The sequence below is a fragment of the Pantoea dispersa genome (assembly GCF_019890955.1).
Classification (GTDB): Bacteria; Pseudomonadota; Gammaproteobacteria; order Enterobacterales; family Enterobacteriaceae; genus Pantoea; species Pantoea dispersa.
On record NZ_CP082346.1, the window covers coordinates 914,704 to 972,374 of the forward strand.

Consider the following 57,671-nt stretch of genomic DNA (forward strand, 5'->3'; position numbering starts at 1 on the left):
TTACGTTACTCACTCAGTAAATCCACGGCATGGTGCATGGCGCGCACCAGCGCGTCCACGTCCTGCAGATTATTATAGGGGGCAAATGAGACGCGCAGCGTGCCGCTGACGCCAAGCGCCGCCATCAGCGGCTGGGCACAGTGCTGGCCGGCGCGCAGCGCGATGCCCTGTTCCGCCAGCAGCGTCACGATATCGCTGTGGTGAATACCGGCGATATCAAACGCCAGCAGGCTGGCGCTGCCGCAGCGGAAACTGCGGAAGCCGGGAATAGCGCTGAGTTGCTCTTCGGCAAGGCTGGCCAGCTGCTGGCTCCAGCGTTCGGCTTTTTCCGCATCGTACTGCCCCAGCCAGTCCAGCGCCGCACTCAGCCCGACCACGCCCGCCACGTTCGGCGTGCCTGCTTCAAAGCGCCACGGCACCGGCTGCGGCGTGAAGCCGCTGAAATCGACCTGCGTCAGCATTTTGCCGCCGCCCTGCCACGGCGGCATCGCGTCCAGCAGCTCCGCTTTGCCGTACAGCACGCCAGTGCCCATCGGGCCGTACAGCTTGTGCGCGGAAAAGGCGTAGAAGTCGATATCCAGCGCCTGCACATCCGGCGGGCAGTGCACCACACCCTGCGCGCCATCCACCATCACTTTCGCCCCGACGCCGTGCGCCAGCGTAATCGCCTGCGCCAGATCCGGACAACCGCCGGTCACGTTAGACATCTGACCTATCGCCAGCAGCCGGGTGCGCGCGTTGAGCAGCTGCGGCAGCAGGGCGATATCCGGCCGCCGGTCAGCGCCAAGCGACCACTTTATCACTTTCGCACCGCTGGCCTGCGCCACCATCAGCCACGGCACCAGATTGGCGTGGTGCTCGGCTTCGCTCACCACAATCTCGTCGCCCGGTTGCAGACGCGGTGCCAGCCAGCTGTGCGCCACCAGGTTGATGGCCTCTGTGGTGCCGCGCGTCCAGACGATTTGCCGATCGTCCGCCGCCTGCAGCCAGTGCGCCACGCGCGCACGCGCCTGTTCATACTGTGCCGTCAGCGCGCGGGCAGCGGCGAACTGGCTGCGGTGGACGGTGCCGCCGCTCAGCGAATAAAACTGCGCGGTCGCGTCAATCACCGCCTGCGGCTTCAGCGCGGTGGCGGCGCTGTCGAGATAGACACCCGCATCGCTCAGCGCGGGAAACTGCTGACGAAACTCGCCAGGAGAGAAATGGGTCATACTCAGCTCACTTACTTGGATGTTAGGACCAGGCTGAAAGCCACGCCGTGGCCTGGCAAAGCTGGAAAAGCGCGTTATGCTAATTATTGCAAGGTTTGAACCGAAACCCGCATAACGAATCGGTCTGTTCCAGTCGATCGCTCTGTTTGCTGCCACTGGTCAGCGCACGCGGGTGGTTTAATGCAATCAATCTGCAAGGAGATAGAAGATGAATAAACTCGCCGCAGTGCTGGCCGTGTGCACCATGGCCTTTACCCTGGCCGCCTGTTCCAGCAACTACGTCATGCATACTAATGATGGTCGCACCATTGTTGCGGATGGCAAACCAAAAGTTGACGATGAAACCGGTATGATCAGCTATAAAGATGCCAATGGCAACGAGCAGCAGATTAACCGCTCAGATGTGAAAGAGATGGTGGAAATGGGCCAGTAAGCCCGGCTAGCAGGTAAAAAAAAGCACCGCAATTTGCGGTGCTATTTAAAATCACTATGGACAGACAGGGTAAATCTACAGGAATTAAAAGTTTGATCTGCAATCGTCAGATCAAAATGCAAACACAACATCACGACCACAAGCCAAAAGCTCTCTAAAAGTCTGCGATCTCTCGCACGTTTCCAGAAATCTTTTCGTTCCGGCTCAGGAAGTGCGGCAACTATAGGTATTTGCTGGAGCTTCCTCAACGGACAAATTATAATGTCTCGGATTAAAAAATCTAATACGTAACGACTTTGTATAAGTTGCAGTGTTACGCTGTCAATCCGGGTACGGAAAACCATGTCAAAACGCCTTCCGCCGCTTAATGCTCTTCGCGTCTTCGACGCTGCGGCCCGTCATTTGAGCTTCACCAAAGCCGCTGAGGAGCTGTTTGTCACCCAGGCGGCTGTCAGCCATCAGATTAAATCGCTGGAAGATTTTCTCGGTCTCAAGCTGTTTCGCCGGCGCAATCGTTCGCTGTTACTGACCGAAGAGGGTCAAAGCTACTATCTCGATATCAAAGAGATTTTTTCGGCACTGAACGATGCCACGCGCAAACTGCAGGCGCGCAGTGCCAAAGGGGCTCTCACCGTCAGCCTGTTGCCGAGTTTCGCCATTCAGTGGTTGGTTCCGCGCCTCTCCAGCTTTAATCTGGCTTATCCGGGCATTGATGTGCGTATCCAGGCGGTAGACCGTGATGAGGAGAAGCTGGCCGACGATGTCGACGTGGCGATTTTTTACGGCCGCGGCAACTGGCCCGGTTTGCGGGTAGAGAAATTGTATGCCGAATATCTGCTGCCGGTGTGCTCGCCGCTGCTGCTGACCGGCGACAATCCGCTCAAATCACCAGCCGATCTGGCGCATTTCACGCTGCTGCATGACGCCTCGCGCCGTGACTGGCAATCCTATATTCGTCAGCTGGGCTTGCAGCACATTAATGTTCAGCAGGGGCCGATCTTCAGCCACAGCGCCATGGTGCTGCAGGCGGCGATCCACGGCCAGGGCGTGGCGCTGGCCAATAACGTGATGGCGCAGAGTGAAATTGAGGCCGGACGGCTGGTCTGTCCTTTCAACGATGTCTTAGTGAGTAAAAATGCTTTTTATCTGGTTTGTCATGACAGCCAGGCAGAACTGGGTAAAATAGCCGCCTTTCGGCAGTGGATTCTGGAAAAAGCCGCAACTGAACAAGAAAAATTCCGCTTCCGCTACGATCACTAACGCGTTGCCTGCCGCACAGTGATGTGCGGTTTCACCTTGAGGATAAATGAATGTCCAGTCGTGCCATGTTTATATTTGCCGCCATCAGCGGCTTTCTGCTGGTGGCGTTTGGTGCTTTTGGGGCGCACGTGCTGAGCAAAGCGCTCGGCGCGGCCGAGATGGCGTGGATCCATACCGGCCTTGAATATCAGGCGTATCATACGCTGGCGATTATCGGTATTGGCGCAGCGATGCTGCGTCGCGCCAATATCTGGTTTTACTGGAGTAGCGCCGCGATGGCGCTGGGTATCGTCCTGTTCAGCGGCAGCCTGTATTGTCTGGCGCTGTCGCACCTGAAGTTTTGGGTGTTTGTTACGCCGGTTGGAGGCCTGTGCTTCCTGATTGGCTGGTTTTTGATGTTGATTGGCGCGCTGCGTCTGAAACGAAAGGCAGATCGCCATGAATAAAGTTTTACTCTATTGCCGTCCGGGATTTGAGAAAGAGTGTGCGGCAGAAATCAGTGCCAAAGCAGCGGAACGTGAAATCTACGGTTTTCCGCGTGTTAAAGATGACGCCGGTTACGTGCTGTTTGAGTGCTATCAGCCAGAAGAGGCGGAAAAACTGATCGCCACGCTGCCGTTCGCGGAGCTGATTTTTGCCCGGCAAATGCTGGTGGTGGGCGAGCTGCTGCGCGATCTCCCGCCTGAAGATCGTATTACCCCGATTGTTGGCATGCTGAGCGGCGTGGTGGAGAAGGGCGGCGAGCTGCGCGTTGAAGTGCCCGACACCAATGAAGCCAAAGAGCTGACCAAATTTTGCCGCAAGCTGACGGTACCGCTGCGCGCCAGCCTGCGCGACAGCAAAATCCTGCTGAATTATGAGAGCAATAAACGTCCGGTGGTGCATGTGTTCTTTATCGCGCCGGGCACCTGCTACGTTGGTTATTCGCTGCCGCACAACAACTCGCCGTTTTACATGGGCATTCCGCGCCTGAAGTTCCCGGCCGATGCGCCAAGCCGCTCTACGCTGAAGCTGGAAGAAGCATTCCATGTGTTCGTGCCGGCCGATGAGTGGGACGAACGGCTGGGCAGCGGCATGTATGCGGTCGATCTTGGTGCCTGCCCCGGCGGCTGGACCTATCAGCTGGTAAAGCGCAGCATGTGGGTCTACGCGGTGGATAACGGCCCGATGGCGCCGAGCCTGATGGATACCGGACAGGTTACGCACTGCCGCGAAGACGGGTTCAAATTTCGCCCGCCGCGCAGCAACATCAGCTGGCTGGTGTGCGACATGGTGGAAAAACCGGTGCGCGTCGCCAGCCTGATGACCGAATGGCTGGTCAACGGCTGGTGCCGTGAGGCGATCTTCAACCTCAAGCTGCCAATGAAAAAGCGCTATGAAGAAGTCACGCAGAACCTGGCAATGATGGACGCGGCGCTGAAGGAGAAGGGCGTAAACGCGCAGATTCAGGCGCGCCAGCTGTATCACGACCGCGAAGAAGTGACCGTGCATGTGCGCCGGATTTGGGCGGCAGTCGGTGGACGGCGCGACGAACGCTAGGCCTGCTTCATACTTTGCACTATCGCGGCGTTGGCTGCGCCTGCTTCATACTTTGCACTACCGCAGCGTTGGCTGCGCCTGCTCGCCCCGGTCACATACTGATGTATGCTCCCGGGGACTCCCAGGCTTGCCGCCTTGCGCTAGCACAAATTATTTCGCAGAAATTAGTTGCACTCATCCGTAGCGGCGCGATTCATCGCGCAATGAGTAGGGTTGAAACTTCCTGGAGCAGCTCGGGCTTGCCGTCATGCGGTGGCACAAATTATTTCGCAGGTTGGCTGCTTCGTATTAATGCAGGTAACTGCAGGCCGCATAACATTTGTAGCGGCGCGATTCATCGCGCAATAAATTGCACCGCAACCAAACCCGCGATCGTTGCGGAATGGGACTGAAACCTGCCTGAACAGCTCAGGTTTGCCGTGCTGCTGTAGGGGCGCCATTCATGGCGACCTCAATGACGCGCCGGACCCTGATACCGCAGCGTATTTAAATTCCCCTGCAACACCAAATCCCGCTTCAACGTTGACACCTGTCGGCACACCTCCGCGGTCGCGCGGTGATCGCGTAACTTCTTCTGCCACTTCTCAGGTACCTGGTCCAGCTGCTGATACAGCGCCTCGAGCGAACCAAACTGCAGCAGCAGTTCCCGTGCGCTTTTCGGCCCGATGCCGGGCACGCCTGGAATTTTGCTGCTGCTGATACCGCATAAGCCCCAGTAATCCGCCAGCTGGGCCGGCGCGACGCCGAACTCCTGTTCGATAAACGGCACGTCCAGCCAGCGCTTCTGAAAATAATCGCGGATGCGGATGCTCGGTGCCAGCAGCTGGCAGTAACCTTTATCGGTGGAAACGATGGTGGCCTGATGACCGGCGTCGGCCATCTTCACTGCCAGCGTCGCGGCCAGATCGTCCGCTTCATCCTGTTCGGCAACCCAGCAACTGACACCGCTGGCCTCAAAGGCCGCCTGCAGCGAGGCCATCTCCTGCTGTAAATCATCCGGCATCGGCGGGCGACCCGCTTTGTAGTCCGGCAATAACTGATGACGCCAGCCAGGCTGTCGGTCATGGCTGTCAAACACCGCCACCACGTGCGTTGGTCGCGTGTGGCCCAGCAGCTGATGCAGCGCCGCCACGCAGGCCTCACGACAGGGCGAACCCTGCACCGCATGCAGGCGGCGGATCAGATTGAGCGCGTCGATAATAAGCAGATGAAGCGACATAGTGATACCGGCAGCCCGCAGGCTGCCTTCCTGATGGGTTATTTGATGATTTCGTAGCAGGGGATGTAAGCGCTGCCGGGCAGCTTCATGCGCTGCTGCGCGACGAAGCCCTGCAGCAGTTCGTCCATGCGGTGCATCAGATCGGCATCGCCTTGCAGCTGATACGGACCTTTTTCCCGGATTTCGCGGATCCCCATCTCTTTGACGTTACCGGCCACGATGCCCGAGAAGGCACGCCGCAGATCCGCCGCCAGTTTTTCCGCTGGCTGATTCGGGAACAGCTTGAGGTTGGCCATATTTTCGTGGGTCGGCAGGAACGGCACCTGCAGATCCGGTGCAATGCGAATCGACCAGTTGAAGCTGTAGGCATCGCCGGTTTCGCGGCGGTACTCTTTCACCTGCGGCATGGCTTTCTTCATCAGACGCGCCACTTCCGCAGCATCATCAATGATGATTTTGTAATGCCGGCGCGCGGCTTCACCCAGCGTATTAACGATGAAATCATCCAGCACGCGGAAGTAATCGGCGCTCTCTTTTGGCCCGGTGAGGATCAGCGGCAGGACCTGGTCGCTGTTCTGCGGATTCATCAGAATGCCCAGCAGATACAACAGCTCTTCTGCCGTGCCGACGCCGCCCGGGAAGATCACGATGCCGTGCGCGATGCGCACAAAGGCTTCCAGACGCTTTTCGATATCCGGCATGATGATCAGTTCATTCACCAGCGGGTTAGGTGGCTCCGCAGCGATGATCGACGGTTCGGTCAGGCCGATAAACCGGCTGTCGTGGTAGCGCTGCTGTGCATGGCCTACCGCTGCCCCTTTCATCGGCGCTTCCATCACGCCCGGACCACAGCCGGTACAGATGTTCAGTTCGCGCAGGCCCATCTGCGTCCCGACATTGCGGCAGTATTGATATTCGACCGCGTTGATGGAGTGACCGCCCCAGCACACCACGGTGTTGGGATATTCGCCCACGTGCAGCGCGCGCGCGTTGCGCAGAATAGAAAACACCTGATTGGTGATGTGCGCGGAGTCGGTGACATCCTGATTCTGCAGACGATCCGCTGCCGAGAGCTGACCGTTAACAAACAGAATATCGCGCAGTACGGCAAACAGGTTCGCCTGCAGCGAACGGATAATCCGGCCGTCAACAAACGCCTCTTCCGGCGGGTTGATCAGCTCCAGTTTCACGCCGCGCTCGCGGCGCAGCACGTTGATGTCAAAGTTTTCAAAGCGGGAAAGCAGTTCGTGGCTACTGTCGGTCTGGCTGCCGGAATTGAGTACCGCCAGCGAACAGTTGCGAAACAGCTGGTAGAGATCGCTGCTGGCAGTACGCTTCAGCATGTCGACTTCCAGCTGGGAGAGCAGATCCATTGAGCCAAGCGGGCTGATATGTGTAATCAAGAGAACTCCTTTACACGCAAATGCGTGACTGATGACGCTGCGCTTAACCCGTTGAGCGCAGTGACGAAAATCCTTCGGTAAGCACGCTGTCGCCCTCGCGCCTGTACCAGAGTACCGTTGTCGGCCGCGAATGCTCAAGTGGAACCGCGCATCCGTGCGGCGGCCTGCGAGACATCTCGCAATCTGTTACTGGCGCACCAGGCGGGAGTAGCCCGGCGTGAAAGGAACATTGCTGCGCCACGGATTGATATCCAGCCCGCCGCGCCGCGTGTAGCGCGCGTAGACGGTTAGTGCTGCTGGCTGACAAAAGCGCTGAATATCGTTGAAGATACGCTCGACGCACTGCTCGTGAAACTCATTGTGCTGGCGGAACGAAATCAGATAGCGCAGCAGCGCTTCGCGATCGATACGCGGGCCCTGATAGCGGATCATCACTGAACCCCAGTCCGGCTGATTGGTGATCAGACAGTTCGATTTCAGCAGATGGCTGACCAGCGTCTCTTCAACCACTTCGCTGCCCGTTGCGCTGGCGAGGTAATCAGCGTTAAAGCCGTAATCGCTGATGGTGATATCCTGCTCGTCGATGACATCGCCAGCGAAGTGCCCGATCGGCTGACCTTCCACTTCGCTCAGGCGAAACAGCGCCACGCTGACCTGGCCGTTAGCGCAGGCGCTGAGATCGCGCTCCAGCGTTTGCCGCACGGCGCCCCAGTCGGCGAAGATCGTCTGGTTAAAGCTGTTAAGATAGAGTTTGAAGCTTTTGGACTCGATCAGATTCACGCTGTCGGCGCTTAGCACCACTTCGCCGACCGCGACCTGCGGCACGCCTTTGCTGTTTAGCCAGGAGAGTTCATACAGCGTCCAGATATCTGCGCCGTGGAACGGCAGGTTGTCGGGATAGAGCCCGAGCGGCTCGCGATTCAGGCTGCGCGGCACCGCCTGCAGCAGCGTGTTATCGTAGCGATCAACATACGCGGTGGGCTTACCCAAAGTCAGGCCGCTCAGCGCCGTATCCCGGTTTTCAGAAGACATAACGGTTACCACTAAAATCCATCAAAGGGAGTCAGTGTAACCGATCACCAGCGAGAAGATGAATGATGCAGCAAACCGCAGAGGCCCTGCGCGATTTTACCGCCCGTTATGTAGCGCACTGGCAGCAGCAGCACGGCCATTTTCCCGCCAGCGCAGAGCTGTACGGCGTGCCGTCGCCCTGCATCATCAGTGAACTGGATGAGCGCGTTCTGTGGCAGCCGCAGGACTTTACCCTGCCAGCCTCGCTGGCAGCCGTTGAGCGCGCACTGGATATTCAGCTGCAGCCGGACCTCACCACGTTCTATACCACACAATTTGCCGGCGACATGCACGCGCAGTTTGCACAGCAGTCGCTGACGCTGCTGCAGGTGTGGAGCGAGGACGATTTTACCCGCCTGCAGGAGAACCTGATTGGTCATCTGGTGATGAAGCGCCGTCTGAAACAGAGCCCGACGCTGTTTATCGCCACGACAGATTCGGAGCAGGATGTTATCGCGGTGTGTAATCTGACCGGAGAGGTAATTGTGGAGCAGCCGGGTACGAAAAAGCGGCAGAAACTGGCGGTGGATATTCAGACATTTCTTAATGCTTTACAACCGGTTAGTTCGTGAGTTGCAGACTTTTCTCGCAGCTCTTGTAAGAGATCTCTCACAACTGGTGTGCGAGATCGCCAGAACATTGCGCAGACTTCCGGAAGTCCGCAATGTAAAAATATTGTGAATCATGCAGTTATGGCATCAATCTGAAAATTAAGACATGGCTTAATCGTTTAACGGCGCTTACTGACTTGTTATTGCGATGGTTTCTGCCAGAATAGTCACCACTGGCAGGAAGCCACGGATTGAGAGACGTTCAGGAGAATGTCAGCCAGGCGGCAGGAACGTAACGGAGTTTACGTCACAGGGAAGGCTTCAGGATGAAGCAGGACACTCCGGAGTGAGTAAAGGACACCTCCAGGATGGAGAATGAGAGCCACGCGGGATGTGGCGGGCCAGGATGCTAAGGACCAATGTCACGATGACGGGCGACGGAAAGCGCAGGAACAGTTGTCATGGATGAGCAGGGAGCACAGCGGTGGCGGGAATGCTGCAAACGAACCGGGAGCACTGTAATCACAGTGCTCCTTTTTTTATGCCGTTTTTGCGCGCGCACCCACTAATGATATGCTTGCCGCCCCTTTTTGACGCGGAGGTAGCGTATGTCGACGCACCTGATTATTCAGCGGCTGCAGCAGGTCGAAGCGGTGATGCGCGAACACGGCCACTGGCAGACGCACGCCCCGGCGGCGGAAGCCTTTAATAGCACGCAACCTTTCTGTCTCGATACCCTGCAGCCGCTCGAATGGCTGCAGTGGGTCCTGCTGCCGCGCATGCAGGCGCTGCTTGACGCCGGCGCCGCGCTGCCGCAAAACTTCGCCGTTACGCCTTATTATGAGATGGCCCTGCCGCCCACCACGCCGGGCCATGCAGCGCTGCTGCTGACGCTCAGCCAGCTTGATGCGCTGTTTGCGCCGCCGGACGCCTGATGCTGGAGATCATTTATCAGGATGCATGGCTGGTTGCGGTGAATAAACCGGCGGGCTGGCTGGTGCACCGCAGCTGGCTCGATCGCAAAGAGAAAGTGGTGGTGATGCAGACGGTGCGCGATCAGATTGGTCAGCACGTATTTACCGCGCATCGCCTCGATCGTCCCACGTCTGGCGTGCTGCTGATGGGGCTCTCCAGCGAAATCGGGCGGCTGCTGGCGCAGCAGTTTGAACAGCATCAGATACAGAAGACCTATCACGCAGTGGTGCGCGGCTGGCTGGACGGTAGCGCAACGCTGGATTATCCGCTGGTGGAAGAGCTGGATAAAATTGCGGACAAGTTTGTCACGGAACCGCGCGCGCCGCAGCCGGCGGTCACCGATTATCGCGCGCTGGCGCAGGCAGAACTGCCGGTGGCCATCGGCAAGTACCTCAGCGCACGTTATACGCTGGTTGAGCTGTCGCCGCACACCGGGCGCAAGCATCAGCTGCGGCGCCATATGGCGCACCTGCGTCATCCGATTATTGGTGACAGCTCGCACGGCGATCTGCGGCAGAACCGCGGTGCCGCAGCCCACTTTGGCATGGATCGACTTATGCTGCACGCCAGTGCGCTGACGCTAACGCATCCGGTGACCGGCGAACCGCTGGTGATTCGCGCCGGGCTGGATCGTGTCTGGCAGCAGATGCTGCAATCGTTTGGCTGGCAGCAGCAACTGCCCGAGGTGCCGAGGGTTGAGTTTGCCGCTGAGGCAGTCCAGGATAAGCCGACAGAATAAAGGAGCGGCAAAATGGCAAAGATTGGCATTTTTACAGGTACGGTATACGGCAACGCGCTGCTGGTTGCCGAAGAGGCGCAGCCGGTGCTGGAAGCGCAGGGGCATGAGGTGAAGGTGTTTGAAGATCCGTCACTGGCCGACTGGCAGGCTTACAGCAAAGAGGTCGCGTTAATTGTTACCTCGACCACCGGGCAGGGCGATTTTCCGGACAATATCGCGCGACTGTATGTGCAGGTGCGCGATGAGCTGGGCTATCAGCCTGAGCTGCGCTATGGCGTGATCGCTTTAGGCGACAGCAGTTACGACCATTTCTGTGGAGCAGGAAAGACTTTTGATGCCACGCTGCAGGAGCAGCAGGCGCAGCGTATTGGCGAGGTGCTGCTGGTGGATGCGACGGAAAATCCGGAGCCCGAGTCAGTGACCACGCCGTGGGTGGAGAGCTGGGGTAAGTTGTTGTAGTTTGGCTTGGTTCACGCCCTCACCCTAACCCTCTCCCGCCGGCGGGAGAGGGAACCGATCGCGCCGAAAGTTAATTTTGCACCTCACGTCACCGGTGCCGGATTGAATACCGCCAGCTGATTACGGATTCCCCAGCGATCTGACCACGTCTGTTTACGTCCGCTGGCGATATCCAGAATCAGCTCAAACAGCCGCCAGCCGACCTGTTCAATACTCTCTTCACCCGTCGCGATGGTGCCGGCATTGATGTCCATCAGGTCATGCCAGCGGTTCGCCAGCGCGCTGCGCGTCGCCATTTTGATCACCGGAATTGCCGCCAGACCGTAAGGCGTGCCGCGCCCGGTGGTGAACACCTGCAGCGTAATGCCGGAAGCCATCTGCTGGGTGCCACAGACAAAATCGCTGGCCGGCGTGGCGGCGTAAATCAACCCGCGCTGCGTCGGGCGCTGTCCGGGTGACAGCACTTCGACAATCGGGCTGCGGCCGGATTTGGCAATTGAGCCCAGCGCTTTTTCTACCACATTGGCCAGGCCACCTTTTTTATTGCCCGGCGACGGATTCGCGCTGCGGTCGGTTTGCCCCTGGCTCAGATAATCGTCGTACCACGCCATCTCCTCCAGCAGCCGTTTGCCCACCGCTTCGTTCACCACACGCGGCGTCAGCAGATGGATCGCATCGCGTACCTCGGTCACTTCCGAGAACATCACCGTCGCACCACAGCGCACCAGCAGATCCGAGGCAAAGCCAACCGCCGGATTGGCCGTCACGCCGGAAAACGCATCGCTGCCGCCGCACTGGGTGCCGACCACCAGCGCTGACGCCGGGCAGGTTTCGCGCTGACGCTGATTGAGTTTTTTCAGATGGCGCTCGGCCACCTGCAGAATTTCATCGACCATCGCGCCAAAGCCCACGTGACGCTCATCCTGCAGGCGCACGATATCGCGCTCATCCAGCGAAATGGCCTGTACGTCCGGTGTGCCGGTCAGCAGGCGCTCCGGCTGTAATTTCTCGCAGCCGAGGCTCACCACCATCACTTCGCCGCCAAAATTAGGATTCAGTGCAAGGTTGTGAATGGTACGAATCGGCACCATCGCCGCCGGTGCGTTGATCGCCACGCCGCAGCCATATAAATGGTTGAGCGCCACCACACCATCGACGTTGCTGTAGCGCGGTAGCAAATCGCGCTCAATCAGCTGCACCACGTAATCCACCACGCCCGCCACGCAGTGCACGCTGGTGGTGATGCCGAGCAGATTGCGCGTGCCGACGCTGCCGTCGGCATTGCGATAGCCTTCAAAGGTGTAGCCGTCCAGCGGCGGCAGGGGCGGCGGCACGTTGGTTGCCAGCGGCACGCTGGCCAGCGGTGGGGCGGCGGGCAGCGCCACCAGTGACTCCTCAATCCAGCTGCCACGCGCAATCGGGCGCAGCGCCGTGCCAATCACTTCACCGTAACGCACGATGTCGCCATGCAGGGCGATATCGCTCAGCGCCACTTTGTGCCCCTGCGGCACATGCTCAGTCAGTTGCAGACCGTCATCAAAGCGGCTGCCTGCGGGCAATCCCTGATCGTTGACCACTATCGCCACGTTATCGGCGTCGTGCACTTTAATGTAGCGCGGTTTGTCTGTCAGAGGTCGGTTCATTGCTCACCTTCCGGTTCGTCGCACCGGTCATAGCGGTGCGGTTGAAATCAAGTCCGTCACATCATCGTTATTTGCCAGCCTCAGTATAAGCAGGGGTATTCACCCGCGCATTGTGCAACTGACTGGCTTTGTGCCGCGATCGGCGCGCAGTTTGGTTCGTTTTACCAAACGCAAGTGAAGAGCCTCACAAAGCGTACGCTTACTGTTCACTTTTCCAGCAATCTGGCGGCTGAATGGCGGGTTCCGTGAGCCACGCCGCAGCGTTATGGGCAAATGCCAGAAAATCGTGCCGGATTGATGATTATCCTCGGGCGTTCCTCCAGTGTTTCGCGGCGATGCTGTTCCTATACTGATTGCCGTTCTTCAACGTTTGGTTATTCGTCACGACGCATCATCGTTTTGCCATAACAACAATCGCCGTGTTTAACCCAACATCATTCTGATACCCAACGCGATGTGTATGCAGTCAGAGTGAATGTAGCGTTCGCTATATTTCAGGAGTGCATCATGAATAGTTACAGCCAGACAGCGGCAGCGGTGCAGAAGCGCACCAACGCCCGTTACTGGATTGTGGTGATGTTATTTATCGTCACCTCGTTCAACTACGGTGACCGGGCCACCATTTCGATTGCCGGTTCGGCGATGTCGAAGGAGATCGGTCTCGATTCCGTCGGCCTCGGCTACATCTTCTCCGCCTTCTCGTGGGCGTACGTTATTGGTCAGATTCCGGGCGGCTGGCTGCTGGACCGCTTCGGCTCCAAACGCGTCTATTTCTGGAGCATCTTCCTGTGGTCGCTGTTTACCCTGCTGCAGGGCTTTGTCGACATCTTTAGCGGCTTCGGCATTGTGGTGTCGCTGTTCCTGCTGCGCTTCATGGTGGGACTGGCGGAAGCGCCATCTTTCCCGGGTAACAGCCGTATTGTTGCTGCCTGGTTCCCGGCGCAGGAGCGCGGTACCGCCGTCGCCATCTTTAACTCCGCCCAGTACTTCGCCACGGTGATTTTCGCACCAATCATGGGCTGGCTGGTGGCCGAGGTGGGCTGGGCGCACGTGTTCTGGTTCATGGGTGGGCTGGGCATCATTCTCAGCTTTATCTGGCTGAAAGTGATTCATGACCCGAACGATCACCCTGGCGTGAACAAAGCCGAGCTGGAGTACATGGAGCAGGGCGGCGCGCTGATTAACATGGATGCGAAGAAAGCCGAGCGTAAAGTGAGCTGGGATGAGAAGTGGTTCCAAATTAAGCAACTGCTCTCCACCCGCATGATGTGGGGGATCTATCTCGGTCAGTACTGCGTTAACGCCCTGACCTACTTCTTTATTACCTGGTTCCCGGTGTATCTGGTGCAGGCGCGCGGCATGTCGATTCTTAAAGCCGGCATGATCGCCTCGATTCCCGCCATCTGCGGCTTCCTCGGCGGCGTGCTGGGCGGCGTGATTTCAGATTATCTGATGCGTAAAACCGGCTCGCTGAACATCGCGCGTAAAACCCCAATCGTCATCGGCATGCTGCTCTCCATCAGCATGGTGATGTGTAACTACACCGAAACCGAATGGGTAGTGGTGCTGTTTATGGCGCTGGCGTTCTTTGGTAAAGGCATTGGTGCGCTGGGCTGGGCGGTGATGGCCGATACTGCACCCAAAGAGATCAGCGGCCTGAGCGGCGGTCTGTTCAATATGTTCGGTAACTTCTCTGGCATCGTCACGCCGATTGCCATTGGTTACATCATCGCCACCAGCGGTTCGTTTGAAGGGGCGCTGATTTATGTCGGCATCCATGCGTTTGTGGCGGCGTTCAGCTTCCTGGTGATAACCGGCGATATCAAACGTGTCGAACTCAAACCCCGGTCATAAGGAACCGAATATGAATACGCAAAGTTCCCCGGTGATTACCGACATGCAGGTGGTTCCGGTGGCGGGTTACGACAGCATGCTGCTCAACATCGGCGGCGCGCACAGCGCCTGCTTCACCCGCAATATCGTGGTGCTGACCGACAGCGCCGGTCACACCGGCGTCGGCGAAGCGCCGGGCGGTGAAACCATTTATCAGACGCTGGTCGCGGCAATTCCGCAGGTGAAAGGGCAGCAGGTGGCGCGCATGAACCGGCTGGTGCAGCAGGTGCATAAAGGCAACCAGTCGGCGGATTTCGATACCTTCGGCAACGGCGCCTGGACGTTTGAGCTGCGGGTCAATGCGGTGGCGGCGCTGGAAGCGGCGCTGCTCGACCTGCTCGGCCAGTGCCTCGGCGTGCCAGTGGCCGAGCTGCTGGGGCCAGGTCAGCAGCGCGATGAGGTCACGGTGCTGGGCTACCTGTTTTACATTGGCGATCGGCGTAAAACTGATTTGCCGTATCAGAGCGGCGACGCGGCCGGTCACGACTGGTATCACCTGCGCCATCAGGAGGCGCTGACGCCGGACGCGGTGGTGCGCTTAGCCGAAGCGGCGCAGGACAGGTACGGCTTCAAAGATTTCAAACTGAAAGGCGGCGTGCTGCCGGGCGAGCAGGAGATTGCCTCGGCGGTGGCACTGAAGCAGCGTTTCCCGGACGCGCGCATCACCGTCGATCCCAACGGCGCCTGGCATCTGGATGAAGCCATCGCGCTGTGCAAAGGCCTGCACGAGGTGCTGACCTATGCCGAAGATCCGTGCGGTGCCGAGCAGGGATATTCCGGGCGCGAAATCATGGCCGAGTTTCGCCGCGCCACCGGTCTGCCGGTCGCCACCAATATGATCGCCACCAACTGGCGTGAGATGAACCACGCGGTGATGCTCAACGCGGTCGATATTCCGCTGGCCGACCCGCACTTCTGGACGCTGAGCGGCGCGGTACGCGTGGCGCAGCTGTGTGATGAGTGGGGGCTGACCTGGGGCTGCCACTCCAATAATCACTTCGACATTTCGCTGGCGATGTTTACCCACGTCGGCGCAGCGGCACCGGGTAAACCGACCGCCATCGATACCCACTGGATTTGGCAGGAGGGCGACCAGCGTCTGACTAAAGAGCCGCTGCAGATCCGCAACGGCAAAATTGCCGTGCCGGACAAACCCGGCCTCGGCGTTGAGCTGGACTGGGACCGCCTGCGCCAGGCTAACGCCCTGTATCAATCGCTGCCGGCAGGCGCACGTAATGACGCCACGGCAATGCAATATCTGGTTCCCGGATGGTCGTTCGACCGCAAGCGTCCGGCTTTTGGACGCCGCCATGCATAAGGAGCAGGAAATGAGTCACACCCCGAAAATTACATCAATGCAGGTCATTCCGGTGGCCGGTTACGACAGCATGCTGCTGAATCTGAGCGGTGCCCACGCGCCGTTTTTTACCCGCAATATCGTGATTGTGAAAGATAACGCCGGCCACACGGGCGTGGGCGAGATCCCCGGAGGCGAGAAAATTCGTCAGACGCTGGAAGACGCGGCGGCGCTGGTAACCGGAAAAACCGTCGGCGAGTACAAAAATATCCTCACCCTGGTGCGCACCACCTTTGCCGATCGCGATGCCAGCGGGCGTGGCAATCAGACCTTTGACCTGCGCACCACCATTCACGTGGTGACCGGCATCGAAGCGGCGCTGCTGGATCTGCTCGGCCAGCATCTGGGCGTCAACGTGGCGTCGCTGCTGGGCGAAGGACAGCAGCGTGACCGCGTCGAGATGCTCGGCTACCTGTTTTACGTCGGCGATCGCCGCAAAACGTCACTGCCGTATCAGAGCCAGACCGATGATCCGTGCGACTGGTATCGCCTGCGGCATGAGGAAGCGCTGACGCCGGACGCGGTGGTGCGCCTGGCAGAAGCCGCCTATGAAAAATATGGCTTTAACGATTTCAAACTGAAAGGTGGCGTACTGCGCGGCGGTGAAGAGGCCGAAGCGGTAACCGCACTGGCGAAGCGTTTCCCGCAGGCGCGCGTGACGCTCGATCCCAACGGCGCCTGGTCGCTGAATGAGGCCATCCTGCTCGGTAAACAGCTGAAAGGCGTGCTGGCTTATGCAGAAGATCCGTGCGGCGCTGAACAGGGTTACTCCGGACGTGAAGTGATGGCCGAGTTCCGGCGCGCCACCGGTCTGCCTACCGCCACCAATATGATCGCCACCGACTGGCGCCAGATGGGCCACACGCTGTCGCTGCAGTCGGTCGATATTCCGCTGGCCGATCCGCACTTCTGGACCATGCAGGGCTCGGTGCGCGTGGCGCAGATGTGTCACGACTTCGGCCTGACCTGGGGTTCGCACTCCAACAACCATTTCGATGTTTCGCTGGCGATGTTCACCCATGTGGCCGCCGCCGCACCGGGCGCCATTACCGCCATCGACACCCACTGGATCTGGCAGGAGGGCAATCAGCGCCTGACCAAAGAGCCGTTGCAGATCAAGGGCGGCATGGTGCAGGTGCCGCAGAAGCCGGGCCTTGGCGTCGAACTGGACATGGATCAGGTGATGCAGGCCCATGCGCTGTATCAGCAGCATGGACTGGGCGCGCGCGACGATGCGCAGGCGATGCAGTTCCTCGTGCCGAACTGGACATTTGATAACAAGCGTCCGTGCCTGGTGCGCTGATTTTATTCCGCGCGCCCGCGGGCGGCGGTGCTAAATAACAGGAGTAGAGATCATGAGCAATGCCTGGCCCAACCCTTTTCGTCGTCGTTTGCTGGCAGGGGAAACCCTGATTGGCAGCTGGTGCGCCCTTGCCAATCCTCTCACCACGGAAGTGCTGGGGCTGGCGGGCTTTGACTGGCTGGTGCTGGACGGCGAACACGCGCCGAATGACATCACCACCTTTATTCCGCAGCTGATGGCGCTGAAAGGCAGCCCGAGCGCGCCGGTGGTGCGACCGCCGTGCAACGAGCCGATCATCATCAAGCGTCTGCTGGATATTGGCTTCTATAACTTCCTGATTCCTTTCGTGGAAACCGCAGAAGAGGCGGCGCGCGCGGTGGCATCGACCCGTTATCCGCCAGCCGGTATTCGCGGCGTGTCGGTTTCGCATCGCAGCAACATGTACGGCACGCTGCCGGACTACAACGCCACCATCAATGACAATATCACCGTGCTGGTGCAAATCGAAACTCAGCAGGCGGTGGACAACATTGACGCCATCGCGGCGGTGGACGGCGTAGACGGCATCTTTGTCGGCCCGGGCGATCTGTCAGCGGCGCTGGGCTATCTCGGCCAGCCGGCGCATCCGGAAGTGCTGAAAGTGATCCGTTACATCCTTGAGCGCGCCAAAGCCGCCGGTAAGCCGAGCGGGATTCTGGCGCCGGTGGAGGCTGACGCACGCCGTTATCTCGAATGGGGTGCCAGCTTTGTTGCCGTCGGCAGCGACCTGGGTGTTTTCCGCCACGCCACGCAGGCGCTGTGCGACAAATTTAAGCAGTAACTGACGAAGGGGAAAGGCAATGAAAATTGGATTTATCGGCCTCGGCATCATGGGCAAACCGATGAGTAAAAACCTGGTGAAAGCCGGTTACACCCTGGTGGTGCGCGACCACAACGCCAGCAACGAAGCCGAACTGGTGGAGCTGGGTGCCACCGTGGCGAAAACGCCGAAAGAGCTGGCCGCGCAGGTTGACGTGGTGATCACCATGGTACCGAACTCACCGCAGGTGAAAGAGGTGTGTCTGGGCGAGAACGGCATTATCGAAGGGGCAAAGCCGGGGCTGGTGGTGATCGACATGAGCTCCATCGCGCCGCTGGCCAGCCGCGAAGTGCATGATGCGCTGGCAGAAAAAGGCATCCGGATGCTGGATGCGCCGGTGAGCGGCGGTGAGCCAAAAGCGATTGAAGGCACGCTGTCGGTAATGGTCGGCGGCGATAAAGCGCTGTTTGATCAGTGCTACGATGTTCTTAAGGCGATGGCCGGTTCGGTGGTGCACACCGGCGATATTGGCGCGGGCAACGTCACTAAACTGGCCAACCAGGTGATTGTGGCGCTCAACATTGCCGCGATGTCAGAAGCGCTGTCGCTGGCCACCAAAGCCGGCGTCAATCCGGAACTGGTTTACCAGGCGATTCGCGGCGGTCTGGCGGGCAGCACCGTGCTGGATGCCAAAGCGCCCATGGTGCTGGACCGCAACTTTAAGCCTGGCTTCCGTATCGATTTGCATATCAAGGATTTAGCCAATGCACTTGATACCTCACACGGCATTGGCGCACATCTGCCGCTGACCGCGGCGGTGATGGAGATGATGCAGGCGCTAAAAGTCGACGGGCAGGGTACGTCCGATCATAGCGCGCTGGCTTGCTATTATGAAAAATTAGCCAAAGTTGAGATCACCCGGTAGTGCCCGCGTCCGGTGTCTGCGGATGCCGGACGCTGTACTGCCTAAGCCAGACGGATTTCCGTCACCTACCGCGCTCGGATTGCCTATGAAAATTGTCATCGCACCGGATTCATACAAAGAGAGTTTGTCCGCCCTGGAAGTGGCTACCGCGATAGAAGCGGGATTTCGCGAAATTTTCCCCGCCGCTGACTATGTCAAAATACCGGTCGCCGACGGCGGAGAAGGCACGGTTGAAGCAATGGTGGCGGCAACCCAGGGCAACATCGTCAGACTGACGGTGACCGGGCCGCTCGGCGAGCCGGTCGACGCGTTTTACGGATTATCCGGTGATGCGCGTACCGCCTTTATTGAGATGGCGGCGGCCAGCGGGCTGGAGCTGGTGCCTGCGGCACAGCGCGATCCGCTGATCACCACTTCCTACGGTACCGGTGAACTGATCAAAAACGCGCTGGATCGCGGCGTCGATCACATCATCATCGGCATCGGCGGCAGCGCCACTAACGACGGCGGTGCCGGCATGGTACAGGCGCTCGGTGCCCGGCTGCTGGACAGCGACGGCAGCGGGATTGGCTACGGCGGCGGGGCACTGCCGCAGCTGGCGAAGATTGAGATCGCCGATCTGGATCCGCGCCTGCTGCAGTGCCGCATTGAAGTGGCGTGTGACGTGACCAATCCGCTGATTGGCGAAGAGGGGGCGTCGGCGATTTTTGGCCCGCAGAAAGGGGCCACGCCGCAGCTGGTGCAGCAGCTGGATGCTGCGCTCGGCCATTACGCCGCGATTATTCAGCGCGATCTGGATATTGATGTGCTGCACATCGCCGGCGGTGGTGCAGCCGGCGGCATGGGCGCGGCGCTGCATGCGTTTTGCCACGCGGAACTGCGGCGCGGCATTGAGATTGTCACCGAAGCGCTGGGACTGGCGCAGCAGGTGCAGAATGCCGATCTGGTGATTACCGGTGAAGGGCGCATCGACAGTCAGTCAGTCAACGGCAAAGTGCCGGTTGGCGTGGCGCAGGTGGCGAAGCAGTTCAATAAGCCGGTCATCGGTATTGCCGGCAGCCTGACGGCGGATGTCGGTGTGGTGCATCAGCACGGGATCGACGCGGTGTACAGCGTGCTGTCGGGTATCTGTTCGCTGGAAGAGGCGCTGGCCAATGCCGCGCAGAATGTCCGCCTGACGGCAAGGAATGTTGCTGCCACGATTAAGGTGGGGCAGGGGTTGTAGGGGAGGCGGTGCGGTTTTCCCCTCACCCCAGCCCTCTCCCGCAGGCGGGAGAGGGGGCTGATGGTGCACGGATTTGGATTTCGCGCTGTTCCTCTTCATCGCACCGCACGGTTCCCTCTCCCGCCGGGAGAGGGTAAGGGTGAGGGCCCAGCCCACAACCCACAACCCTGACTACACCACGCCCAGCACCTGACGCGCTTCGCGCGCCACATTCGCCATCTCGTCGCTCAGCTCCAGCAGCTCTGGTTCCAGCGCTGCGATATCGCTCTCCTGATGCAGACTCTTCTCCAGCTGCTGACACAGCTGTTTCAGCCGCGGCACGCCGCTGTAGCTGGCGCTGCCGTGCAGCTTGTGGATAATCTCGCGCAGCCCATCGACGTCATTCTGCGCCATACATTGCGCCACGCGCTGCTCCACTTCCGGCAGAAAATCCAGCAGCATCTGCAGCAGATCGCGCGCCAGCTCGGCTTTATTCGCCGCCTGGCGCAGCGCAAGCGCCCAGTCGAGTGAGGGCGCGATCGCCGGTTGTCGTACCGCGCTCGCCACGCTGCCCGGCGCATAGCGCTGCAGCAGCTGCTTCAGCTTGTCCTCATCAATCGGTTTGGCGAGATAATCATTCATGCCGGCGGCGATCAGCTGCTCGCGTTCGCCATCCAGCGCATGCGCCGTGACCGCGACAATCGGCGTGCTGGCGTGCTGTGGCAGGCTGCGGATGATCTCGCTGGCGCGGATGCCGTCGATGTCCGGCATCTGAATATCCATCAGAATCACGTCCAGCCGCTGCTGCCGCGCCTGATGAATCGCCTGACTGGCGTTGTCGCACAGAATGATGTTCTGGACCTGCTCCTCCAGCAATGCGCCGATCAGCTTCAGGTTGGCCGGATTATCATCCACTGCCATCACCGTCAGCGGCTGTCTTACGCCGCGCGGGGCGGCGTCGCTGTGACGCATGTTGAGATCGAGCAGCATCGGCAGCAAACGCGTCAGCGACACCGGTTTGGCAATGCAGCCGGCGATACCGCGCGCGCGCAGATCGTCAGCGAACAGCATCATTTCGCTCGGCAGCGCCAGCAGCACGGAGTCGGCGTGTGCGCGCAGGCGGGCAATCAGCGCATCGGACAGCGTAGCCGGATGCGGATCGCTGACCGGCAGCCCCATCAGCAGCAGCGGGAAGTGGGCGTCGGGCAGATCGTCAAGGCTGGCAAAGTGCTGCACCTGCAGAGGCGTAATGCTCAGCACCTCCTGAACCGCTTTCGCCACCGCCGGATGGGGTTCGATATAAGCCAGCGGCGTGGCGTGCAGATCGTCCAGCATGCGTGGAATCGCCGGTGCATTAGGATTGAGATCCAGATGTACCTGCACCCAGAAGGTGGAGCCCTGATTCTGCCGGCTGTGGAAGGCGATCTCACCGCCCATTTCGTGCACCAGTTTCTGCGTAATCACCAGGCCAAGACCGGTACCGCCGTGACGGCGCGAAATACTGGCATCCGCCTGACGAAAGGCCTGGAACAGTTGCGACTGCTGCTGCTCAGAGATACCGATGCCGGTATCGTGCACCTGAATCTCCAGTTCCGCCCGTGTGATGCTGAGATGACGCAGCTCGACGCGCAGATCAATGTGGCCGCGCTCGGTGAATTTGATGGCGTTGCCAATCAGGTTGATCAGAATTTGCTGCAGACGCAGCGGATCGCCAATCACATTATCCGGCACCTGTTTCCCGAGGCACACGGTGATCTCGAGGCCTTTCTCATGCGCGGACGGCGCCAGCAGCACCAGCGTTTCATCCAGCGTGGCGCGCAGCGGGAACGGGATCGACTCCAGCACCAGCTTACCGGCTTCCAGTTTGGAGAAATCGAGCACGTCGTTAATGATGCTGAGCAGGTTATTGGCCGAACGCTCAATGGTGCTCATGTAATCACGCTGGTTGGTGCTTAGCCCGGTTTTCAGCATCTGGCGGGTAAAGCCAATCACGCCATTGAGCGGCGTGCGCAGCTCGTGCGACATATTGGCGAGGAACTCCGACTTGATGCGTGCCGCTTCCTGGGCGCGCTTTTTCGCCAGGTCCAGCTCGACGTTCTGAATCTCCAGCTGCTCCAGCGTTTCTCGCAGATCGTAGGTTGCCTGGTCGATGTTCTGCTGCATCTCTTCATGGTAGGCAGTGAGCGACATCGCCATGGCGTTGATGCCGTTTTTCAGGATGCTCAGCTCGCCCAGCATGTAGCCATCCACGCGGCTGTCGAGCTGGCCACGCCGGATGCGGTCCACGGTGGTAACCATATTGCGAATCGGGCCGGTGACGTCGCGCATCAGTCGATAGGCAAACAGCATGGCGATACACAGGCAAAACAGCAGCAGCAGAGTGGCGACAAACACCTCTTTGTACTGCTCCAGCCGCACCGACTGCAGATCCAGCTCAATCGCCACATAACCCAGCGGATTGCCTGCCGGCTTGGCGTCTTCACCCGGCAGTTCGTCCACCGAATAGCGTTCAGAGATGATTGGCGTGCGCAGCACCATCAGGTTGCCGTGTCGCTCCACCGACACGCCATCCGCCAGCGTGGAAATATCGGCTTTTTGCAGCAGCGCGAGGTTCTGGTTGTTATTGGAGCTGACGTAGATGTGATTGTTGTTGTCGAAAACCGTAATGGCACGGACAATATCGGAATGACGGCGATGCAGCAGGCTGACCAGCTCGCGAATCGCATCACGATTATGCCACGTCATGCCGTACTCGCTCGACACCGCCAGCGGTTCGATAATGTTAGCGCCGGCATCGCGCACCTGGTGCTGCAGTTCGTTGTAGCGGTGCACCACGAAGAAGGTACTGAGCAGCAGGCCAATCATCAGCGTCGGCGCCAGTATCAGAATCATCATTCGCGCCCGCAGGCTGTATTTGGTCATAATTGTGGCCTGGCGACTCCTGGCATTTTATCCCTGTGCAAAAACCGCGTACGGCTGCACACCTAATGAAAACTGAGAATTCACAATACTATGGCGCAATTTTACTCCGCAAAACAGCGCGTGACGACGAAGCAACGTCTCAGCGTCACCATTGACGAGCTCGATCCCTTTGGTCAGGGCGTGGCGCGCCATAACGGTAAAACGCTGTTTGTCAGCGGCGCGCTACCCGGCGAACAGGCCGAGGTGATCCTGACCGAAGACAAGCGTCAGTTTGCGCGCGGCAAAGCCAAAAAGATTACACAACCGAGCCCGCAGCGCCAGCAACCGCGCTGCATCCATTTCGGCGTGTGCGGCGGCTGCCAGCAGCAGCACGTGTCCGTGGCGCTGCAGCAGGAGAGCAAAGCGCGGGCGCTGGGCCGCATGCTGAGTCAGGAAGCGGCGCTGCCGGTGCAGGTGGATGAGATCATCAGCGCTGCGCCCTGGGGCTATCGCCGGCGCGCGCGTCTCGGTTTGCAGTGGCTGCCGAAGCAGCAGCGCCTGCAGATGGGCTTCCGTCAGGCGGGCAGCAACGATCTGATTGATGTGACGCAATGCCCCGTTTTGGTGCCCGAGCTTGAGGCGCTGCTGCAGCCGCTGCACCACTGTCTCAGCAGCCTGCACGCAGTGAAACGGCTGGGGCATGTGGAACTGGTGCTGGCGGATAACGGTCCGCTAATGGTGCTGCGCCATCTTGATGCGCTCTCCGCTGCGGACCGGACAAAACTGGAACGTTTTTCGCATGAGCACCGGCTGATGATCTGGCTGGCGGACGGCAGTGACGCGCTGCAGGCGCTCGGCGTGGAGCAGCCTTACTACCGCTCGTTTGATTTGCAGCTAACCTTTAGTCCGCAGGATTTCATTCAGGTCAACGATGGCGTGAATCAGCAGATGGTGGCACAGGCGATTGCCTGGCTGGATCTGCAGCCGGACGATCGGGTGCTCGATCTGTTCTGCGGCATGGGCAACTTCACATTGCCGCTAGGAAAGTTCGTACAAAATGCGGTGGGTGTGGAGGGCGTTGCAGCATTAGTGCGCCAGGCAGAGTATAATGCTCAGCTTAACAATCTCAGAAATGTCTGCTTCTTCCAGCACAATTTAGAGGAAGATGTCTCGCGCCAGCCCTGGGCGGCGCAGGGATTTAATAAGGTGTTACTGGATCCGGCGCGTGCCGGGGCCGCGGGCGTGATGTCGCATATCGTTAAACTTGCGCCGCAACGCGTGGTCTATGTTTCCTGTAACCCGACAACACTTGCCCGCGACAGTCAGACATTACTGTCGGCGGGCTACCATCTGGAAAGGGTCGCGATGCTGGATATGTTCCCTCATACCAGCCATCTCGAATCCATGGTGCTGTTTAGCAAAACATAAGCGATGTTTAAGTCGCTGTGGCAGGAGAGGATATGGTTGCGGTTAGAAGTGCGCATTTAAATACGGCCGGGGAATTTGCCCTTGACCAGTGGATCGCCAGCTTGAGTATCAGTAATCCGCAATCCTGCGAACGACTGGCGGAAACATGGCGCTACTGTGAAGCCGAAACGCACGACCATCCTGATCAGGCTCTGCTGCTGTGGCGCGGTATTGAGATGGTGGAAATTCTCACCATGCTCAGTATGGACATCGACAGTCTGCGCGCCGCGCTGCTGTTCCCGCTGGCCAATGCGGGCGTGGTAAGCGAAGAGGATCTGGAAAAGGCCTTTGGCAAAAGCATCGTCTCGCTGGTGCACGGCGTGCGCGATATGGATGCCATCCGCCAGCTGAAAGCCATTCACAACGACTCAATGGCCTCGGAGCAGGTGGATAATGTGCGCCGCATGCTACTGGCGATGGTGGAAGATTTCCGCTGCGTGGTCATCAAGCTGGCAGAACGTATCGCCCATCTGCGCGAGATGAAAGATGCGCCGGAAGATGAGCGCGTGCTGGCGGCGAAAGAGAGCACCAACATTTATGCGCCGCTGGCCAACCGTCTCGGGATCGGCCAGCTCAAATGGGAGCTGGAAGATTACTGCTTCCGCTACCTGCATCCTGACGAATACAAACGCATCGCCAAACTGCTGCATGAACGCCGCATCGATCGTGAACAATACATTGATAACTTCGTCGATAACCTGCGTAAAGAGATGCAAAAAGAGGGCGTGCGCGCAGAAGTTTACGGCCGTCCCAAGCATATCTACAGCATCTGGCGCAAAATGCAGAAGAAGTCGCTGGCGTTTGATGAGCTGTTCGACGTGCGCGCAGTGCGCATCGTCGCTGAACGCCTGCAGGACTGCTACGGCGCTCTCGGTACCGTCCACACGCTGTATCGTCATCTGCCTAGCGAGTTCGACGATTACGTTGCCAATCCCAAGCCAAACGGCTATCAGTCGATTCATACCGTGGTGCTGGGACCGCAGGGCAAAACGGTCGAGATTCAGATCCGTACCCGCCAGATGCACGAGGACGCTGAACTGGGCGTCGCGGCACACTGGAAGTACAAAGAAGGACCGACGGCCAGCAACGCACGCGGTGCCGCAGGGCACGAAGAGCGCATCGCCTGGCTGCGTAAACTGATTACCTGGCAGGAAGAGATGGCGGATTCCGGCGAGATGCTGGAAGAGGTGCGCAGCCAGGTATTTGATGACCGCGTTTATGTGTTTACGCCAAAGGGCGACGTGGTCGATTTGCCGGCCGGTTCCACGCCGCTCGACTTTGCCTACCACATTCACAGTGATATTGGTCATCGCTGCATCGGTGCCAAAATCGGCGGCCGTATTGTGCCCTTTACCTATCAGCTGCAGATGGGCGATCAGATTGAGGTGATCACCCAGAAGCAGCCGAACCCGAGCCGCGACTGGCTGAACCCCAACCTCGGCTATATCACCACCAGCCGCGGACGCTCGAAGATTCATGCCTGGTTCCGTAAACAGGATCGCGACAAAAATATCGCGGCCGGCCGGCAGATTCTGGATAGCGAGCTGGGCCAGCTGGATATCAGCATGCGCGAAGCCGAGAAGCTGCTGCTGCCGCGTTATAACGTCAGCTCGCAGGATGAGCTGCTGGCGATGATTGGCGGCGGGGATATCCGTCTTAACCAGATGGTTAACTTCCTGCAGGCGAAGCTCAACAAGCCGAGCGCCGAAGAGGAAGATCGCGAGGCGCTGCGTCAGCTGACGCAGAAATCGCATCAGCCGTCGTCGGCGCGTAAAGAGAGTGGCCGCGTGGTGGTGGAGGGCGTCGGCAATCTGCTGCACCACATTGCGCGCTGCTGCCAGCCGATTCCGGGCGATGATATTGTCGGGTTTATTACCCAGGGGCGCGGCATTTCGATTCACCGCGCCGACTGCGATCAGCTCAGCGAACTGATTTCGCATGCGCCGGAACGCATTGTCGATGCGGTGTGGGGCGAAAGTTACTCCAGCGGTTATTCGCTGGTGGTACGCGTGACGGCCAACGATCGCAGCGGGCTGCTGCGCGACATCACCACCATTCTGGCCAATGAAAAGGTCAACGTGCTGGGCGTGTCCAGCCGCAGCGACACCAAAAAGCAGCTCGCCACCATCGATATGGATATCGAGATTTATAACCAGCAGGTGCTGGGTCGCGTGCTGGCGCGCCTTAATCAGGTGCCGGATATTATCGATGCGCGCCGCTTACATTAAGCCCTGCTGAGACCGGTGCGCAGCAATGCGCACCCGGGCAAAACCGCGTAATTACCCTGCAGGGTCGCCATTAATGGCGGCTTTTTATCTTGTTGTTCCGGGGACTTTCATGACTGCTTTAAACCGCCTGCTCACCATCATGCAAACCCTGCGCGATCCGGTGCGCGGCTGCCCGTGGGATCGCCAGCAGACCTTCGCCTCTATCGCGCCGTATACGCTGGAAGAGACCTATGAAGTTATCGACGCCATCCAGCGCGAAGACTTTGACGATCTGCGCGGCGAACTGGGCGATCTGCTGTTTCAGGTGGTGTTCTACGCCCGCATGGCCGAGGAGCAGCAGCGTTTCAACTTCGATGACATCTGCAACGCCATCAGTGACAAACTGGAGCGTCGCCATCCGCACATCTTCGGCGAAGTCCAGGTCGATTCCACGGCCGAAGTGCTGAAAAACTGGGAGGCGATCAAGCAGCGTGAGCGTGCGGAGAAGTCTCAGCATTCGGTGCTGGACGATATCCCGAAAGCGCTGCCGGCGCTGATGCGCGCTTATAAAATCCAGAAGCGCTGTCACAGCGTAGGCTTCGACTGGGACAGCCTCGGGCCGGTGCTGGATAAAGTGCATGAAGAGATCGACGAAGTGATGCATGAAGCCCAGCAGGCGGTGGTGGACAGCGACAAGCTGGAAGAGGAGATTGGCGATCTGCTGTTCGCTACCGTCAATCTGTCACGCCATCTCGGCAGCAAAGCGGAAACCGCGCTGCAAAAGGCCAATGACAAGTTCGAGCGCCGCTTCCGTCAGGTCGAGAATATTATTCAGGCCCAGGGGCTGAGCATGGAACAGGCTACGCTGGCGCAGATGGAAGCCGCCTGGCAGCAGGTCAAAGCCGGCGAATAACCTTGTTCAGCCTCACCGGGCAGCGCAGGTGATTATTCCAGCGCTGCGCATAAAATCACCGCCTGAGCTTACTCGATTCAGCCAGTCAGCAACTTTGTGACGTACGTCAACATTTCACCCGGCACTCTCCGCTATGTTACAGGCTGTAATGCGAGGAGGATGGTGTGATTCATCAATTGTGGCTGCGGACGACTTCGGGTATACTGTTTTCCCGTCCTGGTTATTCCACCGTCTTTAAACCTAAACTCTCAGGTTCAGCATGACAACGAATTATATTTTTGTGACCGGCGGGGTCGTTTCCTCTCTGGGCAAAGGCATTGCCGCAGCCTCCCTCGCAGCCATCCTTGAAGCACGTGGTCTGAATGTGACCATCATGAAACTCGATCCGTACATCAACGTCGATCCGGGTACCATGAGCCCTACGCAGCACGGTGAAGTGTTCGTCACCGATGACGGGGCCGAGACCGATCTGGATTTAGGTCACTACGAGCGCTTCATCCGTACCAAAATGTCGCGCCGCAACAACTTTACTACCGGCCGTATCTACTCAGAAGTGCTGCGCAAAGAGCGTCGCGGCGACTATCTGGGCGCGACCATTCAGGTTATCCCACACATCACCAACGCCATCAAAGAGCGCATCATTGAAGGTGGCGAAGGTCATGACGTCGTGCTGGTGGAAATCGGCGGAACCGTGGGCGATATCGAATCCCTGCCGTTCCTGGAAGCGATTCGCCAGATGGCGGTCGATGTTGGCCGTGAACACACCATGTATATGCACCTGACGCTGGTGCCTTACATGGCGGCGGCGGGTGAAGTGAAAACCAAGCCAACTCAGCACTCGGTTAAAGAGCTGCTGTCGATTGGTATTCAGCCTGACGTGCTGATTTGCCGTTCAGACCGCGCGGTGCCGGCTAACGAGCGCGCGAAGATCGCCCTGTTCTGTAACGTGCCGGAAAAAGCGGTTATCTCGCTGAAAGACGTTGATTCGATCTACAAGATCCCGGGCCTGCTGAAATCGCAGGGTCTGGATGATTACATCTGCAAGCGTTTCAACCTGAGCGCGCCGGAAGCCAATCTGGCCGAGTGGGAGCAGGTGATTTACGAAGAAGCCAATCCGGGCGGCGAAGTCACCATCGGTATGGTCGGCAAATATGTCGAACTGCCTGATGCCTATAAATCCGTGATTGAAGCGCTGAAGCACGGCGGTCTGAAAAATCGCGTCACCGTTAACATCAAGCTGATCGATTCGCAGGATGTGGAAACGCGCGGCGTCGAAATTCTGAAAGATCTTGATGCTATCCTGATTCCTGGTGGCTTCGGTTACCGCGGTGTGGAAGGGAAATTGCTGACCGCGCAATACGCGCGTGAAAACAACATTCCGTACCTCGGCATTTGCCTTGGCATGCAGATTGCGCTGATGGAATTTGCGCGCAACGTGGCCGGGATGGAAGGCGCCAACTCCACTGAATTTGTGCCAGACTGTAAGTACCCGGTGGTTGCGTTAATCACCGAATGGCGCGATGAAAACGGTAACGTTGAACAGCGTACCGAGCAGAGCGATCTGGGCGGCACCATGCGTCTGGGAAGCCAGCAGTGCCAGCTGACGCCGGAAAGTAAAGTGCGCCAGCTGTACGGCTCTGACGTCATTACTGAGCGTCATCGCCACCGTTACGAAGTAAACAATCTGCTGCTGAAGCAGATTGAAGCGGCGGGTCTGCACATTGCAGGCCGTTCCGGCGACGATCAACTGGTGGAGATCATCGAGATCCCGAATCATCCATGGTTTGTAGCCTGCCAGTTCCACCCGGAATTCACGTCGACCCCGCGTGATGGTCATCCGCTGTTCGCTGGCTTTGTGAAAGCCGCGCAGGAGCACCAGAAGCGTTTAGCGAAGTAAGAGTTTAACGAACAGCGCGCGAACTTTTCGCGCGTTGTTTGTCTTAGGATTGACTAACTTGTACTGAGGAAAATCGAATGTCCAAAATCGTTAAAGTCATCGGTCGCGAAATCATCGACTCCCGTGGCAACCCGACTGTAGAAGCAGAAGTGCATCTGGAAGGCGGTTTCGTTGGTCTGGCTGCTGCGCCATCAGGTGCATCAACCGGTTCACGCGAAGCACTGGAGCTGCGTGACGGTGATAAGTCTCGTTTCCTGGGCAAAGGCGTAACCAAAGCGGTTGCTGCGGTTAACGGCCCAATCGCTGACGCGGTAAAAGGCAAAGATGCCAAAGACCAGGCGAACATCGATAAGATCATGATCGAGCTGGACGGTACTGACAACAAATCCAACTTCGGTGCAAACGCCATTCTGGCGGTTTCTCTGGCAGCAGCCAAAGCAGCAGCAGCCTCTAAAGGCCTGCCACTGTACGCACACATTGCAGAACTGAACGGCACCCCGGGCAAATACTCTATGCCACTGCCAATGATGAACATCATCAACGGTGGTGAGCACGCGGATAACAACGTTGATATCCAGGAGTTCATGATTCAGCCGGTTGGCGCGAAAACCGTGAAAGAAGCCATCCGTATGGGTTCTGAAGTGTTCCATCACCTGGCTAAAGTCCTGAAAGCCAAAGGCATGAACACCGCGGTGGGTGACGAAGGTGGCTACGCGCCAAACCTGGGTTCAAACGCCGAAGCGCTGGCCGTTATCGCCGAAGCTGTTAAAGCAGCAGGCTACGAGCTGGGCAAAGACATCACCCTGGCGATGGACTGCGCAGCATCTGAATTCTACAAAGACGGCAAATATGTGCTGGCTGGCGAAGGCAACAAAGCCTTCACTTCTGAAGAGTTCACCCACTTCCTGGAAGACCTGACCAAACAGTACCCAATCGTTTCTATCGAAGACGGTCTGGATGAGTCTGACTGGAACGGCTTCGCTTACCAGACCAAAGTGCTGGGCGACAAAATTCAGCTGGTGGGCGACGACCTGTTCGTGACCAACACCAAAATTCTGAAAGAAGGCATCGAGAAAGGCATCGCTAACTCTATCCTGATCAAATTCAACCAGATCGGTTCTCTGACCGAAACCCTGGCTGCGATCAAGATGGCGAAAGACGCTGGCTACACCGCGGTCATCTCTCACCGCTCTGGCGAAACTGAAGATGCGACCATCGCTGACCTGGCGGTCGGTACTGCCGCTGGCCAGATCAAAACCGGTTCTATGAGCCGTTCTGACCGCGTTGCTAAGTACAACCAGCTGATTCGTATCGAAGAAGCGCTGGGTGACAAAGCGCCGTTCAACGGTCTGAAAGAAGTTAAAGGCCAGGCGTAATCGCCTGCGGATGTGGCTAAACGGCCACATCGCCTGACATCAAGCCCCGCCTGGTGCGGGGCTTTTGCTTTTTATGGCACGAAGCAGCTGTGAAGCGACGCACAAAATCTGCCATAATCTGCGCCTCGAATTTCTGAAGTGAGTAAAAAATGTTCTACCCGATTAACGAAATGTTCCAGACGCTGCAGGGCGAAGGTTTTTACACCGGCGTGCCGGCCATCTTTATCCGCTTACAAGGATGTCCGGTGGGCTGTAGCTGGTGTGATACCAAACATACCTGGGAAACGCGGGCGGATCGGGAGACGTCGCTGGGGGACATTCTGGTCAAAACCGTGGAGAGCGATGCCTGGGGCAGCGCCGATGCGGCCACGCTGATTGAGAGCATCCAGCGTCAGGGCTGGACCGCCCGCCATGTGGTAATCACCGGCGGTGAGCCGGCAATTTTTGACTTACGTCCACTGACCGAAGCGCTGGAAGCGGCCGGTTTTCAGTGTCAGATTGAAACCAGCGGCACGCATGAAGTGCACTGTTCCGCTGCCACCTGGGTGACGGTGTCGCCGAAGGTGAACATGCGGGGTGGCTACGATGTGCTGCCGCAGGCGCTGCAGCGTGCCGATGAGATTAAACATCCGGTGGCGCGCGAGCGGGATGTGGAAGCGCTGGATGCGCTGCTGGCTGGCCTGCAGGATGAGAAAAAACGCATTGTGGCGCTGCAGCCCATCAGCCGTGGCGAGGCGGCGACCAGACTGTGTATTGAAACCTGCATTGCCCGCAACTGGCGGCTTTCGATGCAGACGCACAAATACCTGAACATCGCCTGATTCACCGAATGCGCACCCGGCAAAATCAACGCCATTGTGGCGGGTAAGCATCAATGCGCACCCTACAAACTCATTACACCGTAGGGTCGCCATTGATGGCGACCTGGCCAATGGTAGCCGATGCGCATCAATGCGCACCCTGTAAATCGCATTACACCGTAGGGTCGCCATTGATGGCGACCTTCTGACCTTTCCCGCGACTGTCAGCCGCGATAGACGCAGCCTGCGGTGCAGGTCTCTTTGATCATCACCGCACTCAGCTCAGGCAGAATCGGCTTCATCTCATCCCAGATCCATTTCGCCAGCACTTCGCTGGTCGGGTTCTCCAGACCGGGAATATCGTTGAGATAATGGTGATCGAGGCGATCGTAGATCGGCCTGAACGCCGCCTTCAGTTCGGCAAAATCCATTACCCAACCGGTATGCGCATCCACTTCACCGGTAATTTCCAGTCGCACCAGAAATGAATGGCCGTGCAGACGACCGCATTTATGCCCTTCCGGCACGTGAGGTAAGCGGTGGGCCGCTTCAAACTGGAACTCTTTAAACAGCGTGGTAGACATAATGGCTCTCAGACGTAAAAACCGCTGAAGTCTACCTGAAAAGCAGATTTTTCGCACCCGCCAGCGCTGAAAAGGGCATTTCTGCTGATTTGCCGTTTATGCCGTAAATTAACTGATTGAATTATTGAGACTTTATTTACCACTTTTACTGGTTAGGCTGACCCAAAAAACCACTTAGTCATTTTGGTTATTTATTATGTCGAAGCCTTATTTAATCGTTAATATACAGGCCGGTAACCTACCCACTCTTCCGCCGCTTCCCGGTACGGATTTCTGACACTGGAATTTTTAACGCGATGACGACTCAGGCACCCCCAGCGATGCTTCCGCTATCCCCGGAGCAAATTGCGCGCTTACAGGCCGCGACCACCGATTTCAATCCAACGCAGCTGGCATGGCTTTCTGGCTACTTCTGGGGCATGGTTAATCAGGCACCGGGCACCGTTGCCGCGCCTGCGCCAGTCGCCGCTGAGGTGCCGGGCATTACGCTGATCTCTGCCTCCCAAACCGGCAATGCGCGCCGGCTGGCCGAGCAGCTGCGTGACGATTTGCTGGCGGCGAAACTGAGCGTCAACCTGGTGAATGCCGGCGACTATAAATTCAAACAGATCGGTCAGGAAAAACTGCTGATCATCGTGACCTCAACGCAGGGCGAGGGCGAACCGCCGGAAGAGGCGGTAGCGCTGCATAAATTCCTGCTGTCGAAGAAAGCGCCGAAGCTGAGCGATACCGCCTTTGCCGTGTTTGGTCTTGGCGATACCTCCTATGAATTTTTCAGTCAGGCCGGTAAAGACTTCGACCAGCGTCTGGCCGAACTGGGCGGCGAACGCCTGCTGGATCGCGTGGATGCCGATGTTGAATACAGCGAGCTGGCCAGCGCCTGGCGTCTGCAGCTCACCGATATTCTCAAAGCGCGCGTGCCGGCGGAACCGGCAGCGCAGCTGGCAGCCAGCGCGGCTGGCAGCGTCAATCTGGTGGACAGCAGTCCTTACACCAAAGAAGCGCCGCTCACCGCCAGCTTTGCCCTGAACCAGAAAATTACCGGTCGCAACTCAGATAAAGACGTGCGCCATATCGAAATCGATCTGGGAGATTCCGGTCTGCGTTACCAGCCAGGCGATGCGCTTGGGGTATGGTATGAAAACGATGCGGAACTGGTGCAGGAGCTGCTGCAGCTGGTATGGCTGAAAGGCGATGAGCAGGTCGAGGTGCGCGGAGAAACCCTGCCGCTGGCCGAGGCGCTGCAGAAACATTTCGAACTGACGGTTAACACGCCGCAGATCGTCGAGCAGTATGCGGCCCTGTCGCGCAACGAGGCGCTGCTGGCGCTGGCGGGCGACAAGCCGAAGCTGCAAAGCTTCGCGCAGAGTTTCCCGATTGTCGACATGGTGCGCCAGGCACCCACCGAACTGAACGCCGGCCAGCTGACTGGCCTGCTGCGTCCGCTGACGCCGCGGCTTTACTCCATCGCCTCGTCGCAGGCGGAGAACGAAACCGAAGTGCATATCACCGTCGGCGCGGTGCGTTATGAAATTGACGGCCGTCAGCGAGGCGGCGGCGCGTCCACCTGGCTGGCCGATCGGCTGGAAGAAGATGGCGAAATCCGCGTGTTCATTGAGCATAACGATAATTTCCGTCTGCCGGCCAATCCGGATGCGCCGGTGATCATGATCGGCCCGGGCACCGGCATTGCCCCGTTCCGCGCCTTCATGCAGCAGCGTGAAAACGACGGTGCCAGCGGTAAAAACTGGCTGTTCTTTGGTAATCCGCACTTCACCGAAGATTTCCTCTATCAGGTAGAGTGGCAGAAATATGTTAAAGACGGTCTGCTGACCCATATCGATCTGGCGTGGTCACGCGATCAGGCCGAAAAGATTTACGTACAGGATAAAATCCGCGCCAGAGGGGCGGAAGTGTGGCGCTGGATTGAAGAGGGCGCGCACCTGTACGTCTGCGGCGACGCCAATCGCATGGCGAAAGACGTTGAACAGGCATTACTGGATGTGGTGGTCGAACACGGCGGCATGGATCGTGAAACCGCTGACGAATTTTTAAGTGAGCTGCGCATTGAGCGCCGTTATCAGCGAGACGTTTACTAATGAGCGAAAAACATCCTGGACCGCTGGTGGTTGAAGGCAAACTTTCCGACGCCGAGCGTCTGAAAAAGCAGAGCAACTACCTGCGCGGCACCATTTTAGAAGATCTCGACAATGGCCTGACCGGCGGCTTTACCGGCGATAACTTCCTGCTGATCCGTTTTCACGGCATGTACCAGCAGGATGACCGCGACATCCGCGCCGAGCGCGCTGCGCAGAAGCTGGAGCCACGTCATGCGATGATGCTGCGCTGCCGTCTGCCGGGCGGCATCATCACGCCAACGCAGTGGCTGGCGATTGATAAATTTGCCACCGACAAAACGCTGTACGGCAGCATCCGCCTGACTAACCGTCAGACGTTCCAGTTTCACGGCATTCTGAAGAAGAACGTCAAGCCAACTCACCAGATGCTGCATGAAGTCGGACTGGACGCGCTGGCTACCGCCAACGACGTCAACCGTAACGTGCTGTGTACCTCGAACCCGGTGGAGTCAGAGCTGCATCAGGAAGCGTACGAGTGGGCGAAAAAGCTTTCCGAGCATCTGCTGCCGCAGACGCGCGCCTACGCCGAGATCTGGTGGGATCAGGAGAAGGTCGCCACCACCGATCAGGAGCCGATCCTCGGTGAGACCTATCTGCCACGTAAGTTTAAAACCACCGTTGTGGTACCGCCGCATAACGATGTCGACCTGCATGCGAACGATCTGAACTTCATCGCCATTGCGGAGAACGGCAAGCTGATTGGCTTTAACCTGCTGGTCGGCGGCGGCTTGTCGATTGAGCACGGCAACAAAGCCACTTACGCGCGCACCGCCAGCGAGTTTGGCTATCTGCCGGTGGAGAAGATCCTTGATGTGGCTGCAGCGGTGGTCACCACACAGCGCGACTGGGGTAACCGTACCGATCGTAAAAATGCCAAAACCAAATACACGCTGGAGCGCGTCGGCGTCGAGACCTTTAAAGCCGAAGTCGAGAAGCGTGCCGGCCTGACCTTCGAGCCGATTCGCCCATACGAATTTACCACCCGTGGCGATCGCATCGGCTGGGTGAAGGGCATCGACAAAAAATGGCACCTGACGCTGTTTATCGAAAACGGTCGCCTGCTGGATTATCCGGGCCGTCCGCTGAAGCGCGGTATCGCGGAGATTGCCAAAGTGCATCAGGGCGATTTCCGCCTGACCGCCAATCAGAACCTGATTGTGGCCGGCGTACCGGAGGCGCAGAAAGCGCAGATTGAAGCCATTGCGCGTGAGCACGGCCTGATGGAAGCGGTCACGTCGCAGCGTGAAAACTCCATGGCCTGCGTGGCCTTCCCGACCTGTCCGCTGGCGATGGCTGAAGCCGAACGCTTCCTGCCATCCTTCGTCAGCAAAGTGGAGGAGATCATGCACCGCCACGGCGTCGGCGAAGAGCACATAGTGTTACGCGTTACCGGTTGTCCGAACGGCTGCGGGCGTGCCATGCTGGCCGAACTGGGCCTGGTGGGCAAAGCGCCGGGCCGTTACAACCTGCATATTGGTGGTAATCGCATCGGCACGCGCATCCCGCGCATGTACCGCGAAAACATCACGGAAAACGAAATCCTCGCCAGCATCGATGAGCTGGTGGCGCGCTGGGCCGGCGAGCGCACGGCGGATGAAGGGTTTGGTGACTTCGTGATTCGCGCGGGCATTGTGCAGCCGGTGGTCGATCCCGCCCGTGATTTCTGGGACCCGGAGGCAGTATGACACTACCCGATCTCGCCAGCCTGAACAGCGGCAGCAAAGTCGATCGCATCATGGCGCTGGCGGAAAGCAACGTCCAGCTGGAAAAGCTCTCCGCCGAACAGCGCGTCAGCTGGGCGCTGGAGCAGCTGCCAGGCGCCTTTGTGCTGTCGTCGAGTTTTGGTATTCAGGCGGCGGTGCTGTTGCACATGGTCACGCAGCAGCGCCCGGATATTCCGGTCATCCTCACCGATACCGGTTATCTGTTCCCTGAGACCTACCGCTTCATTGATGAACTGACGCAGCAGCTGAACCTGAATCTGCAGATCTTCCGCGCCGAAACCTCACCGGCGTGGCAGGAAGCACGCTACGGCAAGCTGTGGGAGCAGGGCGTTGAAGGGATCGAGCAGTACAACCAGCTGAACAAAGTCGAGCCGATGAACCGCGCGCTGCAAACGCTGGGTGCGCAGACCTGGTTTGCCGGCCTGCGCCGCGATCAGTCCGGCAGCCGTGCCAGCCTGCCGGTACTGGCCGTGCAGCGTGGCGTGTTCAAAATCCTGCCGATCATCGACTGGGACAACCGTCAGGTGCACCAGTATCTGAAGCAGCATGGGCTGAAGTACCATCCGCTGTGGGACGAAGGTTACCTCTCCGTGGGCGACACGCACACCACGCGCAAGTGGGAGCCGGGGATGGCTGAGGAAGAGACGCGCTTTTTCGGCCTCAAACGCGAATGCGGGTTACACGAAGGCTGACGGGCGCAATTGCTGCGGGTGCCCAGCGGTGCGCACCCGCAAAAACCGGCAAGATCTTACAACGTCGGATTAGCCAGCTCCGTCAGTAGCGGCTGCAAAATGCGTACGCTGTCGCGCGTGCGCTGATGGATGCGCCCCGGCAGCCAGTGGTCGATGTAAGTCAGATTATCGCGCCCGGTCTGGTGGCGCACCGTACCCTCCGGAAAATGCGGTGAACGTGCACGCTGCTGCTCACCGGCTTTATTGCCCAGCGCCCAGTTGGCTGCGGTAACGTCCAGCAGCGGAATCCCGGCTTTATCAAACGGATTAACGCCCGGGTAATCGCGTGCGGTCAGCACGTGGCTGGCGGCCGTGATGCCGTAACGGTGCGCAATCTGCAGGGCGCGCGCGCTGGTCTGCTTGCGTACTGCCGCTGGCGTATTCATGCCGTTATTAAAGTAGAGGCGATCGCCAACGATCAGGCTATTCAGATCGATCACCAGCAGCGTATCTTTCTTCTCCTGCACGCTCATGCGCGCCAGATAATCATCCATACCGTGTAAACCGGCTTCGCCTGCGCTCAGCGCCACAAAGCGCACGCCATAGTGCAGCGGCGTTTGACTCAGCGCCTGCGCCAGCTCCAGCATCACGCCCAGCCCGGAAGCGTTATCGTCCACGCCCTGCAAACGCAGGCCGCCGAGATTATTGTCTGCCTCGTGCTGGCTGAGCGGCGTCCAGGTATCCAGATGGGTGACGATCAGAATCTCCTGCGGCACGCTGCCGGCGCGTGCGGCGATCACCGAGGTCGCCGTCACTTTATGGCGGCGCGTGATGCCCTGTTTCTCCAGCCAGTTGTAGCTGGTATTAAACTGCCGGGTATTGCTCTGATAACCAAGCTGAGTGAACTGCTGCTGCAGATAATCTGCCGTCATCAGCTCGGCGGGGCTGCCGCTCATGCGGCCGGGGAAATAGGTAGCGATGTGACGCAGCTGCTGTTCGGCAAAGTGGCCAGGGGCGATCGCTGCAGCCTGCGCCAAAAGAGGCAAACCGCCGGCAATCAGTGCTGCCAGCACGCTGCGGCGGAGAGTGGCAAACATAGTGGTTGTCCTTTTCTGACATCCCGTCAGGGTAAAAAAATTCTGAGTTAGTATGAAACTGTGACGCCGCCTGCACAATTTGTATCGCTCCGAAACACCAGCAATATCATTTGTTAAGCACAAATTGTTATCAGCAATCCCGGTGCGTTATTCCATTTGGTAACTACTCATGCTAATTCGTAATTTCATCTGCCAGAAGGCGGGGACGTATAGTCGCGTTAACTTATTGTAAAACTAACAAGGTTAACGTGGATTACTTGCCTCTCTTTGCCGATCTCAAAAGCCGTCCGGTGCTGGTGGTCGGCGGTGGCGAAATCGCTGCGCGTAAAATTGAGCTGCTGCGGCGTGCCGGTGCGCACGTGCGGGTAGCCGCGCGCGAGCTCGGCCATGAACTGCAGGCGCTGCGCGACATTAACGCCATCGAGTGGATTGCTCAGCACTTCGACGCGGCGCAGCTGGACGATGTTTTCCTCGTGATTGCCGCCACCGACGATAACGCCCTCAACGCGCAGGTATTTGATGCCGCTAATGCGCGCCACAAGCTGGTGAATGTGGTCGACGACCAGCCAAAATGCAGCTTTATCTTCCCGTCGATTGTTGACCGCTCACCGCTGGTAGTGGCGATCTCCTCCAGCGGCACCGCGCCGGTGCTGGCGCGTCTGCTGCGTGAAAAAATCGAAGCGCTGCTGCCCGCCAATCTCGGACAGATGGCCGAAGTGGCCGGTCAGTGGCGCGACAAAGTCAAACAGCGCTACCACAAAATGTCTGACCGTCGTCGCTTCTGGGAGCGGGCTTTTAATGGCCTGTTTGCCAGCCAGATGGCGGCGGGTAACGTCAACGAGGCGCGCCGCACGCTCGATCGTGAACTGGAAAACACCTCCGATAATCAGGGTGAAATCACGCTGGTCGGTGCCGGACCGGGCGACAGCGGTCTGCTGACGCTGCGCGGGCTGCAGGTGATGCAGCTGGCCGACGTGGTGCTGTATGACCATCTGGTCAGCGACGAGGTGCTGGAGCTGGTAAGACGCGATGCCGATCGTATCTGCGTCGGCAAACGCGCCGGCGCCCATTCGGTGCCGCAGGAAGAGACCAATCAGCTGCTGGTGACGCTGGCGCAGCAGGGCAAGCGCGTGGTGCGCCTGAAAGGCGGCGATCCGTTTATTTTTGGCCGCGGCGGCGAAGAGCTGCAGGCGGCGCAGGCGGCGGGCATTCCGTTCCAGGTGGTGCCGGGCATCACCGCGGCCGCGGGTGCTACCGCGTATGCCGGTATTCCGTTAACCCACCGCGATTATGCCCAGAGCGTGCTGTTTATTACCGGTCACTGCCGCGCCGACGGCGACGGTATCGACTGGCCGTCGCTGGCGCGCGCGCGGCAGACGCTGGCAATTTACATGGGCACGGTGAAAGCGGCGGAAATTGCCGCCGGGCTGATCGAACACGGCCGCGCGCCGTCAACGCCAGTGGCGGTGATTGGTCGCGGCACGCGTCAGGATCAACAGGTGCTGACCGGCACCTTAGCACAACTCGAGGCGCTGGCTGCTGCCGCGCCAACGCCAGCGCTATTAGTGATTGGCGAAGTGGTGAATCTGCACGGGCAACTTGCCTGGTTCCAACATTCGGCACAGCAGGGGGCTCGCGAGTCCGCCGTTGTCAATTTGGCTTGAGGAAAAATTATGGACCAAAATCGTCTCACTCATCTGCGCCAGCTGGAGGCAGAGAGTATCCATATCATCCGCGAGGTGGCGGCCGAGTTCAGCAATCCGGTGATGATGTACTCCATCGGTAAAGACTCCTCGGTGATGCTGCATCTGGCGCGCAAAGCCTTCTATCCGGGCACGCTGCCGTTTCCGCTGCTGCACGTTGATACCGGCTGGAAATTCCGTGAAATGTACGAGTTCCGCGATCGCACCGTGAAAGCGATGGGCGCAGAGCTGCTGGTGCACCGTAACCCGGAAGGCGTGGCGATGGGTATCAACCCGTTCGTGCACGGCAGCGCCAAACATACCGACATCATGAAAACCGAGGGCCTGAAGCAGGCACTGAACAAATATGGTTTTGATGCAGCGTTCGGTGGTGCACGTCGTGACGAAGAGAAGTCGCGCGCCAAAGAGCGTATCTATTCGTTCCGCGATCGTTTCCACCGCTGGGATCCGAAGAACCAGCGTCCGGAGCTGTGGCACAACTACAATGGCCAGATCAACAAAGGCGAAAGCATTCGCGTGTTCCCGCTCTCCAACTGGACCGAGCTGGATATCTGGCAGTACATCTTCCTGGAAAACATCGAAATCGTGCCGCTGTACCTGGCTGCACCGCGCCCGGTACTGGAGCGCGACGGCATGCTGATGATGATTGATGACGATCGTATCAACCTGCAGCCGGGAGAAGTGATTAAGCAGCGTATGGTGCGCTTCCGTACCCTCGGCTGCTGGCCGCTGACCGGCGCGGTGGAATCCGAGGCGCAGACGCTGCCGGAAATCATTGAAGAGATGCTGGTCTCCACCACCAGTGAACGTCAGGGGCGCGTGATTGACCGCGACCAGGCCGGTTCGATGGAACTGAAAAAACGTCAGGGTTATTTCTAAGGAGACGCCGATGAATACCGTTATTGCCCAACAGATTGCCGAGCAGGGCGGCGTTGAAGCCTGGCTGACCGCGCAACAACACAAAAGCCTGCTGCGTTTCCTCACCTGCGGCAGCGTCGACGACGGCAAAAGTACGCTGATTGGCCGTCTGCTGCACGATACGCGCCAGATTTATGAAGATCAGCTGTCGTCGCTGCACAATGACAGCAAACGCCACGGCACCCAGGGCGAGAAACTCGATCTGGCGCTGCTGGTTGATGGCCTGCAGGCCGAGCGCGAGCAGGGCATCACTATCGATGTGGCCTATCGCTATTTCTCCACCGAGAAGCGCAAATTCATCATCGCCGACACGCCGGGGCACGAGCAGTACACCCGCAACATGGCGACCGGTGCCTCAACCTGCGATCTGGCGATCCTGCTGATCGATGCGCGCAAAGGCGTGCTGGATCAGACCCGTCGCCACAGCTTTATCGCCACGCTGCTGGGCATCAAACATCTGGTGGTGGCGATCAACAAGATGGATCTGGTGGCATACAGCCAGGAGACCTTCGAGCAGATCAAACAGGATTACCTCGATTTTGCCGCGCAGCTGCCGGACGATCTTGATATCCGCTTTGTGCCGATGTCGGCGCTGGAAGGCGATAACGTCGCCACCCCGAGCGTAACCATGCCGTGGTACAGCGGCCCGACGCTGCTCGACGTGCTGGAGACGGTAGAGCTGAAGCGCGTGGTCGACACGCAGCCGATGCGCTTCCCGGTGCAGTATGTTAACCGGCCGAACCTCGACTTCCGCGGCTATGCCGGTACGCTGGCATCGGGCGTGGTCAGCGTCGGCCAGCGAGTGAAAGTGCTGCCGTCTGGCGTGGAATCCAGCGTTGCGCGTATCGTCACCTTTGACGGCGACCTGCAGCAGGCGGCCGCCGGTGAGGCGATTACCCTGATGCTGAACGATGAGATCGACATCAGCCGTGGCGATCTGCTGGTGGATGCCGCAGCCGATTTGCAGGCGGTGCAGTCCGCGACCGTCGACGTGGTGTGGATGGCGGAACAGCCGCTGCAGTCGGGACAAAGCTATGAAGTGAAAATTGCCGGCAAGAAAGCGCGTGGCCGCGTCGAAAAGATTCTCCATCAGGTGGAGATCAATACGCTGGAAAAACGCGCGGTCGACAGCCTGCCGCTCAACGGCATCGGTCTGGTAGAAGTGACGTTTGATGAACCGATGGTGCTGGATGCTTACCAGCAGAACCCGGTGACCGGCGGCATGATCTTTATCGATCGCCTGAGCAACGTGACCGTCGGTGCCGGCATGATCCATCAGCCGCTGAGCGCCGCGCGCAGTCAGGCTGGCCAGTACAGTGATTTCGAGCTGGAGCTGAACGCGCTGGTGCGCCGTCACTTCCCGCACTGGAACGCACGCGACCTGCTGGGCGGTCAGTAATGGCGCAGCACGACGAAAACGTGGTGTGGCATGACCATCCGGTCACGCGCGCTGAACGCGAACAGCAGCACGGCCATCGTGGCGTGGTGCTGTGGTTTACCGGGCTCTCTGGCTCGGGTAAATCTACCGTGGCCGGTGCGCTGGAGCAGGCGCTGCACCGGCTGGGCGTCAGCACCTATCTGCTGGACGGCGACAATGTGCGTCACGGCCTGTGCCGCGATCTCGGTTTCAGCGATGAAGACCGCAAAGAGAATATCCGGCGCGTGGGTGAAGTGGCGAAACTGATGGTGGATGCCGGACTGGTGGTGCTGACGGCGTTCATCTCGCCGCACCGTGCCGAGCGCCAGATGGTGCGCGATCTGCTCGGTGACGGGCAGTTTATCGAGGTGTTCGTCGATACGCCGCTGGCGGTGTGCGAAGCACGCGATCCGAAAGGCTTGTATAAAAAAGCCCGTGCCGGCGAGCTGCGTAACTTCACCGGTATCGACAGCGTTTACGAGGCGCCAGACGCGCCGGAAATCCAGCTGGATGGTGAACAATTGGTTACAAAACTGACCGGCCAATTGTTAGACCTGCTGCGCCACCACGATATCATCAGATCCTGAACCGACAGCGGCAAATCTCACGGTTTGCCGCGCTTAGCGTCAACAGGATCTCTATGCAGAACGTTACCCCCATGCTGGCACGCAAAGATGAACGCACCCCGGATGAGCCACGCTCATCGTTGCCGGGCGGCGTGATCGGCTTTCTCTCGTACTGGTGTGCGCTGGGCATCCCGTTTCTGCTGTACGGCTCTAACACGCTGTTTTTCTTTCTCTACACCTGGCCTTTTTTCCTCGCGCTGCTGCCGGTTTCGGTGCTGATTGGCATCGTGCTCAGCCTGATGCTGCGTGGCCGGCTGTGGTGGAGCGGCCTGATCACCGCCCTGGTGGTGGTGTGCCTGTTCTGGCTGCTGTTCTCCTTACTCTCCGGCTGGTAATCCGGCGCTGATGTGCAAACGCATCGGCAGGTTACAAAACTTTACCTGCCGTCCGGTGCTTTCCCCGTCATTATTTGTCCAGACAAATCTGCTTGCGCGCCATTTTCGCTGCCGCAGTGGAGTCCGGCGTCAAGTTATGGGATGATTGAGCCGTTTTTCAGGGGGCGGGGATGGGAAAACTGACGTTACTGCTGCTCGTGCTGCTGGGATGGTTGCAATACTCTCTGTGGCTGGGCAAGAACGGTATCCATGATTACACGCGCGTCAGCGAAGACGTGGCGTCACAACAGGCGAATAACGCCAAACTCAAAGCGCGTAACGATCAGCTGTTTGCCGAAATTGACGACCTCAATGGCGGTTCAGAGGCGATTGAGGAACGCGCACGCAGCGAGCTGGGCATGATCAGGCCTGGCGAGACTTTCTATCGTCTGGTGCCAGACCAAAACAAACGTAATGCGCAACAAGCGGCGCAGAACCAACAACGATAAACCATGAATCAGCTCTCTTCCTCTGCGGATGTGATTGCCGTGGTGCCGGCTGCCGGTATCGGCAGCCGCATGCAGGCCGCCTGTCCGAAGCAGTATCTCACTATCGGTCCGTTAACCCTGCTCGAGCACAGCGTGGCGCGCCTGCTGGCGCATCCGGCGGTAAAGCAGGTGGTGGTGCCAGTCAGCCCGGATGACGGCTGGTTCGATAGCCTGCCGCTGGCGCAGGATGCCCGCGTGCTGCGCGTCACCGGCGGCGAAACCCGCGCCGAATCGGTGCTGGCGGGATTACAGACCATCCGCCACAGCGCCTGGGTGCTGGTGCACGACGCGGCGCGTCCATGTCTGCATCCCGATGATTTAGCGCGTCTGCTGGCGGTGCGTGAGCACAGCAAAGTTGGCGCGATTCTGGCGGCACCGGTGCGCGACACCATGAAGCGCGCGGAGCCCGGCAAAGGTGCCATTGCGCATACCGTCGAACGCGATGATTTGTGGCATGCGCTGACGCCGCAGTTTTTCCCGCATGCGTTGCTGACCGCCTGCCTGACGCGCGCGCTCAATGAAGGCGCGACCATCACTGATGAAGCCTCGGCGCTGGAGTACTGCGGTTATCATCCTGAGCTGGTCAGCGGACGCAGCGACAATATTAAGGTAACGCGGCCGGAAGATCTGGCGCTGGCGGCCTTCTATCTCACTCAGATTCAGTTAAAGGAGCACGCATGATGCGTATCGGTCACGGTTTTGACGTGCACGCGTTTGGCGGCGAAGGTCCGCTGGTGATTGGCGGGGTGCGTATTCCCTTCGAACAGGGCTTTATTGCGCATTCAGACGGCGATGTGGCGCTGCATGCGCTGACCGACGCGCTGCTGGGCGCGGTGGCAATGGGCGACATCGGCAAACTGTTCCCGGATACCGATCCGGCATTCAAAGGCGCCGACAGCCGCGGTTTGCTGCGCGAAGCCTGGCGCCGCATCCAGCAGAAGGGCTACCGCATCGGCAACGTCGATGTCACCATCATCGCTCAGGCACCGAAAATGCTGCCGCACGTGCCGCAGATGCGCGTCAACATCGCCGAAGATCTCGGTTGCCACATGGATGATGTCAACGTCAAAGCCACCACCACCGAGAAGCTGGGCTTCACCGGTCGCGGTGAAGGCATCGCCTGCGAAGCCGTGGCGCTGCTGGTGAAGGCCGATCGGGCATGAGTGAACTGCTCTACCTGCACGGCGTACCCGCTGCTACCGGGGTGATCAAAGCCAGTCCCGAAGATTTCGTAGTGATTGAAGATCTCGGCTATCCCTATGATGGCGAAGGCGAACAGCTGCTGGTGCGCATCCGCAAAATTGGCTGCAACACGCGTTTTGTCGCTGAGGCAATCGCCAAATTCCTCGGCGTGCATCAGCGCGATCTCAGCTATGCCGGCATGAAAGATCGCCACGCGGTCACCGAGCAGACGCTGTGCTTCCGCGTGCCGGGCACGGCGATGCCCAACCTTGCCGGCTTCCAGCTGGAAGGCGTGGAGATCCTGCAGGTGATTCGCCACAAGCGTAAACTGCGCACCGGCGCGCTGGCGGGCAATGCGTTTCGTCTGGTGGTACGTCAGGTGTCCGATCGCGCGCAGGTGGAATCGCGGCTGCAGCAGATTCAGCAGCAGGGCGTGCCCAACTACTTTGGCGAACAGCGCTTTGGCCGCGGCGGCAATAACCTGACGCAGGCGCGGCTGTGGGCAGACGACAAATTCCGTCCACGCGACCGCAGTATGAAAGGCATTCTGCTGTCGGCGGCGCGCAGCCAGCTGTTCAATCAACTGACCAGCGCGCGTCTGCAGCGTGACGGTGCGCTGGATCGCGTGCAGCCCGGCGATGCGCTGCAGCTCAGCGGGCGCGGCAGCTGGTTTGTTGCCCAGACGGACGAGTTACCTGCGCTGCAGCAGCGTGTGGATAACCACGAGCTGCGCATCACCGCACCGCTGGCCGGACGCGGCGAACCGGGCACTCAGGGCGAAACGCTGGTGTTTGAACAGCAGCAGCTGGCGGGCGCGGCCGATCTGCTCGGCTTGCTGGAGCGTGAACGCGTCGATGCCGCGCGGCGCGCCATGCTGGTGGTGCCGAAAGATCTGCAGTGGAACTGGTGGGATGACGTCACGCTCGAGCTGCAGTTCTGGCTGCCGGCCGGCAGTTTTGCCACCAGCGTAGTGCGTGAGCTGCTGAGCAACGGCGCGGCGGCCCCGCTCGGCGACGAATAAGCGAACCCGGCGACGATGAGCAAAAATCTCACCATCAAGGATATTGCCGTACTCGCCGGTGTGTCGATTACCACCGTCTCGCGCGTGCTCAATAAGCATGCGTGGGTGTCGGAAAAAACCCGCACGCGGGTGGAACAGGTGATCGCCGAGCATCAGTTCAGCCCCAACCTGATGGCGCGCGGCATGATATCGCGCCAGAGCTATACGCTCGCGGTGATCGTCTCTGACATCACTAACCCTTACTTCGTCACGCTGGTGGCGCAGATTCAGCAGGCCTGTCTGGCCATCGGTTACAAAATCACCCTGTACGATACTCAGTCGGCCAACCGCAGCCCTCAGCACGACGATGACGAAAGCGCGATTTTTCAGTCGATTATCGATAGCCAGATCGATGGGGTGATCGTGCTCGGCGGCCATAGCGACTATGCGCCGATTCCGGCCAGCTACCTGACGCTGCTGGAATCGCTGATGGACAAAATGGCGGTGGTGGTGGTGGGGCAGCCGCATCCTGCTGGCCGCTGGCCGTGCGTGATGCGCGACCAGCAGCACTGCGTCGGGCTGGCGGTGAATCATTTGCTGGCGCGCGGCCTGCGTGATATCGCGTTTATTGGCGGTTCGCGCAAAGTGTGGGTGACGCGCGAGCGCGTCAGTCATTTCCACACCACGCTGCAGCAGGCCGGCATTACGCCGCGCGACAGCTGGATCTGCCTGAATAACTTCTATCCTGAACACGGCTATCAGGCGATTGATACGCTGTGGCAGCAGGCAGAGCAACCGCAGGCGCTGGTGGCAATCAACGATCGCGTGGCGATGGGCGCGATCCGCGCGTTACGCGATCGCGGCATTGACGTGCCTGAGCAGGTAGCGGTCATCAGCTGCGAGCGCTTCCCCGGCAGCGAGTATTTTATCCCGCGCCTGACCAGCGTCGATCACCAGAATCCGCAGCTGGGGCAAAACATTATCACCATGATGATGGCGCAGCTGGACGGCAGCTTAAGCCCGCACGCGCGCTGCAGCGCACCGCTAAAGCCGGTATTGATCCCCGGCGAATCCGCCTGATCTTCTCCCCTTAAACGTTCCGCCTGCTTTCGTTGCGCTTTGTAAGCGCGATCGCAATTTCACGATCCTCACGTTGACTTAATATGCGCCATTAAATAAGTTGGCTCACAACCTGAAAACGTTTTCAGGTTGACGGGAAAACAGTTTAAGGAGCGGTAATGAAACCCACCATGATGACCTACATCCACCAGCAACCCGAGGTGCTGAGCCATCTGCTGGCGTGCTATCCGCAGGGATTACCGGTGCTGGGCAAGGCAAAAACTGTGCTGATTCTGGCCACCGGCTCCAGCATCAACGCCGCGCTCAGCGCCAAATATTACGTTGAGCAACTGACCGGCGTACGCATCAGCGTGCAGGAGCCGTTCCATTTTCAGCACTACGAGCAGTGGGATCCGGCGACCGATCTGGTGATCGCGATTTCACAAAGCGGCGAGAGCACTTCGACGCTGGCAGCGATCGACGCGCTGAAAAAACAGCACGGCGTGGCAACCTGGGGCATCACCAGCAAAATCACCAGTCCGCTGGCGCAGGCGGTGGATCACGCCGTAGACATCATGAACGGCGAAGAGCGCGTCGGGTATGTCACCAAAGGCTATGTCGCCACGATCCTGACGCTGATGCTGATTGGCGTGCACAGTGCGCGCCACAGCGGTCGCCTCAGCGCAGAGCAGGAGCAGCAGGCGCTGGCGCAACTGCAGCGCGGCGTCGACGCAATTCCGGACATCATCGCCCGCACCGAGCGTTTCTGGCAGCGCTGGCAGGACGATCTCACTGCGGCGCCACGTTTTATCTCGATTGGCTTTGGTCCGGCGATTGGCGTGATCAAAGAGATGGAGACCAAATTCAGCGAAACGGTGCGCGTGCCGTCGCAGGGCATTGAACTGGAAGCGTTTATGCACGGCCCCTATTTCGAAATCAATCCGCAGCACCGGCTGTTCTTTATCGACGTCGAGGCGCCGGTGCGCGAACGCCTGCAGCTGCTGCGCCAGTATGAGCAGCGCGTGACGCCGCACGTCTGGAGTCTGTGTCTCGGGGAGAGCGATGATGCGCGCACGCTGGCGCTCGGCGTGGAGGTCAGCGAATGGATGGCGCCGCTGCTGATGGTGATTCCGTTCCAGATCCTCGCGCATCACATCGCTGAAGCCAAAGGCAACAATCTGCCGCAGCGCATATTCACTGATTTTGGCGTGGCGATGAAGAGCAAAACCAAACCGGGTGATTACGACTAACGCCGGGCGCGAGCCATAAGGATAACAACAATGAAACTCGATTACGTGAAGCTGGCGCAGGCCATCAGGGAACAGGTCGGCGGCGACGATAATATCAGCCACATTTCACACTGCGCCACGCGGCTGCGGCTGACGATAAACGATCTGGCCAGTGTCGATATGCCGGCCATCAGTAGCCTGCCGGGCGTCATCCGCGTGGTTAACGCGTCCGGGCAGCTGCAGATTGTGGTCGGGCCGCAGGTCGAACAGCTGTATCAGGCGATGCAGCAGGGCGCAGCGCCGGTGGCCGAACCGGTGAAGCCCGGCAAAGACGAGCGCGGCGTCGCGGGTAAAATGCTGGCCACGCTCGGCGCTATCTTTACGCCCTACATTGGCGTACTGGCCGGCATCGGTGTGATCAAAGGCATCATGGTGCTGCTGCAGACGCAGGGCTGGGTGGCGGACGATGACCTGCTGTTCGCCATGTTCAACGCGCTGGCCAGCGGCGTGTTTGTCTTTCTGCCGCTGTTTATTGCGGTTACCGCGGCAGACCGTTTCGGTACCAGCCGTTTCACCGCGCTGGCGCTGACGGCGGCGATGGTGTTTCCGCTGACCCAGCCGGATCTGCCGGCGCACTTCGCGCTGTTCGGCCTGAGCATCAACCTGAAGATTTACGGCGGCGCGGTGATTCCGGCGATTCTGGCGGTACTGCTACTGAGCAAGGTTGAGCGCCGGCTGAAACAGTGGATCCCCGAGGTGGCAGCGCTGGTGTTTGTGCCGTGCCTGTCACTGCTGATTTGCGGCTTTGTGGTGTTCACGGTGATTGGCCCGCTGGCGGATTACGTTGGCGTCGGCATCGCCAGCGGCTACAGCTGGCTCTATCAGCTTAGCCCGATGATCTCCGGCGCGCTGCTGGCGGGCATTGGTCAGCTATTTGTGGTGTTTGGTGTGCACTGGGGCATCATCCCGCTGGCACTGATCAATATTCAGGTGCAGGGCTACGACACCATCATGGCGATGTTTATGTCGGCGGTGATGGGGCAGTTTGGCGCGGTTACCGGCGCTATCTTCATCGCCCGCAGCCTGCGCGACCGGCAGATTGCAATCTCGGCGTCGCTGTCAGCGTTCTTTGGCATCACCGAACCGGCGCTGTACGGCGTCAATCTCAAGTACCGCATGCTGTTTATCTTCGGCTGCATCGGCGCGGCGCTCGGCGGTGGCATCACCGGGCTGCTGCAGGTGAAAACCTACAGTTTCCTGCCGGTGCTGAACGTGTTTGAACTCGGCCTGTTCGAAGGCCCGGAGTCGAAGATGATCTATGAAGTGGCGGCAATTGCCGTGGCTTTCCTCACCCCATTCATTCTGACGCTGATTTACGGCCGCTGGACGCTGCGCAGCGTGAATAAAACCGGCGCCTGATGCGCTAATTCGTTAACACCAAAACAGGGAAATCGCATGCGGCTGCTTCGCAGGGCCGCGTGCACCTTAAGGAAAGGTCATGAACACATTCACCAGGAGAAAAAAGGCAGCGCTGCTGCCGCTGGCCACCCTGATGCTGGGCGCGGCACCGCCGGCGCTGGCGGAAGGATTTGTTGAAGACAGCACGCTGGAGGGCACCGTCTATTACTGGCAGCGCCACCGTGAGCGTAAAGATCTCGATCCGCACAGCGCGCACTATCAGCACTATCAGACCAACCTGCATCACAGCACGCTGACCGGCGCGCTCGATTATCAGTCCGGCTATCTGGCCGATACCGTGGGCATTGATGTGGCAGCCTTCGCCACCTGGGATCTGTTTGAAGGCAGCCCGGCGCATCCCAATGAGATCAGCTTCAGTCACGGGCCTTCGATGTGGGAAGACCGTGGCGTCGGCGAACGTAACGGGCTGGATCTCTACCGTGCCGCGCTGAAACTCAAAGCCGGCGACTACTGGCTGCGGGCCGGTTATATCCAGCCGAGCGGCCAGACGCTGCTTGGCACCCAGTGGGGATTTCTGCCCGGCACCTACCAGGGCGTGGAAGTCGGGGCGGTCTATGACTATGGCGCTGCCGGCGCGCTGTCGCTGTCGTGGATGGGCGCCAACAAGTACAAAGCACCGTGGTATCGCAAAATGTACGAGTTTCGCGAAATCGACCGGCAAACACGCATTCCTTATCTGCACTCGCTGGGCGCGAAGTATGACTTCAAAAACGGCAACACGCTGGAGCTGGCGTGGGGTGAATCTCCGCATTATCTCGACAAATATTTCGCCAAAGCGGCACGCCAGACCACGCTGTGGGATAACCCGTTCAGCGTCAGCTGGCAGTTCTACGGCTCGCAGGATCGTACCGGTCGCCATGATGTTTACGATGAATTTGCCTGGCAGCAGGGCCTGACGCTGGCGTACCAGTGGGATCGCTACCAGTTCCGGCTCGAGGGCAGCGCGGTACACGCACCGGGGAAACAAGGTTACTACACCGTGGCGATGACGCCGATCTATCCCAACTCCGCGGGCCGCATCGATATGTGGTGGGATTCGCGCTCTGACTTCAACGCCGACGGCGAAAAAGCGCTGTTTGCAGGCCTGATGATCGATCTCAGCGACATCGTCTGGCCGGGCGTCAGCATCGGTGGCTCGTTCGCCTGGGGCTGGGACGGTAAACCGGCGCGCGGCGGCGACTGGTCGCAGCAGCAGCGCCTGACGGAAACCGCCATCAACGGCGATCTGGTGTGGCAGGTGCAGTCCGGCTGGGCCAAAGACACGGTATTTAAGCTGCATCTCACCGCCTACAACAACCATAGCGATAACCCCAGCTGGGGCGGCGGCTATGGCAACGTTTTCCAGGATGAAAAGGACGTTAAATTCATGATGATTGCCCCTTTTAGCCTGTTCAATCACTCACGACACTAAGGATGATGACCATGAGGATTCGCTTCTCCGCGCTGACCGCAGCGCTGTTACTGGCCGGGCTGGCGCACGCCGAAACCCACGTTTTAATCAATCAGGTCGGCTACGATGTTGCTGCGCCGAAAAACGCCATCGTGCAGCTGACCGGCGACTCGCGCGCTAAACCGCCGGTGAAATTTACCCTGCTGGATAATGAGACCAATAAAGCGGTGCTGAGCGGCACGCTGCAGCCGCAGGGTGACGTGCCGGGCTGGGGCGATCGCACCTTCTATCGTGCCGATTTCTCCGGCTGGCAAACGCCGGGCCGCTACGTGCTGCAAACCACCAGCAGCGACGGCGATGTGCGCTCCGGGCCGTTCATTATTGGTGCCGATCTGCTCGAGCGCTATACGCTGTCCGATGTAATTGCCTATTTCAAAAGCCAGCGCGTCACCGGCCTGTTCGATAAGGCGGACCGCAAACTGCCGCTGCCACCGGGCACCGGCAGCGGCACGGTTGACGTCCACGGCGGCTGGTATGACGCCACCGGCGATTACGGCGTGCACCTGTCGCACCAGAATCTGACCTCTTATTTCAATCCGCAGCAGGCGCCGCTGGTGGCGTGGAGTTTATTGCGCGGTTATCAAAATCTCGGGGCGCGTGATAACCCGAACTTTGACGAGTATCGCCGGCGCATGCTCGACGAAGGGCTGTACGGTGCCGATTTCCTGGTGCGCATGAAGCGGCCGGGGGAATCCTTCTTCCAGGCGATCTCATCGCCGGGCAAAGAGAAGCTGGCTCAGGACCGGGTGATCGCCAATCCCAACTGGCGCACGCAGATCAAAGAGAAGGAGTCAGATTCCACCATTGTTGAAGAAGAGGCGGTCGGCCCGCTGGCGTGGCAGGCCAGTTTCCGCTCCGGTGCCGGCATGTCAGTTGCCGCGCTGGCGCTGGCCAGCACCATGGAGAATGACGGCAACTTCACGCGGCAGCAGTATCTGCAAACCGCAGAAGATGCCTTTGCCTTCCTGCAGAAAAATAACCTGCGCATGGTAAACGACGGTAAAGAGAACATCGTGGATGATTACACCGCGCTGCTGGCGGCTACCGAACTGTATCGTGCCTCGCAAAAAGCGGTGTATCTGGCTGCGGCGCAGCAGCGCGCGGAGAGCCTGATGGCGCGACTGACGTCGCTGGATAACTGGCATGACTACTGGCGTGCCGACGGCGAAAAACGCCCGTTCTTCCATCCGTCCGATGCCGGTCTGCCGGTGATTGCGCTGCTGGAGTACGCGCGCATCGCGCCGCAGGCGCAGCAGGCGAACATCCGCCAGACGGTAAAACGCTCGCTGGGCTTTGAGCTGGCGGTCACCAAAGAGAGCAATAACCCGTTTGGCTATGCGCGCCAGCTGATTCAGCTGAAAGACGGCGTGAAGCGCACCAGCTTCTTCTTCCCGCACGACAGCGAAGCTGCGCCGTGGTGGCAGGGCGAAAACGCGCGTATCGCGTCGCTGGCCGCCGCCGCCCGTCAGGCGATGCCGCTGTTTGCCGACGATAAAGCCTTTACGCAGCAGCTGCAGAGTTATGCCTGGGATCAGCTCAACTGGATCCTCGGTCATAATCCGTACGACGTCAGCATGCTGACCGGCAGCGGCTATCGTCACATCAGCTATCTGTTCTTCAATTCGTGGAAATACACCACGCTGCCGGGCGGTATCGTCAACGGCATCACCGGCGCGTCGAATCAGGTGGCGGACGGTATCGCCTTTGACGAAGGTTATGCGGTCACACGGAAGGATGACGACTGGCGCTGGGCGGAAGGCTGGCTGCCGCACTCGGCCTGGTATCTGTATGCGGTGAGCTTACCGGATCGTCACTGAGGTGATAAATCAGCCCGGCTTTTCGCCGGGCTTTTTACCGGTTGCCATTGCGTTTGACTGCTTATTGTTGCGACAACTGCCGACGGTTGCGTGATTTACGCCTACCACTTCCCGCGCCTCACCGCTAGAATGCAAACATCCTTGTGCCGCCAGCGCAGGACTGCTTGCGCCGCTGAAGGCGCAAAACGGGCGCGGCGGTCGGTGGACCGGTTAATGAAAAAGGTCAGAATCAGATGCGGATACGGCTCAGCAACGATGATGGAATTCAGACTCCCGGCATTGGCGTGTTCCCTGGCGTGAAGACATTACGACAGGTTGATCCTGGCGCCGGCGCGGCGCGGAAGAGGGCAGGCGACGGGCTGTACCAGGCTGAGGTGAACCCGGTATGGTAAACCGGCGCATCGAAACGCTTCTGGCCCAACTGCGCACGCAGGGTATTTACGATGAGCATCTGCTGAAAGCCATCGCTGATGTCCCGCGTGAACGCTTTATTGACGAGGCTTTTGAACATAAAGCCTGGGAGAATGTGGCGCTGCCAATTGGCAACGGCCAGACCATTTCTCAGCCTTATATGGTGGCGCGCATGACGGCGCTGCTGGAACTGAACCCGACCTCGCGCGTGCTGGAAATTGGCACCGGTTCGGGTTATCAGACCGCCATTCTCGCGCATCTGGTTAACCACGTTTACTCGGTTGAACGCATCAAAGGGCTGCAGTGGCAGGCGAAACGCCGTCTGAAGCAGCTCGATCTGCATAACATTTCCACACGCCACGGCGACGGCTGGCAGGGCTGGGCCGCGCGGGGGCCGTTTGATGCCATTATTGTGACTGCCGCACCGCCAGAAATTCCGACTGCGCTGATAGCGCAACTGGGAGAAGGCGGCAAAATGGTGCTGCCGGTGGGTGAGGACCAGCAGGTACTTAAGCGCCTGCGTCGTCAGGGTGGTGAAATCATTGAAGAAACGATTGAGCCGGTGCGCTTTGTGCCGCTGGTTCAGGGCGATCTGGCATAAAGCCATCTTACGTATTTCTTCACAATCGTTACATGGCATGGCGCAGTTGATATTGTTACTATCCTTGTTAATCAATGCGAAAGCGCGTTTTTGACGGCACAGATAGTGAATCATGCGGTCAACGTCGACACACAGTTTTATCCAGGATTGCCATCACGGGGGATCAATGAGCACGGGAAGCACAGTATTTCAATTACGCCGTCTGGCGGCACTTTCACTGGTCGGTTTTTGGCTGGCAGGCTGTAGCTCTGGCGACAACACACAAGCCCCCATCAGCCAGATTGGCAGCAACAGCGGTGATAGCGGTATGGCTGCTTCTCCCACCACAGGCGGCGGCATGATCGCCGCGCAGAACAGCACCGTGCCGGCGATGCCGCGTGGTGGAATGTTAAGCGGTGGTACACCATCAGCCGCGCCTGCGGGTGGAATGGTTAGTGGCAATAATAATGTGACCACCGAAAATGGTCGTATTGTGTACAATCGCAATTATGGGAATATTCCTAAAGGCAGCTACGGCGGTGAAACCTACACCGTTAAGCGAGGCGATACGCTGTTCTATATTGCCTGGATTACCGGCAATGATTTCCGCGATCTGGCACAGCGCAATAATATCGCGGCGCCCTATAGCCTGAGCGCCGGGCAGACCTTACAGGTGGGTAACGGTAACGGTCAGACCATCACCGGTGGTAACGCGATAACCGCAGCGGATGCCACGCAGGGCGGCGTTCCGGTGGCATCGAATCAGACGCAAATTAAATCCACCCCTGTTGCACAGCAACCTGTTATTACGTATTCTGATGATTCGGGTTCGACAGGCGGGAAAATGCTGCCGTCGAAAGGGGCAAATAATGTGGCAACGACCACAGCTCCGGTTACCGCACCGCCCACAGTTAGCAGCACAACTAATAGCACAACACCAGTGGGAAGCTGGCGTTGGCCGACTGATGGGAAGATCATCGATAACTTCTCCGCTGCGGAAGGCGGAAACAAAGGGATCGATATCGCCGGGTCGCGTGGACAACCTGTCGTCGCCACTGCATCAGGAAGAGTGGTATACGCAGGCAACGCGCTCCGCGGGTACGGTAATTTAATCATCATCAAACACAACGATGATTACCTGAGTGCCTACGCCCACAACGATACCATGCTGGTCCGGGAACAACAGGAAGTTAAGGCGGGGCAAAAAATCGCTACTATGGGTAGCACCGGAACCAGTTCAGTAAGATTGCACTTTGAAATTCGTTACAAGGGGAAATCCGTAAACCCGTTGCGTTATTTACCGCAGCGATAATCCGGCAGAACCTTAGGTGTTCTGCCCTTGGATCACGGGTAGGAGCCGCTTATGAGCCAGAATACGCTGAAAGTTAATGAGTTACACGATGATGCGGAATTCGAGGAGAACGGAGCTGAGGTTTTTGATGAGAAGGCTCTCGTTGAGAACGAACCTGGTGATAATGAAGTAGCTGAAGAAGAGTTGCTGTCACAGGGTGCGACGCAACGCGTTCTGGATGCGACGCAGCTTTACCTCGGCGAGATTGGTTATTCACCACTGTTAACGGCGGAAGAAGAGGTGTTCTTCGCCCGTCGCGCATTACGCGGTGACATTCCTTCTCGTCGTCGCATGATCGAAAGTAACTTACGCCTGGTGGTAAAGATTGCCCGCCGTTATAGCAATCGTGGTCTGGCGCTGCTGGATCTGATTGAAGAGGGTAATCTCGGCCTGATTCGCGCCGTAGAGAAGTTTGACCCGGAACGCGGGTTCCGCTTCTCAACTTATGCCACCTGGTGGATTCGTCAGACCATTGAACGGGCTATCATGAACCAAACCCGTACTATTCGTCTGCCGATTCACATTGTTAAAGAGCTGAACGTTTACCTGCGTACCGCGCGTGAACTGTCGCACAAGCTGGACCATGAGCCGAGTGCGGAAGAGATCGCCGAGCAGCTGGATAAGCCAGTTGATGACGTAAGCCGTATGTTGCGTCTCAACGAGCGCATTACGTCGGTTGATACGCCGTTAGGTGGTGATTCCGAGAAAGCGCTGCTGGATATCCTGGCCGATGAGAAAGACAACGGTCCGGAAGACACCACGCAGGACGATGATATGAAACAGAGCATCGTTAAGTGGTTGTTTGAACTCAATGCCAAGCAGCGTGAAGTGCTGGCACGTCGTTTCGGCCTGTTAGGCTATGAAGCGGCAACGCTGGAAGATGTGGGCCGCGAAATCGGTTTAACCCGTGAGCGTGTCCGTCAGATTCAGGTAGAAGGTCTGCGTCGTCTGCGCGAAATTCTGCAGACGCAGGGTCTGAATATCGAAGCACTGTTTCGCGAATAAGCCGTAGCTGGCAATAAAAACGGTGACCATAAGGTCACCGTTTTTTTATGCCTGACATCCAGGCCGGCGCGTCGTGCACGCGCCGGTGGCAGGTTACATCAGGGTTTTCAGACGGTAAATCCACTCAAGCGCCTGTTTGGGCGTCAGGCTGTCCGGATCGAGCGCTTCCAGCGCCTCCACTGCCGGCGAGGTTTCCGCCACCAGCAGCGGCAGCTGTGAGCCCTCCACCGTTGAGCCGGCAGAACTGCCCGACAGCGCTTCCAGCTCTTTTAGCTTGTGGCGCGCACGCTTAATCACCTCTTTCGGCACACCGGCCAGCGCCGCTACGGCCAGGCCGTAGCTCTTGCTCGCGGCGCCATCCTGCACGCTGTGCATAAAGGCAATGGTGTCACCGTGTTCCACCGCATCAAGATGCACATTCACCACGCCTTCCATTTTCTCCGGCAGGGTCGTGAGCTCGAAGTAGTGGGTAGCAAACAGCGTCATGGCTTTGATGCGATTCGCCAGGCTTTCGGCACAGGCCCAGGCGAGCGACAGACCATCATAAGTGGACGTCCCGCGGCCGATTTCGTCCATCAGCACCAGGCTGTTTTCGGTGGCGTTATGCAGAATGTTGGCGGTCTCGGTCATCTCGACCATAAAGGTAGAGCGCCCGGAGGCGAGATCGTCGGCGGCACCGACACGGGTAAAGATGCGATCGATGGGGCCGATCACCGTCTCTTCCGCTGGCACATAGCTGCCGATCCAGGCCATCAGTGCAATCAGGGCCGTCTGCCGCATATAAGTACTCTTACCGCCCATGTTGGGGCCGGTAATGATCAGCATGCGACGCTGCATCGAGAGCGACAGCGGGTTGGCAATGAACGGCTCTTTCAGCACCTGTTCCACCACCGGATGGCGACCGGCGGTGATGCGAATCCCGGCTTTCTCCTGCAGCACCGGGCGGCAATAGTTGAGCGTCCAGGCGCGCTCGGCCAGGTTGGCCAGTACGTCCAGTTCTGCCAGCGCCGCGGCGCTCTGCTGCAGCGCTTCGAGGTGCGGCAGCAGGCGATCGAACAGCTCGTCATACAGGCTCTTTTCCAGCGCCAGCGCTTTGCCTTTCGACGTGAGGACCTTGTCTTCGTACTCTTTCAGTTCGGGAATGATATAGCGCTCGGCATTTTTCAGCGTCTGGCGGCGGACGTAATGGATAGGCACCAGATGGCTCTGTCCGCGGCTGACCTGAATGTAATAGCCGTGCACAGCGTTGAAGCCAACCTTCAGCGTATCCAGCCCCAGTTTTTCGCGCTCGCGAATCTCCAGGCGGTCAAGATAGTCACTAGCACCGTCGGCCAGCGCGCGCCACTCGTCCAGCTCGGCGTTATAGCCGGGTGCGATAACACCACCGTCGCGCACCAGCACTGGCGGCGATTCAATAATGGCGCTTTCCAGCAGTTCGCGCAGTTCGCTGAAATCCCCCATCCGATCGCGCAGCACATTGAGATGGGGCGCGGCCACGCCCGCTAACTGGGTATTGAGTTCTGGCAATTGCTGGAAGGCATGACGCATACGCGCCAGATCGCGCGGACGCGCGGTGCGCAGCGCCAGACGTGCCAGAATACGCTCCAGATCGCCCACCTGGCGCAGCACCGGTTGCAGTTCTTCGCTCAGCGACTGCAGTTCGGCAATTGATTCCTGGCGACGCGTGATGGTGGCCACGTCGCGCAGCGGCATATGCAGCCAGCGCTTCAGCATGCGGCTGCCCATCGGCGTGACGGTTTTATCCAGCACCGCCGCGAGCGTATTTTCGCTGCCGCCCGCCAGATTCTGGGTGATTTCCAGAT

The 57,671-nt window shown here is 58.8% G+C and carries 50 protein-coding genes (2 of these 50 only partly in view); 40 read left to right on the plus strand and 10 right to left on the minus strand.

Features of this window, described 5'->3' with window-relative positions; translation table 11 throughout:
• Position 1 carries a 1-nt sliver of a cysteine desulfurase sulfur acceptor subunit CsdE gene (gene csdE, locus K7H94_RS04155; protein ID WP_058771612.1) on the minus strand. The gene continues 452 nt to the left of window position 1, outside the view, so only 1 of the gene's 453 nt is visible here; only part of the start codon is in view: it crosses the left edge, with 1 base visible at position 1; its stop codon lies beyond the left edge, outside the window.
• 4 nt (positions 2 to 5) lie between these two features.
• Positions 6 to 1,211 carry a cysteine desulfurase CsdA gene (csdA, locus tag K7H94_RS04160; protein WP_222951700.1) on the minus strand — a complete coding sequence of 402 codons (1,206 nt, stop codon included), beginning with the start codon at positions 1,209 to 1,211 and terminating at the stop codon, positions 6 to 8.
• 208 nt (positions 1,212 to 1,419) lie between these two features.
• Here csdA and K7H94_RS04165 point away from each other — a divergent pair, with 208 nt between their 5' ends.
• From K7H94_RS04165 to rlmM, 4 genes are all read left to right on the plus strand, one after another.
• Positions 1,420 to 1,644 carry a YgdI/YgdR family lipoprotein gene (locus K7H94_RS04165; RefSeq protein WP_010616412.1) on the plus strand — a complete coding sequence of 75 codons (225 nt, stop codon included), beginning with the start codon at positions 1,420 to 1,422 and terminating at the stop codon, positions 1,642 to 1,644.
• 342 nt (positions 1,645 to 1,986) lie between these two features.
• The gene (locus K7H94_RS04170; protein ID WP_010616414.1) at positions 1,987 to 2,904 is read left to right on the plus strand and encodes a transcriptional regulator GcvA; all 918 of its coding nucleotides are present in this window, start codon (positions 1,987 to 1,989) and stop codon (positions 2,902 to 2,904) included.
• Positions 2,905 to 2,954: 50 nt separating this feature from the next.
• Entirely contained in the window at positions 2,955 to 3,350 is a 396-nt protein-coding gene (locus K7H94_RS04175) for a DUF423 domain-containing protein (RefSeq protein ID WP_021507384.1), read from the plus strand.
• Entirely contained in the window at positions 3,343 to 4,443 is a 1,101-nt protein-coding gene (gene rlmM / locus K7H94_RS04180; RefSeq protein ID WP_021507383.1) for a 23S rRNA (cytidine(2498)-2'-O)-methyltransferase RlmM, read from the plus strand. Before K7H94_RS04175 ends, rlmM begins: the two co-directional genes overlap by 8 nt.
• A 451-nt stretch (positions 4,444 to 4,894) precedes the next feature.
• On the opposite strand, the gene xni is transcribed toward rlmM, so the two are convergent.
• The 3 genes from xni to queF form a co-directional block, all read right to left on the minus strand.
• Complete coding sequence (gene xni, locus K7H94_RS04185) at positions 4,895 to 5,662, minus strand: flap endonuclease Xni (RefSeq protein ID WP_058780277.1); 768 nt, start codon at positions 5,660 to 5,662, stop codon at positions 4,895 to 4,897.
• Between the two features lie 38 nt (positions 5,663 to 5,700).
• Positions 5,701 to 7,065, minus strand: coding sequence for a nucleotide 5'-monophosphate nucleosidase PpnN (gene ppnN / locus K7H94_RS04190; RefSeq protein ID WP_021507381.1), 1,365 nt, complete (start codon positions 7,063 to 7,065; stop codon positions 5,701 to 5,703).
• A gap of 186 nt (positions 7,066 to 7,251) precedes the next feature.
• Positions 7,252 to 8,097, minus strand: a complete 846-nt coding sequence (gene queF / locus K7H94_RS04195; protein WP_058757052.1) for an NADPH-dependent 7-cyano-7-deazaguanine reductase QueF — start codon at positions 8,095 to 8,097, stop codon at positions 7,252 to 7,254.
• Positions 8,098 to 8,159: 62 nt separating this feature from the next.
• Here queF and syd point away from each other — a divergent pair, with 62 nt between their 5' ends.
• The 4 genes from syd (at position 8,160) to K7H94_RS04215 (ending at position 10,860) form a co-directional block, all read left to right on the plus strand.
• Positions 8,160 to 8,708 carry a SecY-interacting protein gene (gene syd, locus K7H94_RS04200; RefSeq protein ID WP_058776607.1) on the plus strand — a complete coding sequence of 183 codons (549 nt, stop codon included), beginning with the start codon at positions 8,160 to 8,162 and terminating at the stop codon, positions 8,706 to 8,708.
• Between the two features lie 587 nt (positions 8,709 to 9,295).
• Positions 9,296 to 9,622: a YqcC family protein gene (locus K7H94_RS04205; protein WP_058771608.1), complete on the plus strand. Its 327-nt coding sequence runs from the start codon at positions 9,296 to 9,298 to the stop codon at positions 9,620 to 9,622.
• Positions 9,622 to 10,401, plus strand: coding sequence for a tRNA pseudouridine(65) synthase TruC (truC, locus tag K7H94_RS04210; protein WP_058780276.1), 780 nt, complete (start codon positions 9,622 to 9,624; stop codon positions 10,399 to 10,401). Before K7H94_RS04205 ends, truC begins: the two co-directional genes overlap by 1 nt.
• Positions 10,402 to 10,413: 12 nt before the next feature.
• Complete coding sequence (locus K7H94_RS04215; protein ID WP_021507375.1) at positions 10,414 to 10,860, plus strand: flavodoxin; 447 nt, start codon at positions 10,414 to 10,416, stop codon at positions 10,858 to 10,860.
• Positions 10,861 to 10,943: 83 nt separating this feature from the next.
• Here the strand turns inward: K7H94_RS04215 and garD are convergent, their stop codons facing one another.
• Complete coding sequence (garD, locus tag K7H94_RS04220) at positions 10,944 to 12,503, minus strand: galactarate dehydratase (protein WP_222951701.1); 1,560 nt, start codon at positions 12,501 to 12,503, stop codon at positions 10,944 to 10,946.
• 507 nt (positions 12,504 to 13,010) lie between these two features.
• Here garD and K7H94_RS04225 point away from each other — a divergent pair.
• The 6 genes from K7H94_RS04225 to K7H94_RS04250 all read left to right on the plus strand — a co-directional run bounded on the left by K7H94_RS04225 (position 13,011) and on the right by K7H94_RS04250 (position 20,005).
• Positions 13,011 to 14,357, plus strand: coding sequence for an MFS transporter (locus tag K7H94_RS04225; RefSeq protein ID WP_058771607.1), 1,347 nt, complete (start codon positions 13,011 to 13,013; stop codon positions 14,355 to 14,357).
• A 10-nt stretch (positions 14,358 to 14,367) separates the two neighbouring features.
• Positions 14,368 to 15,714: a glucarate dehydratase family protein gene (locus K7H94_RS04230; protein ID WP_222951702.1), complete on the plus strand. Its 1,347-nt coding sequence runs from the start codon at positions 14,368 to 14,370 to the stop codon at positions 15,712 to 15,714.
• Between the two features lie 10 nt (positions 15,715 to 15,724).
• The gene (gene gudD, locus K7H94_RS04235) at positions 15,725 to 17,056 is read left to right on the plus strand and encodes a glucarate dehydratase (protein WP_058757045.1); all 1,332 of its coding nucleotides are present in this window, start codon (positions 15,725 to 15,727) and stop codon (positions 17,054 to 17,056) included.
• 52 nt (positions 17,057 to 17,108) lie between these two features.
• Complete coding sequence (gene garL / locus K7H94_RS04240) at positions 17,109 to 17,876, plus strand: 2-dehydro-3-deoxyglucarate aldolase (RefSeq protein WP_136545562.1); 768 nt, start codon at positions 17,109 to 17,111, stop codon at positions 17,874 to 17,876.
• A gap of 19 nt (positions 17,877 to 17,895) precedes the next feature.
• Positions 17,896 to 18,780: a 2-hydroxy-3-oxopropionate reductase gene (gene garR, locus K7H94_RS04245; protein ID WP_058771604.1), complete on the plus strand. Its 885-nt coding sequence runs from the start codon at positions 17,896 to 17,898 to the stop codon at positions 18,778 to 18,780.
• Between the two features lie 85 nt (positions 18,781 to 18,865).
• On the plus strand, positions 18,866 to 20,005 hold the full coding sequence (locus K7H94_RS04250) for a glycerate kinase (protein ID WP_141496304.1): 1,140 nt from the start codon (positions 18,866 to 18,868) through the stop codon (positions 20,003 to 20,005).
• Between the two features lie 171 nt (positions 20,006 to 20,176).
• Here K7H94_RS04250 and barA read toward each other — a convergent pair whose 3' ends face one another.
• Positions 20,177 to 22,906: a two-component sensor histidine kinase BarA gene (gene barA / locus K7H94_RS04255; protein ID WP_222951703.1), complete on the minus strand. Its 2,730-nt coding sequence runs from the start codon at positions 22,904 to 22,906 to the stop codon at positions 20,177 to 20,179.
• A gap of 90 nt (positions 22,907 to 22,996) precedes the next feature.
• Between barA and rlmD the strand changes: the two genes are divergently transcribed.
• The 6 genes from rlmD (at position 22,997) to queE (ending at position 31,566) form a co-directional block, all read left to right on the plus strand.
• Entirely contained in the window at positions 22,997 to 24,313 is a 1,317-nt protein-coding gene (gene rlmD / locus K7H94_RS04260; RefSeq protein WP_222951704.1) for a 23S rRNA (uracil(1939)-C(5))-methyltransferase RlmD, read from the plus strand.
• Positions 24,314 to 24,345: 32 nt separating this feature from the next.
• Complete coding sequence (relA, locus tag K7H94_RS04265) at positions 24,346 to 26,580, plus strand: GTP diphosphokinase (protein ID WP_021507365.1); 2,235 nt, start codon at positions 24,346 to 24,348, stop codon at positions 26,578 to 26,580.
• A 109-nt stretch (positions 26,581 to 26,689) separates the two neighbouring features.
• The gene (gene mazG / locus K7H94_RS04270; RefSeq protein WP_125310165.1) at positions 26,690 to 27,472 is read left to right on the plus strand and encodes a nucleoside triphosphate pyrophosphohydrolase; all 783 of its coding nucleotides are present in this window, start codon (positions 26,690 to 26,692) and stop codon (positions 27,470 to 27,472) included.
• Between the two features lie 259 nt (positions 27,473 to 27,731).
• A complete protein-coding gene (gene pyrG / locus K7H94_RS04275) occupies positions 27,732 to 29,369 on the plus strand; it encodes a glutamine hydrolyzing CTP synthase (RefSeq protein WP_021507363.1) in 1,638 nt (545 codons plus the stop codon).
• A 77-nt stretch (positions 29,370 to 29,446) separates the two neighbouring features.
• Positions 29,447 to 30,745: a phosphopyruvate hydratase gene (gene eno / locus K7H94_RS04280; RefSeq protein WP_021507362.1), complete on the plus strand. Its 1,299-nt coding sequence runs from the start codon at positions 29,447 to 29,449 to the stop codon at positions 30,743 to 30,745.
• Positions 30,746 to 30,894: 149 nt separating this feature from the next.
• Positions 30,895 to 31,566, plus strand: a complete 672-nt coding sequence (queE, locus tag K7H94_RS04285; protein WP_021507361.1) for a 7-carboxy-7-deazaguanine synthase QueE — start codon at positions 30,895 to 30,897, stop codon at positions 31,564 to 31,566.
• 203 nt (positions 31,567 to 31,769) lie between these two features.
• Here queE and queD read toward each other — a convergent pair whose 3' ends face one another.
• Positions 31,770 to 32,132 carry a 6-carboxytetrahydropterin synthase QueD gene (gene queD, locus K7H94_RS04290; protein WP_176428100.1) on the minus strand — a complete coding sequence of 121 codons (363 nt, stop codon included), beginning with the start codon at positions 32,130 to 32,132 and terminating at the stop codon, positions 31,770 to 31,772.
• A gap of 293 nt (positions 32,133 to 32,425) precedes the next feature.
• On the opposite strand from queD, the gene cysJ reads away from it, so the two are divergent.
• Genes cysJ through K7H94_RS04305 form a run of 3 tightly spaced genes read left to right on the plus strand, consistent with a single transcriptional unit; the run spans position 32,426 to position 36,683 of the window.
• On the plus strand, positions 32,426 to 34,228 hold the full coding sequence (gene cysJ / locus K7H94_RS04295) for an NADPH-dependent assimilatory sulfite reductase flavoprotein subunit (protein ID WP_222951705.1): 1,803 nt from the start codon (positions 32,426 to 32,428) through the stop codon (positions 34,226 to 34,228).
• On the plus strand, positions 34,228 to 35,952 hold the full coding sequence (gene cysI / locus K7H94_RS04300; RefSeq protein WP_222951706.1) for an assimilatory sulfite reductase (NADPH) hemoprotein subunit: 1,725 nt from the start codon (positions 34,228 to 34,230) through the stop codon (positions 35,950 to 35,952). The genes cysJ and cysI overlap by 1 nt, the downstream gene beginning before the upstream one ends.
• Positions 35,949 to 36,683 carry a phosphoadenylyl-sulfate reductase gene (locus K7H94_RS04305; RefSeq protein WP_058759741.1) on the plus strand — a complete coding sequence of 245 codons (735 nt, stop codon included), beginning with the start codon at positions 35,949 to 35,951 and terminating at the stop codon, positions 36,681 to 36,683. Before cysI ends, K7H94_RS04305 begins: the two co-directional genes overlap by 4 nt.
• A 56-nt stretch (positions 36,684 to 36,739) precedes the next feature.
• On the opposite strand, the gene K7H94_RS04310 is transcribed toward K7H94_RS04305, so the two are convergent.
• A complete protein-coding gene (locus K7H94_RS04310; protein ID WP_058775990.1) occupies positions 36,740 to 37,759 on the minus strand; it encodes an aminopeptidase in 1,020 nt (339 codons plus the stop codon).
• Positions 37,760 to 38,007: 248 nt separating this feature from the next.
• Here K7H94_RS04310 and cysG point away from each other — a divergent pair, with 248 nt between their 5' ends.
• From cysG to rpoS, 17 genes are all read left to right on the plus strand, one after another.
• Positions 38,008 to 39,423 carry a siroheme synthase CysG gene (cysG, locus tag K7H94_RS04315; protein WP_059010912.1) on the plus strand — a complete coding sequence of 472 codons (1,416 nt, stop codon included), beginning with the start codon at positions 38,008 to 38,010 and terminating at the stop codon, positions 39,421 to 39,423.
• 9 nt (positions 39,424 to 39,432) lie between these two features.
• Complete coding sequence (cysD, locus tag K7H94_RS04320) at positions 39,433 to 40,341, plus strand: sulfate adenylyltransferase subunit CysD (RefSeq protein WP_021507354.1); 909 nt, start codon at positions 39,433 to 39,435, stop codon at positions 40,339 to 40,341.
• A 10-nt stretch (positions 40,342 to 40,351) separates the two neighbouring features.
• Entirely contained in the window at positions 40,352 to 41,779 is a 1,428-nt protein-coding gene (cysN, locus tag K7H94_RS04325) for a sulfate adenylyltransferase subunit CysN (RefSeq protein WP_222951707.1), read from the plus strand.
• A complete protein-coding gene (gene cysC, locus K7H94_RS04330; RefSeq protein ID WP_021507352.1) occupies positions 41,779 to 42,384 on the plus strand; it encodes an adenylyl-sulfate kinase in 606 nt (201 codons plus the stop codon). The genes cysN and cysC overlap by 1 nt, the downstream gene beginning before the upstream one ends.
• Before the next feature lie 53 nt (positions 42,385 to 42,437).
• Positions 42,438 to 42,758 (plus strand): DUF3561 family protein, encoded by a 321-nt coding sequence (locus K7H94_RS04335; protein ID WP_222951708.1) that lies wholly within the window; start codon positions 42,438 to 42,440, stop codon positions 42,756 to 42,758.
• A gap of 170 nt (positions 42,759 to 42,928) precedes the next feature.
• Positions 42,929 to 43,246 (plus strand): cell division protein FtsB, encoded by a 318-nt coding sequence (gene ftsB, locus K7H94_RS04340; RefSeq protein WP_021507350.1) that lies wholly within the window; start codon positions 42,929 to 42,931, stop codon positions 43,244 to 43,246.
• 3 nt (positions 43,247 to 43,249) lie between these two features.
• Positions 43,250 to 43,966, plus strand: coding sequence for a 2-C-methyl-D-erythritol 4-phosphate cytidylyltransferase (gene ispD / locus K7H94_RS04345; protein WP_021507349.1), 717 nt, complete (start codon positions 43,250 to 43,252; stop codon positions 43,964 to 43,966).
• A complete protein-coding gene (gene ispF / locus K7H94_RS04350; protein WP_031279680.1) occupies positions 43,966 to 44,448 on the plus strand; it encodes a 2-C-methyl-D-erythritol 2,4-cyclodiphosphate synthase in 483 nt (160 codons plus the stop codon). The genes ispD and ispF overlap by 1 nt, the downstream gene beginning before the upstream one ends.
• Positions 44,445 to 45,488 carry a tRNA pseudouridine(13) synthase TruD gene (gene truD, locus K7H94_RS04355; protein WP_222951709.1) on the plus strand — a complete coding sequence of 348 codons (1,044 nt, stop codon included), beginning with the start codon at positions 44,445 to 44,447 and terminating at the stop codon, positions 45,486 to 45,488. Before ispF ends, truD begins: the two co-directional genes overlap by 4 nt.
• A gap of 15 nt (positions 45,489 to 45,503) precedes the next feature.
• Positions 45,504 to 46,547: a LacI family DNA-binding transcriptional regulator gene (locus K7H94_RS04360; protein ID WP_222951710.1), complete on the plus strand. Its 1,044-nt coding sequence runs from the start codon at positions 45,504 to 45,506 to the stop codon at positions 46,545 to 46,547.
• A 158-nt stretch (positions 46,548 to 46,705) separates the two neighbouring features.
• Positions 46,706 to 47,776: an SIS domain-containing protein gene (locus K7H94_RS04365; protein ID WP_058771484.1), complete on the plus strand. Its 1,071-nt coding sequence runs from the start codon at positions 46,706 to 46,708 to the stop codon at positions 47,774 to 47,776.
• Between the two features lie 30 nt (positions 47,777 to 47,806).
• Complete coding sequence (locus K7H94_RS04370; RefSeq protein WP_222951711.1) at positions 47,807 to 49,174, plus strand: PTS transporter subunit EIIC; 1,368 nt, start codon at positions 47,807 to 47,809, stop codon at positions 49,172 to 49,174.
• A gap of 79 nt (positions 49,175 to 49,253) precedes the next feature.
• On the plus strand, positions 49,254 to 50,645 hold the full coding sequence (locus K7H94_RS04375) for an OprD family outer membrane porin (RefSeq protein WP_215481455.1): 1,392 nt from the start codon (positions 49,254 to 49,256) through the stop codon (positions 50,643 to 50,645).
• Positions 50,646 to 50,656: 11 nt separating this feature from the next.
• Positions 50,657 to 52,501, plus strand: a complete 1,845-nt coding sequence (locus K7H94_RS04380; protein WP_215800725.1) for a glycoside hydrolase family 9 protein — start codon at positions 50,657 to 50,659, stop codon at positions 52,499 to 52,501.
• Between the two features lie 385 nt (positions 52,502 to 52,886).
• The gene (locus K7H94_RS04385; protein ID WP_222951712.1) at positions 52,887 to 53,513 is read left to right on the plus strand and encodes a protein-L-isoaspartate(D-aspartate) O-methyltransferase; all 627 of its coding nucleotides are present in this window, start codon (positions 52,887 to 52,889) and stop codon (positions 53,511 to 53,513) included.
• Between the two features lie 166 nt (positions 53,514 to 53,679).
• Entirely contained in the window at positions 53,680 to 54,804 is a 1,125-nt protein-coding gene (gene nlpD / locus K7H94_RS04390; RefSeq protein ID WP_222951713.1) for a murein hydrolase activator NlpD, read from the plus strand.
• A 51-nt stretch (positions 54,805 to 54,855) separates the two neighbouring features.
• Entirely contained in the window at positions 54,856 to 55,848 is a 993-nt protein-coding gene (rpoS, locus tag K7H94_RS04395) for an RNA polymerase sigma factor RpoS (RefSeq protein ID WP_021507339.1), read from the plus strand.
• 93 nt (positions 55,849 to 55,941) lie between these two features.
• On the opposite strand, the gene mutS is transcribed toward rpoS, so the two are convergent.
• Positions 55,942 to 57,671 carry the 3' portion of a DNA mismatch repair protein MutS gene (gene mutS / locus K7H94_RS04400; RefSeq protein WP_058759752.1) on the minus strand. Its footprint extends 814 nt past the window's final position, so the window shows 1,730 of its 2,544 coding nt (coding positions 815-2,544); its start codon lies beyond the right edge, outside the window; it ends in the stop codon at positions 55,942 to 55,944.

What these genes read in the sequence shown, in the direction of transcription:
- cysJ (WP_222951705.1), top strand. Translation starts at nt 32,426, where the DNA reads ATGACGACTCAGGCACCCCCAGCGATGCTTCCGCTATCCCCGGAGCAA.
- K7H94_RS04375 (WP_215481455.1), top strand. Translation starts at nt 49,254, where the DNA reads ATGAACACATTCACCAGGAGAAAAAAGGCAGCGCTGCTGCCGCTGGCC.
- cysD (WP_021507354.1), top strand. Translation starts at nt 39,433, where the DNA reads ATGGACCAAAATCGTCTCACTCATCTGCGCCAGCTGGAGGCAGAGAGT.
- truC (WP_058780276.1), top strand. Translation starts at nt 9,622, where the DNA reads ATGCTGGAGATCATTTATCAGGATGCATGGCTGGTTGCGGTGAATAAA.
- K7H94_RS04175 (WP_021507384.1), top strand. Translation starts at nt 2,955, where the DNA reads ATGTCCAGTCGTGCCATGTTTATATTTGCCGCCATCAGCGGCTTTCTG.
- ispD (WP_021507349.1), top strand. Translation starts at nt 43,250, where the DNA reads ATGAATCAGCTCTCTTCCTCTGCGGATGTGATTGCCGTGGTGCCGGCT.
- gudD (WP_058757045.1), top strand. Translation starts at nt 15,725, where the DNA reads ATGAGTCACACCCCGAAAATTACATCAATGCAGGTCATTCCGGTGGCC.
- K7H94_RS04230 (WP_222951702.1), top strand. Translation starts at nt 14,368, where the DNA reads ATGAATACGCAAAGTTCCCCGGTGATTACCGACATGCAGGTGGTTCCG.
- ftsB (WP_021507350.1), top strand. Translation starts at nt 42,929, where the DNA reads ATGGGAAAACTGACGTTACTGCTGCTCGTGCTGCTGGGATGGTTGCAA.
- K7H94_RS04365 (WP_058771484.1), top strand. Translation starts at nt 46,706, where the DNA reads ATGAAACCCACCATGATGACCTACATCCACCAGCAACCCGAGGTGCTG.
- rpoS (WP_021507339.1), top strand. Translation starts at nt 54,856, where the DNA reads ATGAGCCAGAATACGCTGAAAGTTAATGAGTTACACGATGATGCGGAA.
- K7H94_RS04170 (WP_010616414.1), top strand. Translation starts at nt 1,987, where the DNA reads ATGTCAAAACGCCTTCCGCCGCTTAATGCTCTTCGCGTCTTCGACGCT.
- nlpD (WP_222951713.1), top strand. Translation starts at nt 53,680, where the DNA reads ATGAGCACGGGAAGCACAGTATTTCAATTACGCCGTCTGGCGGCACTT.
- relA (WP_021507365.1), top strand. Translation starts at nt 24,346, where the DNA reads ATGGTTGCGGTTAGAAGTGCGCATTTAAATACGGCCGGGGAATTTGCC.
- garD (WP_222951701.1), bottom strand. Translation starts at nt 12,503, where the DNA reads ATGAACCGACCTCTGACAGACAAACCGCGCTACATTAAAGTGCACGAC.
- truD (WP_222951709.1), top strand. Translation starts at nt 44,445, where the DNA reads ATGAGTGAACTGCTCTACCTGCACGGCGTACCCGCTGCTACCGGGGTG.
- cysC (WP_021507352.1), top strand. Translation starts at nt 41,779, where the DNA reads ATGGCGCAGCACGACGAAAACGTGGTGTGGCATGACCATCCGGTCACG.
- queE (WP_021507361.1), top strand. Translation starts at nt 30,895, where the DNA reads ATGTTCTACCCGATTAACGAAATGTTCCAGACGCTGCAGGGCGAAGGT.
- K7H94_RS04305 (WP_058759741.1), top strand. Translation starts at nt 35,949, where the DNA reads ATGACACTACCCGATCTCGCCAGCCTGAACAGCGGCAGCAAAGTCGAT.
- K7H94_RS04360 (WP_222951710.1), top strand. Translation starts at nt 45,504, where the DNA reads ATGAGCAAAAATCTCACCATCAAGGATATTGCCGTACTCGCCGGTGTG.
- K7H94_RS04370 (WP_222951711.1), top strand. Translation starts at nt 47,807, where the DNA reads ATGAAACTCGATTACGTGAAGCTGGCGCAGGCCATCAGGGAACAGGTC.
- cysI (WP_222951706.1), top strand. Translation starts at nt 34,228, where the DNA reads ATGAGCGAAAAACATCCTGGACCGCTGGTGGTTGAAGGCAAACTTTCC.
- xni (WP_058780277.1), bottom strand. Translation starts at nt 5,662, where the DNA reads ATGTCGCTTCATCTGCTTATTATCGACGCGCTCAATCTGATCCGCCGC.
- cysN (WP_222951707.1), top strand. Translation starts at nt 40,352, where the DNA reads ATGAATACCGTTATTGCCCAACAGATTGCCGAGCAGGGCGGCGTTGAA.
- K7H94_RS04380 (WP_215800725.1), top strand. Translation starts at nt 50,657, where the DNA reads ATGAGGATTCGCTTCTCCGCGCTGACCGCAGCGCTGTTACTGGCCGGG.
- csdA (WP_222951700.1), bottom strand. Translation starts at nt 1,211, where the DNA reads ATGACCCATTTCTCTCCTGGCGAGTTTCGTCAGCAGTTTCCCGCGCTG.
- garL (WP_136545562.1), top strand. Translation starts at nt 17,109, where the DNA reads ATGAGCAATGCCTGGCCCAACCCTTTTCGTCGTCGTTTGCTGGCAGGG.
- queF (WP_058757052.1), bottom strand. Translation starts at nt 8,097, where the DNA reads ATGTCTTCTGAAAACCGGGATACGGCGCTGAGCGGCCTGACTTTGGGT.
- K7H94_RS04385 (WP_222951712.1), top strand. Translation starts at nt 52,887, where the DNA reads ATGGTAAACCGGCGCATCGAAACGCTTCTGGCCCAACTGCGCACGCAG.
- K7H94_RS04310 (WP_058775990.1), bottom strand. Translation starts at nt 37,759, where the DNA reads ATGTTTGCCACTCTCCGCCGCAGCGTGCTGGCAGCACTGATTGCCGGC.
- rlmM (WP_021507383.1), top strand. Translation starts at nt 3,343, where the DNA reads ATGAATAAAGTTTTACTCTATTGCCGTCCGGGATTTGAGAAAGAGTGT.
- pyrG (WP_021507363.1), top strand. Translation starts at nt 27,732, where the DNA reads ATGACAACGAATTATATTTTTGTGACCGGCGGGGTCGTTTCCTCTCTG.
- barA (WP_222951703.1), bottom strand. Translation starts at nt 22,906, where the DNA reads ATGACCAAATACAGCCTGCGGGCGCGAATGATGATTCTGATACTGGCG.
- K7H94_RS04225 (WP_058771607.1), top strand. Translation starts at nt 13,011, where the DNA reads ATGAATAGTTACAGCCAGACAGCGGCAGCGGTGCAGAAGCGCACCAAC.
- K7H94_RS04205 (WP_058771608.1), top strand. Translation starts at nt 9,296, where the DNA reads ATGTCGACGCACCTGATTATTCAGCGGCTGCAGCAGGTCGAAGCGGTG.
- rlmD (WP_222951704.1), top strand. Translation starts at nt 22,997, where the DNA reads ATGGCGCAATTTTACTCCGCAAAACAGCGCGTGACGACGAAGCAACGT.
- K7H94_RS04165 (WP_010616412.1), top strand. Translation starts at nt 1,420, where the DNA reads ATGAATAAACTCGCCGCAGTGCTGGCCGTGTGCACCATGGCCTTTACC.
- syd (WP_058776607.1), top strand. Translation starts at nt 8,160, where the DNA reads ATGATGCAGCAAACCGCAGAGGCCCTGCGCGATTTTACCGCCCGTTAT.
- garR (WP_058771604.1), top strand. Translation starts at nt 17,896, where the DNA reads ATGAAAATTGGATTTATCGGCCTCGGCATCATGGGCAAACCGATGAGT.
- K7H94_RS04335 (WP_222951708.1), top strand. Translation starts at nt 42,438, where the DNA reads ATGCAGAACGTTACCCCCATGCTGGCACGCAAAGATGAACGCACCCCG.
- K7H94_RS04250 (WP_141496304.1), top strand. Translation starts at nt 18,866, where the DNA reads ATGAAAATTGTCATCGCACCGGATTCATACAAAGAGAGTTTGTCCGCC.
- mazG (WP_125310165.1), top strand. Translation starts at nt 26,690, where the DNA reads ATGACTGCTTTAAACCGCCTGCTCACCATCATGCAAACCCTGCGCGAT.
- eno (WP_021507362.1), top strand. Translation starts at nt 29,447, where the DNA reads ATGTCCAAAATCGTTAAAGTCATCGGTCGCGAAATCATCGACTCCCGT.
- K7H94_RS04215 (WP_021507375.1), top strand. Translation starts at nt 10,414, where the DNA reads ATGGCAAAGATTGGCATTTTTACAGGTACGGTATACGGCAACGCGCTG.
- ispF (WP_031279680.1), top strand. Translation starts at nt 43,966, where the DNA reads ATGCGTATCGGTCACGGTTTTGACGTGCACGCGTTTGGCGGCGAAGGT.